General features: G+C 63.9%; 46 protein-coding genes. 17 read left to right on the forward strand and 29 right to left on the reverse strand.

Going from position 1 to position 43,457, the window contains the following annotated elements; all coding sequences use genetic code 11:
• The 5 genes from rplM to erpA form a co-directional block, all read left to right on the forward strand.
• Positions 1-285: 50S ribosomal protein L13 (gene rplM, locus AADJ04_RS07580; RefSeq protein WP_341239240.1), on the forward strand; the 285-nt coding region annotated here is incomplete at its 5' end.
• Between the two features lie 12 nt (positions 286-297).
• Complete coding sequence (gene rpsI / locus AADJ04_RS07585) at positions 298-690, forward strand: 30S ribosomal protein S9 (RefSeq protein WP_044396979.1); 393 nt, start codon at positions 298-300, stop codon at positions 688-690.
• 108 nt (positions 691-798) lie between these two features.
• Positions 799-1,515, forward strand: coding sequence for a DUF6776 family protein (locus AADJ04_RS07590; protein ID WP_341239241.1), 717 nt, complete (start codon positions 799-801; stop codon positions 1,513-1,515).
• Between the two features lie 128 nt (positions 1,516-1,643).
• Entirely contained in the window at positions 1,644-2,042 is a 399-nt protein-coding gene (locus AADJ04_RS07595; RefSeq protein WP_341239242.1) for a polymer-forming cytoskeletal protein, read from the forward strand.
• Positions 2,043-2,101: 59 nt separating this feature from the next.
• The gene (erpA, locus tag AADJ04_RS07600; RefSeq protein ID WP_044396980.1) at positions 2,102-2,467 is read left to right on the forward strand and encodes an iron-sulfur cluster insertion protein ErpA; all 366 of its coding nucleotides are present in this window, start codon (positions 2,102-2,104) and stop codon (positions 2,465-2,467) included.
• 25 nt (positions 2,468-2,492) lie between these two features.
• On the opposite strand, the gene AADJ04_RS07605 is transcribed toward erpA, so the two are convergent.
• Entirely contained in the window at positions 2,493-3,602 is a 1,110-nt protein-coding gene (locus AADJ04_RS07605) for an anhydro-N-acetylmuramic acid kinase (RefSeq protein ID WP_341239243.1), read from the reverse strand.
• A 59-nt stretch (positions 3,603-3,661) separates the two neighbouring features.
• Positions 3,662-5,020, reverse strand: a complete 1,359-nt coding sequence (locus AADJ04_RS07610; RefSeq protein ID WP_341239244.1) for a M23 family metallopeptidase — start codon at positions 5,018-5,020, stop codon at positions 3,662-3,664.
• A 198-nt stretch (positions 5,021-5,218) separates the two neighbouring features.
• On the opposite strand from AADJ04_RS07610, the gene tyrS reads away from it, so the two are divergent.
• Positions 5,219-6,451, forward strand: coding sequence for a tyrosine--tRNA ligase (tyrS, locus tag AADJ04_RS07615; RefSeq protein ID WP_338818808.1), 1,233 nt, complete (start codon positions 5,219-5,221; stop codon positions 6,449-6,451).
• Here tyrS and AADJ04_RS07620 read toward each other — a convergent pair.
• Together AADJ04_RS07620 and AADJ04_RS07625 are read right to left on the reverse strand one after the other, a co-directional pair.
• Positions 6,400-7,497 carry a GGDEF domain-containing protein gene (locus tag AADJ04_RS07620; protein WP_341239245.1) on the reverse strand — a complete coding sequence of 366 codons (1,098 nt, stop codon included), beginning with the start codon at positions 7,495-7,497 and terminating at the stop codon, positions 6,400-6,402. The two genes, tyrS and AADJ04_RS07620, sit on opposite strands and share 52 nt — an antisense overlap.
• 210 nt (positions 7,498-7,707) lie before the next feature.
• Positions 7,708-8,703, reverse strand: coding sequence for a LysR substrate-binding domain-containing protein (locus tag AADJ04_RS07625; RefSeq protein WP_341239246.1), 996 nt, complete (start codon positions 8,701-8,703; stop codon positions 7,708-7,710).
• Positions 8,704-8,817: 114 nt separating this feature from the next.
• On the opposite strand from AADJ04_RS07625, the gene AADJ04_RS07630 reads away from it, so the two are divergent.
• Positions 8,818-9,375: a DUF2917 domain-containing protein gene (locus AADJ04_RS07630; protein WP_341239247.1), complete on the forward strand. Its 558-nt coding sequence runs from the start codon at positions 8,818-8,820 to the stop codon at positions 9,373-9,375.
• 64 nt (positions 9,376-9,439) lie between these two features.
• On the opposite strand, the gene AADJ04_RS07635 is transcribed toward AADJ04_RS07630, so the two are convergent.
• Positions 9,440-9,832 carry a BLUF domain-containing protein gene (locus AADJ04_RS07635; RefSeq protein WP_341239248.1) on the reverse strand — a complete coding sequence of 131 codons (393 nt, stop codon included), beginning with the start codon at positions 9,830-9,832 and terminating at the stop codon, positions 9,440-9,442.
• A gap of 134 nt (positions 9,833-9,966) precedes the next feature.
• Here AADJ04_RS07635 and AADJ04_RS07640 point away from each other — a divergent pair, with 134 nt between their 5' ends.
• The 3 genes from AADJ04_RS07640 to AADJ04_RS07650 all read left to right on the forward strand — a co-directional run bounded on the left by AADJ04_RS07640 (position 9,967) and on the right by AADJ04_RS07650 (position 13,135).
• Positions 9,967-10,722, forward strand: coding sequence for a Crp/Fnr family transcriptional regulator (locus AADJ04_RS07640; protein ID WP_341239249.1), 756 nt, complete (start codon positions 9,967-9,969; stop codon positions 10,720-10,722).
• A gap of 170 nt (positions 10,723-10,892) precedes the next feature.
• Positions 10,893-12,323 carry a bifunctional UDP-N-acetylglucosamine diphosphorylase/glucosamine-1-phosphate N-acetyltransferase GlmU gene (gene glmU / locus AADJ04_RS07645; protein ID WP_341239250.1) on the forward strand — a complete coding sequence of 477 codons (1,431 nt, stop codon included), beginning with the start codon at positions 10,893-10,895 and terminating at the stop codon, positions 12,321-12,323.
• A gap of 20 nt (positions 12,324-12,343) precedes the next feature.
• Positions 12,344-13,135, forward strand: coding sequence for an ATP-binding protein (locus AADJ04_RS07650; RefSeq protein ID WP_341239251.1), 792 nt, complete (start codon positions 12,344-12,346; stop codon positions 13,133-13,135).
• Between the two features lie 29 nt (positions 13,136-13,164).
• Here the strand turns inward: AADJ04_RS07650 and AADJ04_RS07655 are convergent, their stop codons facing one another.
• Positions 13,165-13,656 carry an Lrp/AsnC family transcriptional regulator gene (locus tag AADJ04_RS07655; protein WP_044396990.1) on the reverse strand — a complete coding sequence of 164 codons (492 nt, stop codon included), beginning with the start codon at positions 13,654-13,656 and terminating at the stop codon, positions 13,165-13,167.
• A 138-nt stretch (positions 13,657-13,794) separates the two neighbouring features.
• On the opposite strand from AADJ04_RS07655, the gene glmS reads away from it, so the two are divergent.
• Entirely contained in the window at positions 13,795-15,723 is a 1,929-nt protein-coding gene (gene glmS / locus AADJ04_RS07660) for a glutamine--fructose-6-phosphate transaminase (isomerizing) (RefSeq protein ID WP_341239252.1), read from the forward strand.
• Between the two features lie 65 nt (positions 15,724-15,788).
• Here the strand turns inward: glmS and ureG are convergent, their stop codons facing one another.
• From ureG to urtA, 17 genes are all read right to left on the reverse strand, one after another.
• The gene (ureG, locus tag AADJ04_RS07665) at positions 15,789-16,448 is read right to left on the reverse strand and encodes an urease accessory protein UreG (protein ID WP_341239253.1); all 660 of its coding nucleotides are present in this window, start codon (positions 16,446-16,448) and stop codon (positions 15,789-15,791) included.
• 62 nt (positions 16,449-16,510) lie between these two features.
• Positions 16,511-17,221 (reverse strand): urease accessory UreF family protein, encoded by a 711-nt coding sequence (locus AADJ04_RS07670; protein WP_066784564.1) that lies wholly within the window; start codon positions 17,219-17,221, stop codon positions 16,511-16,513.
• A gap of 17 nt (positions 17,222-17,238) precedes the next feature.
• Complete coding sequence (gene ureE / locus AADJ04_RS07675) at positions 17,239-17,922, reverse strand: urease accessory protein UreE (protein ID WP_341239254.1); 684 nt, start codon at positions 17,920-17,922, stop codon at positions 17,239-17,241.
• A 79-nt stretch (positions 17,923-18,001) separates the two neighbouring features.
• Complete coding sequence (gene ureC / locus AADJ04_RS07680) at positions 18,002-19,720, reverse strand: urease subunit alpha (protein ID WP_341239255.1); 1,719 nt, start codon at positions 19,718-19,720, stop codon at positions 18,002-18,004.
• An 89-nt stretch (positions 19,721-19,809) separates the two neighbouring features.
• The gene (locus AADJ04_RS07685) at positions 19,810-20,115 is read right to left on the reverse strand and encodes an urease subunit beta (RefSeq protein WP_066694813.1); all 306 of its coding nucleotides are present in this window, start codon (positions 20,113-20,115) and stop codon (positions 19,810-19,812) included.
• Positions 20,116-20,138: 23 nt separating this feature from the next.
• Positions 20,139-20,753, reverse strand: a complete 615-nt coding sequence (locus tag AADJ04_RS07690) for a HupE/UreJ family protein (RefSeq protein WP_066784572.1) — start codon at positions 20,751-20,753, stop codon at positions 20,139-20,141.
• A 33-nt stretch (positions 20,754-20,786) separates the two neighbouring features.
• Complete coding sequence (locus AADJ04_RS07695; protein ID WP_066694819.1) at positions 20,787-21,089, reverse strand: urease subunit gamma; 303 nt, start codon at positions 21,087-21,089, stop codon at positions 20,787-20,789.
• A gap of 227 nt (positions 21,090-21,316) precedes the next feature.
• A complete protein-coding gene (locus AADJ04_RS07700; protein ID WP_341239256.1) occupies positions 21,317-22,996 on the reverse strand; it encodes a VWA domain-containing protein in 1,680 nt (559 codons plus the stop codon).
• Positions 22,980-23,804, reverse strand: a complete 825-nt coding sequence (locus tag AADJ04_RS07705; protein WP_341239257.1) for a CbbQ/NirQ/NorQ/GpvN family protein — start codon at positions 23,802-23,804, stop codon at positions 22,980-22,982. Before AADJ04_RS07705 ends, AADJ04_RS07700 begins: the two co-directional genes overlap by 17 nt.
• Before the next feature lie 60 nt (positions 23,805-23,864).
• Positions 23,865-24,911 carry an aliphatic amidase gene (locus AADJ04_RS07710; protein ID WP_054254879.1) on the reverse strand — a complete coding sequence of 349 codons (1,047 nt, stop codon included), beginning with the start codon at positions 24,909-24,911 and terminating at the stop codon, positions 23,865-23,867.
• A 171-nt stretch (positions 24,912-25,082) separates the two neighbouring features.
• Positions 25,083-25,433, reverse strand: a complete 351-nt coding sequence (locus tag AADJ04_RS07715; protein ID WP_207374897.1) for a zinc ribbon domain-containing protein — start codon at positions 25,431-25,433, stop codon at positions 25,083-25,085.
• Between the two features lie 16 nt (positions 25,434-25,449).
• Positions 25,450-26,682, reverse strand: coding sequence for a formamidase (gene fmdA / locus AADJ04_RS07720; RefSeq protein ID WP_207374898.1), 1,233 nt, complete (start codon positions 26,680-26,682; stop codon positions 25,450-25,452).
• A 36-nt stretch (positions 26,683-26,718) separates the two neighbouring features.
• On the reverse strand, positions 26,719-27,408 hold the full coding sequence (gene urtE, locus AADJ04_RS07725; RefSeq protein WP_044397000.1) for an urea ABC transporter ATP-binding subunit UrtE: 690 nt from the start codon (positions 27,406-27,408) through the stop codon (positions 26,719-26,721).
• 19 nt (positions 27,409-27,427) lie between these two features.
• A complete protein-coding gene (gene urtD / locus AADJ04_RS07730) occupies positions 27,428-28,171 on the reverse strand; it encodes an urea ABC transporter ATP-binding protein UrtD (RefSeq protein ID WP_044397001.1) in 744 nt (247 codons plus the stop codon).
• Positions 28,172-28,188: 17 nt separating this feature from the next.
• Complete coding sequence (urtC, locus tag AADJ04_RS07735) at positions 28,189-29,394, reverse strand: urea ABC transporter permease subunit UrtC (RefSeq protein ID WP_207374899.1); 1,206 nt, start codon at positions 29,392-29,394, stop codon at positions 28,189-28,191.
• A 27-nt stretch (positions 29,395-29,421) separates the two neighbouring features.
• A complete protein-coding gene (gene urtB, locus AADJ04_RS07740; RefSeq protein ID WP_341239258.1) occupies positions 29,422-30,336 on the reverse strand; it encodes an urea ABC transporter permease subunit UrtB in 915 nt (304 codons plus the stop codon).
• A gap of 90 nt (positions 30,337-30,426) precedes the next feature.
• Positions 30,427-31,704 carry an urea ABC transporter substrate-binding protein gene (urtA, locus tag AADJ04_RS07745; protein ID WP_207374901.1) on the reverse strand — a complete coding sequence of 426 codons (1,278 nt, stop codon included), beginning with the start codon at positions 31,702-31,704 and terminating at the stop codon, positions 30,427-30,429.
• Between the two features lie 204 nt (positions 31,705-31,908).
• Between urtA and AADJ04_RS07750 the strand changes: the two genes are divergently transcribed.
• Together AADJ04_RS07750 and AADJ04_RS07755 are read left to right on the forward strand one after the other, a co-directional pair.
• Complete coding sequence (locus AADJ04_RS07750; RefSeq protein WP_207374902.1) at positions 31,909-35,289, forward strand: ATP-binding protein; 3,381 nt, start codon at positions 31,909-31,911, stop codon at positions 35,287-35,289.
• The gene (locus AADJ04_RS07755) at positions 35,279-36,190 is read left to right on the forward strand and encodes a DNA-binding response regulator (protein ID WP_044397006.1); all 912 of its coding nucleotides are present in this window, start codon (positions 35,279-35,281) and stop codon (positions 36,188-36,190) included. The genes AADJ04_RS07750 and AADJ04_RS07755 overlap by 11 nt, the downstream gene beginning before the upstream one ends.
• Before the next feature lie 46 nt (positions 36,191-36,236).
• Here the strand turns inward: AADJ04_RS07755 and AADJ04_RS07760 are convergent, their stop codons facing one another.
• On the reverse strand, positions 36,237-37,067 hold the full coding sequence (locus AADJ04_RS07760) for an urease accessory protein UreD (RefSeq protein WP_288487031.1): 831 nt from the start codon (positions 37,065-37,067) through the stop codon (positions 36,237-36,239).
• A 433-nt stretch (positions 37,068-37,500) separates the two neighbouring features.
• On the opposite strand from AADJ04_RS07760, the gene AADJ04_RS07765 reads away from it, so the two are divergent.
• The 3 genes from AADJ04_RS07765 (at position 37,501) to AADJ04_RS07775 (ending at position 38,921) form a co-directional block, all read left to right on the forward strand.
• Positions 37,501-37,983, forward strand: a complete 483-nt coding sequence (locus AADJ04_RS07765) for a GreA/GreB family elongation factor (protein ID WP_207374904.1) — start codon at positions 37,501-37,503, stop codon at positions 37,981-37,983.
• A 258-nt stretch (positions 37,984-38,241) separates the two neighbouring features.
• Positions 38,242-38,475: a hypothetical protein gene (locus AADJ04_RS07770; RefSeq protein WP_207374905.1), complete on the forward strand. Its 234-nt coding sequence runs from the start codon at positions 38,242-38,244 to the stop codon at positions 38,473-38,475.
• Positions 38,476-38,585: 110 nt separating this feature from the next.
• Positions 38,586-38,921, forward strand: a complete 336-nt coding sequence (locus AADJ04_RS07775) for a hypothetical protein (RefSeq protein ID WP_341239259.1) — start codon at positions 38,586-38,588, stop codon at positions 38,919-38,921.
• 48 nt (positions 38,922-38,969) lie between these two features.
• Here the strand turns inward: AADJ04_RS07775 and AADJ04_RS07780 are convergent, their stop codons facing one another.
• The 5 genes from AADJ04_RS07780 to AADJ04_RS07800 all read right to left on the reverse strand — a co-directional run bounded on the left by AADJ04_RS07780 (position 38,970) and on the right by AADJ04_RS07800 (position 42,979).
• Positions 38,970-40,094 carry a hypothetical protein gene (locus AADJ04_RS07780; protein ID WP_341239260.1) on the reverse strand — a complete coding sequence of 375 codons (1,125 nt, stop codon included), beginning with the start codon at positions 40,092-40,094 and terminating at the stop codon, positions 38,970-38,972.
• Positions 40,095-40,117: 23 nt separating this feature from the next.
• Entirely contained in the window at positions 40,118-40,450 is a 333-nt protein-coding gene (locus AADJ04_RS07785) for a metal-sulfur cluster assembly factor (protein ID WP_341239261.1), read from the reverse strand.
• Between the two features lie 211 nt (positions 40,451-40,661).
• Entirely contained in the window at positions 40,662-41,942 is a 1,281-nt protein-coding gene (locus AADJ04_RS07790) for a methyl-accepting chemotaxis protein (RefSeq protein ID WP_341239262.1), read from the reverse strand.
• Between the two features lie 279 nt (positions 41,943-42,221).
• Positions 42,222-42,533 carry an HU family DNA-binding protein gene (locus AADJ04_RS07795; protein WP_341239263.1) on the reverse strand — a complete coding sequence of 104 codons (312 nt, stop codon included), beginning with the start codon at positions 42,531-42,533 and terminating at the stop codon, positions 42,222-42,224.
• A gap of 263 nt (positions 42,534-42,796) precedes the next feature.
• A complete protein-coding gene (locus tag AADJ04_RS07800; RefSeq protein ID WP_198845913.1) occupies positions 42,797-42,979 on the reverse strand; it encodes a lipoprotein in 183 nt (60 codons plus the stop codon).
• Positions 42,980-42,991: 12 nt separating this feature from the next.
• On the opposite strand from AADJ04_RS07800, the gene cyaY reads away from it, so the two are divergent.
• The gene (cyaY, locus tag AADJ04_RS07805; RefSeq protein ID WP_044397066.1) at positions 42,992-43,321 is read left to right on the forward strand and encodes an iron donor protein CyaY; all 330 of its coding nucleotides are present in this window, start codon (positions 42,992-42,994) and stop codon (positions 43,319-43,321) included.
• The last annotated feature ends 136 nt before the right edge of the window (positions 43,322-43,457 follow it).

Genomic DNA, 43,457 nt, shown 5'->3' on the forward strand with positions numbered 1-43,457 from the left:
GATACCGGTGACTTCATCGTCGTTATCAACGCAGCCCAACTCAAGGTTACCGGCACCAAGTCCCTGGACAAGGTGTACTACCGTCACTCGGGCTATCCCGGCGGTATCACGGCCACCAACTTCCGCGACATGCAAGCCAAGCACCCTGGTCGTGCTCTGGAAAAGGCTGTCAAGGGCATGCTGCCTAAGGGTCCCCTGGGCTATGCAATGATCAAGAAACTCAAGGTGTACGGTGGTGCTGAGCATCCCCACGCCGCCCAGCAGCCCAAAGTGCTGGAAATCTAAGGAGCCTTGAGAATGATTGGTGAATGGAACAATGGCACCGGCCGTCGCAAGTCCAGCGTCGCCCGCGTGTTTCTGAAAAAAGGCTCCGGCAAGATTACTGTGAACGGCAAGGACATCCAGTCCTACTTCGGCCGCGAAACATCGATCATGATTGCCAAGCAACCCCTGGTGCTGACCAACCATGTCGAAACTTTCGACATCCAGGTCAATGTCCACGGCGGTGGTGAATCCGGTCAAGCCGGTGCGACCCGTCACGGCATCACCCGCGCTCTGATTGACTACGATGCAACACTCAAGTCTGCACTGAGCCAAGCCGGCTTCGTGACACGTGATGCACGTGAAGTGGAGCGTAAGAAGGTGGGTCTGCACTCTGCACGTCGTGCAAAGCAGTTCTCGAAGCGTTAATCTTCGCAGCCTTCAGGAGACCGGGTTTTCCCCCGGCCTCTGCAAAAACCGCCTTCGGGCGGTTTTTGCGTTTATGGTGCGTGCTTCTTCAGGGGGGATGGTTCGTACATGCGTTTTCGTTTGCTTCGTCGGCGGTTGACCATTAGCGCACCCAGGGTGGCCATTCGCAGTGCGATGCCGTGGCCCCTGCGCTGGCTGGTATTGGCGCTTGCCTTGGGCCTGAGCGCAGCCACCGCTTTGTGGGCTTTTGAGTTTGGTAAGTCGATTGCAGGCCTTGAGCCCACTTCGCGGCAGGAGGTGATGCAACTGCGCGCCGAGATTGATCGATTGCGGGAGCAGTCACAGCAAACCCAGTTGCTGTCGCAAACGGCGGAGAGTCTCTTGACTGCTGATCGTGCAACACTGGAGCGCTTGACTGCCCAGGTGAAACAGCTGGAAGCGGAGAATCGCGCCCTGCGAGACGATCTGGGTTTTTTTGAAAAACTCATTCCTGCGGCCAAATCGGATGGCGTCACCATACGTGGCCTGAAGGCGGAGTTGGTGGGTGGTGCGCAGCTGAAGTGGCAGGTGCTGGTCATTCAGGCTGCCGCTGCACGCAATGCGCCGGAATTCAAAGGGCGCCTGGAATTGGTGCTTGCAGGTGTTCTCAACGGCAAGCCTTGGACGCAGGCCTTCCCGCCCGAAGGGCAGGCGATCCAATTTCGCCAGTACCGTCGCTTGGGGGGCGTATTCGCTTTGCCTCTGAATGTCGTGGTAAAAACCGTGACCGCCCGTGTCTATGAAGGCCAGACCATTCGGGCAATCCAGGCGGTAGATCTGGATTGAGTCCGCCGAGGGGGCTTGCGAACGTGTGCGCAATGCACTGGTGCTGGGGCTTTCTGCCTGGCGTGGTGGTGCGGTGTCTCAATGATTTCGTAGTGGAGCGCCGCAAAGGCGTCTGAGGAGGAGTTCCAATGTTTTCTCGCAAGAAGCAGCCGCCCATCAAAAGCTTGATTGCCCATGGCACCCGCATCGAAGGCAATGTTCTGTTTGAAGAAGGAATCCGGATCGACGGGGATGTGGTGGGTGATATCCGCGCTTCGACCGAGCAACCCAGCATCTTGGTGATTTCCGAAACGGCCCGAGTGGAGGGAGCTGTGCATGCTGACCATGTGATCGTGAATGGGTCGGTGGTGGGGCCAGTGCATGCTGCGGAGCTGCTGGAACTGCAGCCCAAGGCGCGCATCACAGGCAATGTGAACTACAGGGCTCTGGAGATGCACCAAGGGGCGACGATTGCGGGTCAGTTGCAACCTGCAGCCGTGTTGATTGAAGAAAAGCCCCCACTCAAACTAACGTCAAACAACCAGTGAGCTGAGCGCATGGGGGTGTTGCAGTACCATCTCATGCAATTTTTGAATCCGGAGTCCCCATGAGTACAGTTGCTGAAAATGTCCCCACCGAAATGCCCGCGCCGATTCTGTTCACTGACAGCGCTGCGGCCAAGGTTGCGGATCTGATTGCTGAAGAGGGGAATCCAGATTTGAAACTGCGCGTCTTCGTCCAAGGCGGTGGCTGCTCTGGCTTCCAGTACGGTTTCACCTTCGATGAAATCACCAATGACGACGACACCACCATGACCAAGAACGGGGTGTCGTTGTTGATCGACGCGATGAGCTACCAGTATCTGGTGGGCGCTGAGATCGACTACAAGGAAGACCTGCAAGGCGCACAGTTTGTGATCAAGAACCCGAACGCTACCACCACCTGTGGTTGCGGTTCCAGCTTCTCTGCCTGACCAGGCCAAGCCCTGCAAAAGGGCATCAAGCGGGGTAGATGGCCCCTAAAACACGGGCGCCTTGTGCGCCCGTGACGTTTGGAAGGTTCCCTGCTTGCCCGAGGATGGTTTGACGAGCCAGCCACGCAAAGGCACAGGCTTCCACCTGCATCACAGGCAGGCCCAGTACATCCGTTGGCTCCACGGGTAATGGGGCCAACAAGTCCTTCAGTCGGTGCATCAGGTGGTTGTTGAGCGCGCCGCCACCGCATACAGCCATCAAAGTCGCACCTCCACCGTATTGTTTGACTGTGTTTGCGCAAGCCTGGGCGGTCAGCTCGGTCAAAGTGGCTTGTACATCGGCGGGGTGCAGGTCCGCAAAGTGCTGCAACTTGCTGTTGAGCCACGCCACATTGAACAAATCCCTTCCGGTGCTTTTCGGTGGCGCTTTTTGAAAGAACGGCTCTTTCAAAAAGGTTTCCAGCAGGGCCGGGTGCACAGTGCCCTGGGCCGCCCAGCGGCCTTGAGCATCGTAGGGTGCGCCGGTGTGCTGTTGGCACCAGTAGTCCATGAGCGCATTGCCGGGGCCGCAATCAAAGCCGATCACCAGTCCTTGCGCTGGTAGCACACTGATGTTGGAGATGCCGCCAATGTTGAGCACCAGCACCGTCTGGTTGGGCTTGCGGAAAACACCGTGGTGGAATGCAGGAACCAAAGGTGCGCCCTGGCCGCCTGCCGCGACGTCGCGGCAGCGGAAGTCGGCCACCACACGAATGCCGGTGAGCTCCGCCAACAAGGCGGGGTTTTGCAGCTGCAGTGTGTAGCCCGTCCCGTCGAATTCCTGGGGGCGATGGCGGACGGTTTGTCCATGGGCGCCCAGGGCGCTGATTCGACGAGCGTTGAGTTGCAGGTCACTCAGCAGTTGCTGGACCAGAGATGCATAGATGCGAGAGACGGCGTTGCCCGCGAGGGCGGCTCTGTGCAACTCGTCGGCTCCAGACGTGTTCAGGGCCAGCAGCTCGCTTTTGAGCCCGTCAGAAAAAGGGGCAGATCGGTGTCCCAGTACCTGGAGGCGTTTTCCAGCAAAGTCCACCAGAACAGCATCCACCCCATCCAGCGAGGTGCCAGACATCAGTCCGATGTAGAGATCACCCATGGTTGTGGCGTCTGGCGCATTCAGCCCGCTTGCTGTGTGCAGGCGGGGGATGAATACTTTTACTGAGCGCTGGCCTGCTGGATCAGGTCTGCTGACGACAGTTGGGTGCGCATGGCGGCGGCCAGGCGCTGGAAGGCGGGCCGCGCCGCAGTAGAGACGGGTGCTGCTGCCTCGCTTTGCTGGGCTATGGTTTGTGGGTCCTGGTGCTGACCGTTGATGCGGAACTCGAAATGCAGGTGCGGCCCGGTCGCCCAGCCCGTGGCGCCCACGGCACCCACGGTTTGGCCTTGTTCTACCGACTGGCCATTCTTGACATCAATGCGGCTCAGGTGGGCGTACACGGTCACATGCTGGTTGCGGTGCTTGACGAAGACCACGTTGCCAAAACCGTTCTGTACCCCTGCAAACTCCACCACACCATCACCCACCGTGCGCACCGGGGTGCCTGTAGGGGCTGCGTAGTCGGTGCCAAGGTGTGCACGCCAGGTGTTCAGGATCGGGTGCATCCGCATTTTGAAGCCACTGGTCACCCGAGAAAACTCGACGGGGGAAGCAAGGTACGCGCGGCGCATGCTTTCACCATCGAGGGTGTAGTAGGCGCCTTTGGATGCCTCAGGTTCCTGGAACCACACGGCTTCGTATGTCTTGCCGTTATTGCTGAACTCGGTGCTCAGCACGCGGCCGCTGCGCAGCGGCTCACCATCGGCCTCGAGTGTTTCGTACACCACGGCGAAGCGGTCTTCCTTGCGCAGGGAGCGGTGGAAGTCGATGTTGCCGGAGAAGATTTCCGCCACTTGCATTGCGACGGCATCGGGAATGTTGGCTGCGTCTGTGGCTGCAAACAATGAACTGCGAATCACGCCACCAGCCAGGCGGGTGCCTTTGGTGAGGGGAGCGGTTTCGATGCGGGAGGCGAAGCCTTCGCCCTTGCGTTCGACCACCAGTCGGCGGAAGGTGCCGCTGTCGTCGGGGGCCCAACGTGCAGTCAGGCGTACCAGGCTGTGGTCGTCCGTAGTTTCTGCGGAAACCAGGCGGCCCGCGCGGCCCAGCAAGTTCTGGCGCACCGTGTTGTCAGAGCGCAAGAATGCCGCCGCGGCTGGATCGGCAACGCCCATGCGTTGCAGCAGCGATTCAGCGGTGTCACTACTGCGGGTCTGCTCAGACCGGTACAGCGAGAAGCCTGGTGCTTCCAGTGCCTCGAGGGAAAGGTTTTCTACCAGCGATTCAACCGGATAGCTCACCAGTTTGGTGGGCAGGTTCGCGGCATCGGGGCCAAGCGATGCCACAGCAAACGCCCCGCCGCCGCCTGTCAGCAGCACAGCAGCCACTGCAGCGGTGATGCGCTTGGGGTGTTTTTGGGCGGTTTGGGACAGGCGATCAAGCAAAGCCAGGCTGGCGGTGGTCAAGCCGTGAATCAAGTTCTATCCCCAGAATTGGTGTGTCAACGTCTGAGCCGGGAGCGGGTGGCTCTGCGGCACGTGGAGGCACTGAGATGGATACAAGGCAAATTTCGGCCAGTGAATCCAGTGCCGAAACGGCGGCCCTACTAGAATCCGCCTTTGCAATGGAGCCCGAGTATAGCGGCGCGCGATCCCCAGACATCGAAAAAAACCCTTATGAATCAATCTGCTGTTACAACAAGCCCGCTGTCCGATGGTGTACGAAAGGCCCTGGAAGTCTCGCTGCGGGGCGTGGAAGAGTTGCTGCCGCAGGACGAGTGGGCCAAGAAGCTGGCGCGCTCCGAATCCACGGGCAAGCCCCTGCGTATCAAGCTCGGCCTTGACCCCACGGCACCTGACATCCACATCGGCCACACGGTGGTGCTCAACAAGATGCGGCAGCTGCAGGACCTGGGCCACCAGGTGATTTTTCTGATCGGCGACTTCACAACGCTGATTGGTGATCCTTCAGGCCGGAACAGCACGCGCCCGCCGCTCACGCCCGAGCAGATCAAGTTCAACGCCGAAACCTATTACACCCAGGCCGCCAAGGTGCTGGACCCGGCGCGCACGGAAATTCGCTACAACAGCGAGTGGTGTGACGCCCTGGGCGCGCGCGGCATGATCCAGCTGTCGGCCAAGTACACGGTGGCCCGCATGATGGAGCGCAACGACTTCCACCAGCGCTTCACCGATGGCAGCTCGATCAGCCTGCATGAATTCCTCTACCCCCTGCTGCAGGGTTATGACTCCGTGGCCCTCAAGAGCGACCTGGAGCTGGGCGGCACGGACCAGAAATTCAATCTGCTGATGGGCCGCCATTTGCAGCAGGAGTATGGCCAGGAGCCGCAGTGCGTGCTCACCATGCCTTTGCTGGTGGGGCTGGATGGCGTGGACAAGATGTCCAAGTCCAAGAACAACTACATCGGCATCACCGAAGACGCCAACACCATGTTTGCGAAGGTGCTGTCGATTTCGGACACCCTGATGTGGGACTGGTACACCTTGTTGTCCTTCAAGAGCCTGGACGAGATCGCCGCGCTCAAGGCCGAAGTGGCGGGCGGGCGCAACCCCAAGGATGCGAAGGTGGCGCTTGCCAAGGAAATCACGGCCCGCTTCCACAGCGCTGCAGCGGCCGATGCGGCCGAGCAAGACTTCATCAACCGCAGCAAGGGCGGCGTGCCCGACGATATTCCTGATGTGGCGTTGTCCGGCGCGCCTCTGGGTATTGGTGCCTTGCTCAAACAGGCCAATCTGGCGCCATCGACCAGCGAGGCCAACCGTTTGATTGACGGCGGCGGCGTGCGTGTGGATGGCAGCGTGGTCAGCGACAAGGGCTTGAAGCTGGAGGCTGGCACCTATGTCGTGCAAGTGGGCAAGCGCAAGTTTGCCCGCGTGACGCTGGGCTGACCGGCGTTTTTGGGGGGCTCAGTCTTGCCGCATGGCAGGGCTGCGCGCCCGCTCGGGCCGCGCATCCTGCCCCGTGGGCGCCTGGCCCTTACGACCCGGTTGCGCCCTTGCTGCTTGCCCTGGTACAGCGCTGCATCTGCGCGGTGCACTGCGTCCAGCAAGTCTTCACCGGCGCGCACGGTGGCCACGCCGATGGTCACGGTCACATGCAGCACTTTGCCTGAGCCCACCCTGAACGGGGTGGTGACAATGGCCTGGTGCAGGCGCTCTGCCAGGTTGCAGGCCCCTGTGGTGGGGGTGTCCGGCAACAGAATCAGGAACTCTTCGCCACCCCAGCGGCAGATCGTGTCGGTGGATCGGGTCACCCCCAACGCGCGGCGATAAAAATCCTGCAGAACCAGGTCCCCTGCGCGGTGGCCATGGGTGTCGTTGATGCGCTTGAAATGGTCGAGGTCACACAGCAGCAGGGCCAGGGGAGGCTCCCCGTGCTGCTGCTTTGCCATTTCGCTGCGCCCCATGTCCATCATGCGGCGGCGGTTCACGGCGCCAGTGAGTGGGTCGGTGGACGCTTCCTTGGCCAGTGCCGCCTGCGCCTGGGTGACCACGTTGTAGTAGCCGCGCGAGAGGACGATGAAGGCCAGCAGCAGCGTGAGGATGTTCTGGTCGCGCAGCAAGTCCAGCAAGGTGTCGTCCAGCAGGTACTGCGGTGGGTTGTTGTCACTCCAGCCGTCCAGGCCCAGGTAGATGGCAGACAGGCACAGTGCGATGGCGTTCTTGGTCATCCGGTGTTCGCTGGATGACAACATGGCCACCGGCACCACGGGCAGCATCAGGTAATGAAAGCCCGCCTCCCAGCCGATGACCACCGTGGCGGCGATGGCGTGCACGGTGATATCGGCGATCAGCACCAGGGATGCGGCCCTGACGTGGCGGTCGGTGCGCGACAGCCAGAACGCAACGCAATGGGTGAGCACACTGGCCACATTCAGCCAGGCCAGAGCATCGACGTTGGCCCACACAAAAAGCGCGATGTACAGGCTGTGCACCAGCACGCACAAGGCCGACGCCTGGCGTATCAGCAGGCGAAAGTTGTCGTTGGGGCCTCGATCGGGTGCATGGTGGCGGCAGGGGCGGGGCCGTGGTCAGCGGGGTGCCCCGGCTTGGTGTGAGCGGGCGCTGCGGTGGGGCAGCCCATGGCCAGTGCGAAGTGTCCTCCGAGAGGTTGCGGCGGTGACTGGTGTTTTCACAGGGGCCTTTCAGTCGAGGTGGTCTTGCGTGTCGGGGTCGGGCCCATCGCCAATGGCCGCTCGCGTGATTTCAGCCTGTGCTGCCAGCCAGGTGCAAAACGCCTTGACTTCGGGCCGCTGTGCGCTGCGTGGGCCCACCATGAGCCAGTAGGCCAGCGGTGTGTCGATGCGGTGCCGGGGCAGCACCTCCAGCAGGTCCCCTGCTGCCAGCGCGTCGGCAATCAGGGGCATGCGCGACAGCGCCAGCCCCTGGCCGCTCAGGGCGGCCTGGGCAATCTGGTGCGCGTAGTTGAAATACAGCCAGCGCTCGGGCTGCAGCTTGTCCACGCCGTGGATGTCCAGCCAGCGCCGCCAGCTCAGCCACTCCAGGTGGGCGGAGCGGTGCGCGTCGCTCGCCTCGATCAGGGTGAACTGGGCCACGTCGGCCGGTGTGCGCAGCTCGGGCTTGCCTTTGAGCAGCCAGGGGCTGGCCACCACGGCCAGCTGCTCGCCAAACAGGCGCATGCCGCCTTGCGTGGCGGGGCCGGGCACGCTGTAGCGCAGGGCCAGGTCCACGTCCGAGGTGTCCAGGTCCAGCTGCGCGTCGCTGGCATCAATGCGAATGTCGATGCCGGGGTGATCGCGCTGGAATTCCTCCAGCCGGGGGATGAGCCACATCGATGCAAAGCTGGCCCAGGTGGTAATGGCAACGCTGCGCCGCCCGGCCGTCTGGCGCACCAGCCGCACGGCGGCGTCCATGCGTTCAATGGCCGGCCCCACGGCGCGGTGCAGTTGTGCACCTGCGCTGGTCAGCTCCACCGCACGCGTGTGGCGCAAGAACAAAGGCACGCCCACCTCGTCTTCCAGCGCCTGGATCTGCCGGCTGACCGCCGATTGGGTAAGCGCCAGTTCATCCGCCGCCGCTCGGAAGTTGAGGTGCTTGGCCACGGCCAGAAAGGCGCGCCAGTGGCCGGTGGCAACAGCCCGGGTGCGGACGATGGCGGGGGCGTTTTCGGCAGGAGTCATGGGGTTTGATTGATGCGCTATCGGAATCAATAGCGTAGCGCGTTTTCATTGGACTGTGCAGGCCCGCGCGCGCACCATGCAGGCCTAGACCACTCTTTCATTCAGGAGCCGACCATGCCAGCCCGCCCCCTTGTTCCCCCACTGCAACCCTGCGCACAGCCTCCGGTGCGCCGCCGCGCGGCAGCGGGGTGCTGGCGCCTGGCACCCGGGCGGGCGCTGTCGCTCGAGCCGCGTGAGTCGGGGGTGCTGCACATTGCCCAAGGCCGGGTGTGGTTGACCGGCGGTCCGTCTGCGCAAGACCTGGTGCTGCAGGCGGGCGATGCGCTGCCCGTTGCCGTGGGCCAGCATGTGGTGCTGGAGCCCTGGGCATTGCCCGGGGCGGGCGATGCTGATGCGCCCGTGCTCTTTCAGTGGGACCCCGTTGCCGTACCGCCACACCACCACCGCGCGCGCGCCGCCCGAGACTGGGAATTGGGCGTGGTGCTGCCGTTGCAAGAGCTGGTGCGTGCACTGGCGGGCGCTGGGCGGGCCGTAGGCGCAGCTGCGGTCCAGGTCACGGCAGCGGCGGGGCGTCTGGGTGCAGGGTTGGCAGGATTTGCCCTGGGCCGGGTGATGGCCACCGCAGCGCCCGGCGAAAAAGAGATATGCATGAAAAGCGGCTGCAGCGCTTGAATATCAAGCGCCAGTAGCTATCAAAATAATAGCTTTTGATGCGGTTGGTGCAGGTGGCGTCGGCTCACAGCACCAGCGATTCGCGCACCACTTCGAAGGCGGCCAGCGCTGCTTGGCCGTCCAGTTGCTCCATGCGTGCCAGGGCCTCTTCGTCTTCTACGGTGCTGAATGCCAAGCTGAACTCCCGAAACCGCCGCGCCTCCAGCAGGCCGTGGTGCACCACTTCCACGTTCACATGGCGTGTGTCGTCGCGGATGCGCTCCATCAGTTTGAGCACAGCCTTCTGCGGCCCTTCCAGTTGCTGGCAAAAACGTTGGCCGTCAAAGATCAGCAGGCCGGTAATGTCCATCGCGGCATTGACCGGGCGGGCGTGGGCTGCAATCTCGGCCACCACCTGCAGCGGTTGGTCGGGGGCGAGGGTGCTCACATAGAGGACTTCGTAGAGTGCGGTGTTCATAAGAGCGGCCCAATATAAGACGGCCCCTGGCTGCGCCGCAATGTACTAAGACATAGCGCCGGCGGCATTTGTGGTGCCCATGCCCACAGCGCGCGGGCTAGCACCGTCGGTCGCATCCATAGAATGGCGCCACCATGAACGCCACCCTTCCCACCTCCGCTTGTCCCCCCGCCTGCGATGCTTGCAGGCTGCGGCGCACCGGGGCGTTCACCCCTGTCCAGCCCGAGCAGCTGGACTTTATCCAGCGCTTTCGGGCAGACACGGCCACGGTGCCCGCAGGCGGCGCTGTGGTGCATGAAAACCAGGCCAATGCCCGCCTTTTCACGCTGTATTCGGGCTGGGCGTTTCGCTACAAAACGCTCAGCGACGGGCGGCGCCAGATCCTGAACTTCTTGCTGCCCGGCGACCTGGTGGGCTTGCAGCAAGAGTTTGGCGATGCCTCGATGCACGGGGTGGAGGCGCTTACCGATTGCACGCTGTGCGTGTTCCCCAGCGATGGCCTGTGGACGCTGTTTCGCGAGCACCCGCGTCTGGGCTATGACATCACCTGGCTGTCGGCGCACGAAGAAGGCCATGTGGACGACCACCTGCTCACGGCAGGCCGGCGCAACGCGACTGAGCGCGTGGCCATGCTGCTCATGCACCTGTACCGGCGCATGGAACGCATTGGGTTGGTGGAAGGCGGCTCGGTGGCATTCCCGCTCAACCAGCAGCACATTGCCGATGCGCTGGGGCTCTCGCTGGTGCACACCAACAAGACGCTGCGGCGCTTGTCGGCCCTGGGTCTGCACGAACTCAAGAACGGGCGGCTGCGCATGCTCAACACCCGGGCGCTGGCGCGCATTGCCGAGTATTACGACCGGCCGCCCCGGCTGCTGCCCCTGCTGTAGCGCGGTGCTTTAGCGCCGCCATATCACGCAAAAAGTGCCTGTGGCGCCCGCCGCAAAAGCGCAGGCAGCTATTGTTTACATAGCGGGCCAACGCGTGGCGGGCCAGCGCCGATAATCGGCGGCAACCCGCGCGGCGGCTGCCCGCTGCGCCCACCCACGGATTTGCTTTCATGACTTCACTCGACATCCTCATCATGGCGGCCGGCAAAGGCACGCGCATGAAAAGCCGCACCCCCAAAGTGCTGCAACGCCTGGCCGGGCGCCCCCTGCTGCACCATGTACTGGACCAGGCAGCCCACCTGCAGGCCCGCAGCGCCATCGTCATCACGGGCCATGGTGCTACAGAAGTAGAAGCAGCTACCGCAGGCGCAGCAAGCGCTACAGCCCATTTTGATCTGAAGTTTGTGCGCCAAGAGCCGCAACTGGGCACCGGCCACGCCGTGCAGCAGGCCGTGCCCCATTTGCCTGCGGACGGCACGGCGGTCGTCCTCTCGGGAGATGTGCCCCTGACCCAGGCCGACACCCTGCGCGCCCTGGTGGCTGCCAGCGGTGGCGAGCGGCTGGCGCTGCTCACCGTCACGCTGCCCGACCCCACCGGCTATGGCCGCATCGTGCGCGATGCCGAGGGCGCCGTGCAAGGCATCGTTGAGCACAAAGACGCCACCGACGCCCAGCGCGCCATCACCGAGGTGTACAGCGGCATCATGGCCGTGCCCGCGCGGCTGCTCACGCCCTGGCTGGCGCGGCTGACGAACCACAACGCCCAGGGCGAGTACTACCTGACAGACGTGGTCGCCATGGCCGTGGCCGATGGCGTGCCCGTGGTGGCCCACCGCATCACCGATGCCCTGCAGGTGGCGGGCGTGAACAGCCCCCTGCAACTGGCCGAGCTGGAGCGCGCCCACCAGCTGCGCCAGGCCCGCGCCTTGATGGAGCAGGGCGTGCGCCTGGCCGACCCGGCCCGCTTTGACCTGCGCGACGACACCCGCACCGGCGTGCGCGGCGAACTGGTCTGCGGGCAGGATGTAGAAATCGACGTGAACTGCGTCTTCACCGGCCGCGTGGAACTGGGCGAGGGCGTGAGCATTGGCGCCAACTGCTGCATCGCCAACGCGCGCATCGCGGCGGGCGCAGTCATCCACCCCTACACCCACATTGACGGCGAAAAGGCCGGCGCCACCGTGGGCGAGGGCGCCTTGATTGGCCCCTTTGCCCGCCTGCGCCCCGGCGCACAGCTGGGCCGCGAAGTGCACATCGGCAACTTTGTGGAGGTGAAGAACAGCACGCTGGCCGATGGTGCCAAGGCCAACCACCTGGCCTACCTGGGCGACGCCACGGTGGGTGAGCGCGTGAACTACGGCGCGGGCAGCATCACCGCCAACTACGATGGCGCCAACAAACACCGCACGGTGATCGAAGCCGATGTGCACATCGGCAGCAACTGCGTGCTGGTGGCGCCCGTCACCATCGGTGCGGGCGGCACGGTGGGCGGTGGCAGCACCATCACCAAGAGCACCGAGCCTGGCGCGCTGAGCGTGGCCCGCGGCAAGCAGGTCAGCATTGCCAATTGGCAACGCCCCAAGAAGCTGCCCAAGGCCTGACACCCTGTGAGCCGAGCGCCATGCTTGACGAAGACATGACCCCCGACCTCACGCCTGACCAATTGCGCGCCGCGCTGGCCGCCAGCCAGCAGCAGGTGGCCGACATGGCAGCTGCGCAGGAAGAGTTTTTGCGCGTGGTCTCGCACGACCTGCGTGCGCCGCTGCGCCACATCACGTCGTACGGCAAGCTGGTGCGCGAGGTGCTGGGTGACCTGCCCGCCGATGTGCAGCAAAGCCCGCCGCTGCAAGAGGCGCAAGGGTTCGTCGGCACCATGGAGCAATCGGCCCGCCGCATGGCACAGATGCTGGACGGGCTGCTGGCCCTGTCGCGCGTGGGGCGTGCGCCGTTGCACCTGCAGCCGGTGGCATTGGCTGCCGCGGTAGCAAAAGCCCGGGCCGCGCTGCCCACGGCAGAGGCCGCGCAATGGAGCGTGGCCGCTGACCTGCCCACCGTGCTGGCCGACCCGGCCCTGCTGCACGAGCTGCTGGTGCAGGTGCTGGGCAACGCCCTCAAGTTCAGCCAGCACCAGCCAGCCCCCAGCATTGCGGTGCGCACCGTGCCCGCAGAGCGCGGCGCAGGCTGGGTGGCGTGGGAAGTGCAAGACAACGGCGCGGGCTTCAACCCCGAGCGCGCCGCAGGCCTGTTCGGCATCTTCCAGCGCCTGCACCGCGAAACCGAATTTGATGGCGTGGGCGCAGGCCTGGCCGTGTGCCGCACCATTGCCGAACGCCACGGCGCCCACATCACCGCCACGGCGGCGGTAGGGCAGGGCTGCACCGTGCGGGTGGAGTGGCCTGCGGCGGCAGCTTGATTTGCTATTGAAGATATAGCTGCTGGCGCTTATGGGTTGAGCGCTAGCGGCACTTTTGTTTCAAATTTTGCCCGCTTGGTACTGAAGAACGCCTTGACGTTGCGCACGTTCGCATCGGCGGTGAACAGCCGCTGCGACAACGCCAGGTAGCCCGGCATGTCGCGCGTGTGCACCACCAGCACAAAGTCCGGCCCCGGCGACACGCGCCAGCACTGCTGCACCTCGGCGTCGGCCACGGCGCGGGCTTCAAAGGCGTCCAGCGCCTCGGCGCTCTGGCGGTCCAGGCTCACTTCCACAAGGCAGGCCAGCCCGTGGCCCTGCACGGCGGCCAGCCGATCGGGCTGCAGCAGGGCCACCTGCCGCTCGATCAGGCCCACATCGTGCAGCCGCTTCACGCGCCGCAGGCAGGTGGGGGGCGATACATGCACCCGCTCGGCCAAGGCCTGGTTGCTTTGGGCGGCATCGTGCTGCAGCAAGTCCAGCAGTTGCAGGTCGATGGCATCGAGGGTGATTGATTGCATAAAAGAGTTGATTATGAAATATTATTTCTATGTGGATGGATGTAGAAATTAAATTTCACTTTCATTGAAAAATCAACTGCATATTTCTCCGACGCCTGCCTACCATCCGTCGCATTGGTTTTATCGGAGGCACCATCCATGTGCGGCATCGTCGGCGCGGTATCCACGCGCAACATCGTTCCCATCCTTGTGCAGGGCTTGCAACGGCTCGAATACCGCGGCTATGACTCCTGCGGTGTGGCAGTGCACGCCGCCAGCCTTGATGCGTCGCGCAACGGCACGCCCCAGGGTGGCCTGCAGCGCGCCCGCAGCACCGCCCGCGTGGCCGAACTGCTGGAACAAGTGACCGTCGAGCACCTGGACGGCGCCACCGGCATCGCCCACACCCGCTGGGCCACGCACGGTGCACCGGCCATGCACAACGCCCACCCGCATTTCAGCCAAGGCACGGGCGATGCCGCCAGCCAGCCAGGCCGTGTGGCGCTGGTGCACAACGGCATCATCGAAAACCACGAAGAACTGCGCGCCGCCCTGCAGGCCCGTGGCTACGTGTTTGTGAGCCAGACGGACACCGAAGTCATCGCCCACCTGGTGGACAGCCTCTACCAGGGCGATTTGTTTGAGGCGGTGCAGGCCGCTGTGGCACAGCTGCACGGCGCTTACGCCATCGCCGTCATCCACAAGGACGAACCCCACCGCGTGGTGGGCGCACGCGCAGGCTCGCCGCTCATCCTGGGCGTAGGCAAAGACGGCTCGGAACACTTCCTGGCCAGCGACGCCATGGCCCTGGCGGGCGTGACCGATCAGATCGTTTACCTGGAAGAGGGTGACCTGGTGGATCTGCAACTGGGCCGCTACTGGATCGTGGCCCAGGGTGCGGCCACGCGCCAGGCGCTGACGCCCGCCGAGCGCCCCGTGCGCACTGTGCTGGCCCACAGCGGCGCGGCCGAGCTGGGCCCGTATCGCCACTACATGCAAAAGGAAATCTTCGAGCAGCCGCGCGCCATTGCTGACACGCTCGAAGGCGTGGAAGGCATCGTGCCCGAGCTGTTTGACGGCGCAGGCCTGCACGGCGAGCCCGGCGCGGCCGCGTGGCGCGTGTTCAAGGAGATCGACAACGTCCTCATCCTGGCCTGCGGCACCAGCTACTACAGCGGCTGCACCGCCAAGTACTGGCTGGAAGACATCGCGGGCATTCCCACCCAGGTGGAAGTGGCCAGCGAATACCGCTACCGCACCAGCGTGCCCAACCCGCGCACCCTGGTCGTCACCATCAGCCAAAGCGGCGAAACCGCCGACACCCTGGCCGCGCTGCGCCACGCGCAGAGCCTAGGCATGCAGCACACGCTCACCATCTGCAACGTGGCCACCAGCGCCATGGTGCGTGAGTGCAAGCTCGCTTACATCACCCGCGCCGGCGTGGAGATCGGCGTGGCCAGCACCAAGGCCTTCACCACCCAGCTCGCGGGCCTGTTCCTGCTGACATTGGCACTGGCCCAGAGCAAGGGGCGCCTCACCGAAGCGCAAGAGGCCGAACACCTCAAAGCCATGCGCCACCTGCCCGTGGCCCTGCAGGCCGTGCTGGCGCTGGAGCCACAGCTCATCAGCTGGGCCGAAGACTTCGCCCGCATGGAAAACGCCCTTTTCCTCGGCCGTGGCCTGCACTACCCCATCGCGCTCGAAGGCGCGCTCAAGCTCAAGGAAATCAGCTACATCCACGCCGAGGCCTACCCCGCAGGCGAACTTAAACACGGCCCCCTGGCCCTGGTCACCAGCGCCATGCCCGTCGTCACCGTGGCCCCCAACGACGCCCTGCTGGAAAAGCTCAAGAGCAACATGCAGGAAGTGCGCGCCCGCGCCGGTGTGCTCTACGTGCTGGCCGATGCCGACACCCACATCGAAAGCGCCGAAGGCCTGCACGTGATCCGTATGCCTGAACACTACGGCGCGCTTTCGCCGCTGTTGCACGTGGTGCCGCTGCAGCTGCTGGCCTACCACACGGCCTGCGCGCGCGGGACGGATGTGGACAAGCCTCGTAACCTGGCCAAGAGTGTGACCGTGGAGTGATCTCTGCGGAACAAAGTCACGGTGTTCAGCAGCCCACGTGCCGGTGTCCACCATGAGCGATGTACTCAGGCCTTGAGCAAGCCGCTCTTCTCGATAAATCTCACGACCTCGTCCAAGCCCGCCTGTGTCTTGAGGTTGGTCATCACGAAGGGCTTGAGGCCTTGCGCTGTCTTGCGCATGCGCTCGGTGTCGGCGCGCATCACGTCCAGGTTGGCGCCCACGTGGGGGGCCAAGTCGGTTTTGTTGATGACGAACAGATCACTTTTGGTGATGCCGGGGCCGCCCTTGCGGGGGATTTTCTCGCCGGCGGCCACGTCGATGACGTAGATGGTGAGGTCGCTCAGCTCGGGGCTGAAGGTGGCGGCCAGGTTGTCGCCGCCGCTTTCCACAAACACGATGTCGGCGTTGGGGAACTCGCCCAGCATGCGGTCGATGGCTTCGAGGTTGATGGAGCAATCCTCACGGATGGCGGTGTGGGGGCAGCCGCCGGTTTCCACGCCCAGGATGCGCTCAGGCGGAAGCGCGCCGCTGACGGTGAGCAGGCGCTGGTCTTCCTTGGTGTAGATGTCGTTGGTGATGGCGATGAGGTCGTAGTCATCGCGCATGGCTTTGCACAGCATTTCCAGCAGCGTGGTTTTGCCGGACCCTACGGGGCCGCCGATGCCCACGCGCAGGGGGGGCAGGTTTTTGGTGCGGTTCGGGATGTGGTGCAGTGCGGTGGTCATGGTGTGGGTGATGGCGTCATTTGCTATTAAATAGATAGCTGCTTGCGCTGATCCTGCTTGCGCTAGGAGCGAAAAAGTCTTGAATATTGCACTTCGTGCTGGGCGCTCAGAATGGCCAGCATGGGCGAAAACGCCTGGCGCTCGCTGTCCATCAGGCTGGCGGCGTGGTCTGCGGCCAGCGGAATGGCCGCAGCCAGCCGGGCCAGGATGCGCTGGCCTGCGCTTTGGCCCAGTTGCATGGATTTGAGTGCGGCCTGCACCATGTTCTCGGCCCAGCCAAAGGCGTAGGCCAGCAGCACTTCGCGTACCGGGGCCTGGGTGATGGATGCGGCCAGGGCGAAGGCCACGGGGTAGGTGGGGGGCAGGGCGGCCAGGTGCCGCACGGCGGGCATCAGGGCCTCGTCGCCTTGGTACTGGTTGCGCAGCCAGTCGGCCATGGACCGGCCCATTTGCTCGGTCTGCAGGCGCAGCTCGCTGGTTTCGCGGGTGTGGAGCACCCAGTCGTTGAGTTCTTTCACATGCCCCATGTCGCCGCGCCGCCAAGCGCCCACGGCCTTGGCGATGAGGGCCATGTCGCCGCGCGCCTGGGTGATGTGGAGCTGATCCAGCAGCCAGTCGCCCACGGCGGCTTCGCTGGCGAGGCCCGCGTTTTCAATGGCGCTTTCCAGCCCTTCGGAGTAAGAGAACCCACCCACGGGCAGCGCGGGCGAGGCCAGCCACATCAGCTGCAAGAAGCTGGCGGCAGGCAGAGGCGTGGGGCGGTCCAGGCGCATGGGATAAGGCTGCGGGCTCAGTGGTCGTGGTTGCAGTGGGGGCCGTGTACATGCCCTTGGGCGACCACCGGGATGGACACGGTGCGACCACGGGGCGCTGTTGCAACGGTTGCAGCGGGGGCGGCATGGCTGTGATCGTGGCTGTGCCCATGGTCGTGGGCATCCGAATGGGAGTGATCGTGTGAATGGCCGTGGCCGTGGTGATGGTCGTGACCATGATCCCCATGGCTGTGTCCACCACCATGCCCCGCTGCGTACGCGCCGCCTTCGGGCTCAAACGCCAGGTTCTGTTCGGTCACGATCAGGTGCATGGCACGCAGCATCTCGGCCAGCACATGGTCGGGTTCGATCTTGAGGTGGTCGGGCTGCAGCTCGATGGGCACATGGCGGTTGCCCAGGTGGTAGGCAGCGCGCGTCAGGTCGAACGGTGTGCCGTGGTGTTGGCAATGGGTGATGACCAGCACCGGTTGTGGCGCGGCAATCACACGGACCATGGAGCCGTCTTCGGCCACCAGCACGTCGCCGCCGCGCACCAGCGTGCCGCGCGGCAGGAAGATGCCCAGCTCGCGCCCCGCCGAGTCAGTGGCGGCAAAGCGGCTTTTCTGGCGCACGTCCCAGTCGAGTTCAACGGTGGCGGCGCGTTTGAGCAGGACGGGCGCAAGACCTTGGCCCTGGGGGAGAAGTTTGGAGACTTGGAGCATGGGTTTCCGTCGCAACAGGCAATCAACAAAACGCGCATTGTGGCCCCGGCATGTGCGGTGCGTGGGCGGCCTGCGTTGCTCAGAACAAAAAGTACCGCTGCGCCATGGGCAGCACCGTGGCGGGCTCGCAGGTGAGCAATTGGCCGTCGGCGCGCACGGTGTAGGTTTGCGCGTCCACCTCCATCTTCGGCGTGTAGCTGTTGTGCACCATGTGCTGCTTGCGCACGCCACGGATGTTGCGTACGGCGCTGAGCTGCTTGCGCAAACCAAAGCGTTCGCCAACGCCTGCGTTCAACCCGGCTTGCGACACAAAGGTGAGCGAGGTCTTGGCAATGGCCCCGCCAAACGCGCCGAACATGGGCCGGTAGTGCACGGGCTGGGGCGTGGGGATGGAGGCATTGGGGTCGCCCATGGCGGCCATGGCGATCAAGCCGCCCTTCAGGATGAGCGCGGGTTTGACGCCGAAGAACGCAGGCTTCCATATCACGATGTCGGCCCACTTGCCCACTTCGAGCGAGCCCACCTCGTGAGCGATGCCGTGGGCAATGGCGGGGTTGATGGTGTACTTGGCCACGTAGCGCTTGATGCGCGTGTTGTCGTTGCGGACCGTGTCACCTTGCAAGCTGCCGCGCTGCACCTTCATCTTGTGCGCGGTTTGCCAGGTGCGCAGGATGACCTCGCCCACGCGGCCCATGGCCTGGCTGTCGCTGCTCATCATGCTGATGGCACCCAGGTCGTGCAGGATGTCTTCGGCGGCAATCGTCTCCTTGCGGATGCGGCTTTCGGCAAAGGCCAGGTCTTCGGCAATGCTGGCGTCGAGGTGGTGGCACACCATGAGCATGTCCACATGCTCGTCCAGCGTGTTGTGCGTGTAGGGCATGGTGGGGTTGGTGGAAGAGGGCAGAAAGTTGTCCTCACCCACCACGCGCAGAATGTCGGGCGCGTGCCCGCCGCCCGCGCCCTCGGTGTGGAAGGCGCAGATGCCGCGCCCGGCCACGGCAGCGATGGTGTTCTCCACAAAGCCGGATTCGTTGAGCGTGTCAGAGTGGATGGCGACTTGCGTGTCGGTCTCGTCCGCCACGTCCAGGCAGTTGCTGATGGCCGAGGGCGTGGTGCCCCAGTCTTCGTGCAGCTTGAGGCCGATGGCACCCGCGTTGATCTGCTCGTGCAGCGCATCGGGCAGGCTGGCGTTGCCCTTGCCGAGAAAGCCCAGGTTCATGGGGAAGGCATCGGCGGCCTGCAGCATGCGCTCCATGTTGAACGGGCCGGACGTGCAGGTGGTGGCCAGCGTGCCCGTGGCGGGGCCGGTGCCGCCGCCCAGCATGGTGGTCACGCCGCTGGCCAGGGCTTCTTCGATCTGCTGCGGGCAGATGTAGTGGAAGTGGCTGTCGATGCCGCCCGCGGTGACGATGTTGCCTTCGCAGCTGATGACCTCGGTGCCGGGGCCGATGATGATGTCCACGCCCGGTTGCGTGTCGGGGTTGCCTGCCTTGCCGATGGCGGCGATGCGGCCCGCGCGCAGGCCGATGTCGGCCTTGAAGATGCCAGTGTGGTCAATTACCAGGGCGTTGGTCAGCACCGTATCTACCGCGCCCCCTGCGTTGGTGCGCTGGCTTTGGGCCATGCCATCGCGGATGGTTTTGCCTCCGCCAAACTTCACCTCTTCGCCGTAGCTGCCTGCGCGCAGGGTGTAGTCGGCCTCGACTTCGAGGATCAGTTCGGTGTCGGCCAGGCGCACGCGGTCGCCCACGGTGGGGCCGAACATTTCGGCATAGGCGCGTCGTCCAATGGTTGCCATGGGGGTGCTCCGCTAGAACGGTCTACTATGGTTTTGATAGCTGCTTGCGCTTATCCAATAAGCGCTAGAGGCTGATTTGTTTCAATGTTTCAGAGCGCGCCCTGCGTCAGGCCCTGAAAGCCATAAACCTTGCGCTCGCCCGCGTAGTCCACCAGCTCCACGGTGCGCTCCTGTCCGGGCTCAAAGCGCACGGCGGTGCCCGAGGCAATGTTCAGCCGCATGCCGCGTGCCGCGGCGCGGTCAAAGCCCAGGGCGTTGTTGGTTTCAGCAAAGTGGTAGTGCGAGCCGACCTGGATGGGCCGGTCGCCGGTGTTGCGCACCACCAGCGTGACGGTGCGGCGGCCCGCGTTGAGCACGTGCTCGCCGGGTTCAGTGATGAGTTCGCCGGGGATCATGAAGGCTCCTTGGAAGGGAAGGCTCAGGCCATCTGCGCCAGCAGCGCGCCACCGAACGCAGCCACGCCAGCACCTGCAGCGCGGGCCAGCCACACATGGCGGTGGCGCAGTGCCCAGCCAGCGGCCAGGCCTGCGCTGTGCAGCAGCACGGTAGCCGTGAGCATGCCCGCCAGGGTCAACCAGACGCTGTCGTCGCCCGCCAGCTCGTAGCTGTGGGCCACGCCATGGAACACGGCAAACACGCCCACCCCCAGCGCTGCCACCAGCCCGGGCACACGCAGGCGCGACACGACCAGCAGGCCCGTGACCAGCAGCGACGCGGCAATCATCGGCTCCACCGCAGGCAGCGCCACACCCTGCAGGCCCAGCATGGCGCCCACCAGCAGCATGGCCGCAAAGCCCACGGGGCCCCACAGCAGATCGCGCCCGGCGCTGCGGGCGGCCAGGGCGCTCCACAGGCCCACAGCCACCATGGCGGCCAGGTGGTCCAGGCCGAACAGGGGGTGGGCAAAGCCGCTCAGAAAGCTGTTGTGGATGTGCGATTCAGTGCCCGTATGGGCGCTGGCGACCGTGCTGATTGCGCTGGCAGCTATGAAAACAAGAGCGGCTGTGTGGCGGTGTGAGAGGGCGATGCGCATGGGGGCTCCACAGAGAGAAGAGGGGGAAAGGGGTCAGACGATGGGCTGGTGCACGGTGACCAGCTTGGTTCCATCGGGAAAAGTGGCCTCGACCTGGATGTCCGGAATCATCTCGGGGATGCCGTCCATCACATCGTCACGCGTGAGCACGGTGCGGCCTTCGCTCATGAGCTGCGCCACGGTCTTGCCGTCGCGTGCGCCTTCCATCACGGCGGCGCTGATCAGGGCCACCGCCTCGGGGTAGTTGAGCTTCAGCCCCCGGGCCTTGCGGCGCTCTGCCAGCAGGGCGGCGGTGAAGATCAGCAGCTTGTCTTTTTCGCGGGGAGTCAGTTCCATATTGCTTCGCTTCCACATCAGACCGCGCGGCTGTCAAGGCAGGCCGAACGCGGGGGCGGTTCCATGGCGCTCCTTCATGCAATTGCCGTGCCGCCTTCGCACGGCTGCCACGGGTGCGCAGGATGGCGGCGCAGAGATCACGCCCGTGCATGGTGCGCCCGCCGGCGTGCACCAGGGTGGAGTGCGCCATGTTGGTGCGCAAGGCGAGGTCGGTGCATGGTCCGCGCTCAGAGCGTCGCCAGCCGGTCATAGAGTTCGCCCAACTGGCATGGCAACTGCACAGCGGTCTTGGCCACGCGGTAGTTGCGCCAGCCGAAGATGCGGCGTGCGTAGGCATCAGCCCCGGGGTCAACCACCAGGCCATGGCACTGCACGCCCAGGCGCCGCGCGGCCAAGACGGCGGCGCGGGCGTCCTCGGTCAGATAGCGGGTGTCGAAGACGTCGATGTCCGACGGCGCGCCGTCGGTGATGAGCACGATGGCGCGCTGGCCGGCGGGCTCGGCCAGCAGGCAGCGCGTGGCATGGCGCAGCGCAGCGCCGATGCGGGTGGACCCGGCAGCGCGGGTGCCCAGGATGCGCTGGGTGTGCGCCGCATCCAGCGGCGTGCCGAAGTCCAGCAGCCGCAGGTATTGCACCGCAGCGCGGGTGTTGGAGGCAAAGCCGTGGATGGCGATGCGGTCGTGCCCGGCCTGGGCGGCACGCGCCAGCAGCAGCGCTGCCTGCTGCTCGACGGCCAGCAAGGGCTGCGTGCTGCCGGCGGCAACGTCGCCGGTGGAGGCCGACAGGTCGAGCAACACCAGCACGCTGCAGCGCGGCGCCTCGATGCCGGGGCGCACGAACAGCCGCCCATCGGGTGCCAGCGCCAGGCGCCGTTCCACCTGCACATCGATGGCGGCGTCGAGATCGAGGTCTTCACCTTCCCACTGCCGGCGCAGGCGCTGGTTGCGGCTCAGACGGCGCCGGTTGCGCCAGGGCGTGGCGGGCTCGGCTGCGGGCGGCAAGCCGTGAAGTGTTGCGGCCGGGGGCACGACCTCGCGCACGGTGCACCAGTCGGTGCGTTCGCGCTGCAGGCGGTAGTCCCATTCCGGGTAGAGGTGGCAGATGCCCTCGTCGATGGGTTGTTCTTTGGCATCGGTTGGCGGAGTGTCGGCCGCTGACGCGTCGGCGGGCGGGGGTGGCGCGGCGGGTACCTGCAGCGCTTCGGTGGTGTCGTCGGCCGTGGCGCCGTGCTGCCAGAGGTAGCTATGGTCGTCGCGGTAGGTGGCCGGCACCACGCACTGCTGCGGGTCTAGCCGCACGCGCATCTGGCCCAGGTCGTTGGCGAGGATGGAAGCCAGGCGCCGGAAGGCGGCGTGGTCCGCCAGACCGTGGTCATGGCGGGTGGCGGCAAACAGCGTGCGGCCCTTGTGCACCCAGTGGTTGCCGTCGGCGTAGTGGCCGTCGAGCAGCGCGCGGCCCAGGCGGGCCAGCAGGCTGGGCACGTCCAGCCCGTGCGGGTCGTGCGCCGGCTGGGCCTGCAGGAACCAGCGGCGCACGCCGGGCAGGCGTTGCATCAACAGCGCTTCAACGCGCGCATCCTCGATCATTGACGCCACGGCCAGGCCCAGTGGCTTGAGCGTGCCCGCAGCCTGGGCCGGTGACGAATACAGCAGGTGCGCCGCTGCGTGGGCAATGGCGGCGCGTGCCAGCGTGGCATCCTGCATGACCGCCGCTGGCAGCAGCAGGTGCGTCGTACTGAGCACGGCGCGCGGAGCCGCAGACGGCGATGGGGAGGCACCGGCCAGTGTTTGCAGCGTGAGCGTGCGCCGGCTCAGGCCACCGAGCAGCAGGCCCAGCGCGGCAAGAGTGGGCGTGTCAGCGTCGGCCCGGTACATCGCGGTACATCGCGGCTCAGGGGAAGTGGGCATCCACGAGCTGGCGCAACGCGGCCAGCAGGTCCGGGTCGTCGGTCAGCGCGCGCGTCATTGTCATCTCGCAGCTGTCGCGCGGGGCCACGCCGTCGCGGATCAGGATGCCGGCATAGATGAGCATACGGGTGGAGATGCCTTCGTCCAGGCCCTGCTGGCGCAGCGCACGCGAGCCCTGCGCCACGCCGACCAGTTGCGCGGCCAGCGCGGCGTCGATACCAGCCTCGTGCGCCACGATCTCGGTTTCCACCGTCGCGTCGGGGTAGTCGAACTCCAGCGCCGCGAAGCGCTGGCGCGTGGACGGCTTCATGTCCTTGGCCGCGCTCTGGTAGCCCGGGTTGTAGGAGACCACGAGCTGGAAGTCCGGGTGGGCGTGCACCAGCTCGCCCTTGCGGTCCAGCGGCAGCATGCGGCGCGCGTCGGTCAGCGGGTGGATGACCACCGTGGTGTCCTGGCGCGCCTCCACCACCTCGTCGAGGTAGCAGATCGCGCCATGGCGCGCCGCCAGCGTGAGCGGCCCGTCGTGCCAGCGCGTGCCGTCGGCGTCGAGCAGCCAGCGGCCCACCAGGTCGGCCGCCGTCATGTCCTCGTTGCAGGCCAGTGTCACCAGCGGGCGGCCGAGCTTCCAGGCCATGTACTCCACGAAGCGTGTCTTGCCGCAGCCGGTCGGCCCCTTGAGGATGAGCGGCAGGCGGTGCGCGTAGGCGTGCTGGTACAGCGCCACCTCGCCACTGCACGGGCGGTAGTAGGGCGCTTCGGTGATGCGGTAGGCCGCGAGCGGATCGGAGACAGGGGCAGGAGCAGACACGGTGCAGCCTCGGGACAACTGGGGACATGCCGGCTCGGGTGCCGGGCCGGCGGTAGCGACTCAACGGTGGCTGGGGGCCTCGTTCGGGATGCCGTCGATCGGGCATTCGGCCGTGCCGACGGTGGAGCGCGTGAACGACTCGACCTGCTTGCGTGTGCCTTCGGGGTCGCTGATCCACTTGCCGTAGAACTCATACGGGCAGGCGGCAACCCCCTTGGCGTCATCCCCGCTTTCGCCGGAGTTGATCTTGCCGGTGTAGCCACGGTGCAGCAGCTTGAACAGGTGGTTTTCGCTCTGGCCGTTCTTGCGGAAGTCGCGGATCAGGCTCTTGGACAGCGCTGCGTACTGCACGCCCATTTCCTCTTCCCCGCATTCACCCAGCGTGCGGCCGTCGAAGCCGATAAGCGCGCTGTGGCCGAAGTAGCTGTAGACGCCATCCCAGCCGGTGGCGTTGGCCACAGCCACGTAGCTGTTGTTGGCCCAGGCCATGGCCTTGGCCATGAGCACCTGCTGGTCTTTGGCCGGGTACATGTATCCCTGGCAGCGCACGATGAGTTCGGCGCCCTTCATGGCGCAGTCGCGCCAGATCTCGGGGTAGTTGCCGTCGTCGCAGATGATGAGGCTGACCTTCAGGCCCTTGGGGCCTTCGCTCACATAGGTGCAGTTGCCGGGGTACCAGCCTTCGATCGGCACCCAGGGCATGATCTTGCGGTACTTCTGCACGATCTCGCCCTGGTCGTTCATCAGGATGAGTGTGTTGTAGGGCGCCTTGTTCGGGTGCTCTTCATGCCGTTCGCCGGTGAGCGAGAAAACGCCCCAGACCTTGGCCTTGCGGCAGGCCTCGGCAAAGATGGCGGTCTCCTCGCCCGGCACGGCGGCGGCGGTGTCGTACATCTCCTTGGCGTCGTACATGATGCCGTGGGTGCTGTACTCGGGGAAGATCACCAGGTCCATGCCGGGCAGGCCCTGCTTCATCCCGACCACCATGTCGGCGATCTTGCGCGCATTGGCCAGCACTTCGGCCTTGGTGTGCAGGCGTGGCATCTTGTAGTTGACGACGGCAACGCCGACGGTGTCGTTGCTGCTGGAAATATCGCCGTGGATCATGGTTGTTGGCTCCGATTCATCTATACAAAAACAGGTGCTGCACGCGCCGGCCGTTTGCCACTCCAGATCGGAGGGACACCGTGGAACCGGCTCAGCCGGGCCACAGGTGTCCGCCCCCTGCAAGGGGGGGGGCGAAGCGACACGCCCTTTGCGCAGCCTGGGGGTGAGCCCTTAGTGACTGATCATCCAGGGCCGCTTCGAAGGAAAGGCCTTGGCGCCATTGGGCGCCGTCACCGTGGCCCCACGCTTGCCGCTGGTCGAGCAACAGCCACACCCTGCCGGGTGCTTGAGCCGCCCGTACGAGCCATCGCGCGAGGAACGCGGGGCATGCGATGCCCGTTCGTTGGTCTCGCGCGCGCGGCGCGTCTCGCTGCTCAGGCAGGCCAGGCGTGGTGCGGCCACGAAGACGCGGGTCGAAGCGGTGCCGCAGTCCGGGCAGCTGCAGGGCTCATCGCGCTGCGACAGGCTGCGCAGCGCCTCGAAGCCGCCACAGGCCGGACAGGCGTAGTCATAGGTGGGCATGCAGGGCTCCTGGGGCTTACTTCTTGTCGGGCGAGATTGGCATCTGCACGCTGCCGTCGATGAACTTCACCGGGCCGGCCGCCGTGGGGTTGATGTCGAAGTCGAAGATCTCGGTTGGCAGCCACAGCGTGGCGCAGGCGTTGGGCACGTCGACCACACCGCTGATGTGACCCTGCACCGGCGCTGTGCCGAGGATGGAGTAGGCCTGGGCGCCGCTGTAGCCGAACTTCTTCAGGTATTCGATGGCGTTCAGGCAGGCCTGGCGGTAGGCCACGGTCACATCCAGGTAGTGCTGCTTGCCTTGCTCGTCGACCGAGACACCTTCGAAGATCAGGTAGTCCTTGTAGTTCGGCGTGATCGGGCTGGGCTTGAAGATCGGGTTCTTGATGCCGTACTTGGCCACGCCGCCCTTGATGAGGTTGACGCGCATGTGGACCCAGCCAGCCATCTCGATAGCACCGCAGAAGGTGATCTCACCGTCGCCCTGGCTGAAGTGCAGGTCGCCCACGCTCAGGCCACCGCCGTCCACATAGACCGGGAAGAAGATGCGCGAGCCGCGCGACAGGTCCTTGATGTCGCAGTTGCCACCGTGCTCGCGAGGCGGCACGGTGCGTGCGCCTTCGGCGGCCACTCTGTTGGCAACATCTCCCTGGGCCTTGCCGCAGTGCGCGGTGGCCGCAAAGGGGGGGTTGGCCAGGCCGGGCACTCGGTCGGGGTCGGTGGCGATCAACTCTGCCTCGCGCTTGTTCCACTCGTCGAGCATCTTCTTGTCGGGCAGGCAGCCGATCAGGCCCGGGTGGATCAGACCTGCGTATTCCACGCCCGGCACGTGGCGGCTCTTGGTGAACATGCCGTTGAAGTCCCAGATCGACTTCTGCGCCAGCGGGAAGTGGTCGGTCAGAAAGCCGCCACCGTTCTGCTTGCTGAAAAAGCCGTTGAAGCCCCACTGGCTGTCGTCCCTGGCGCCGATGTCCAGCAGGTCCACCACCAGCAGGTCGCCAGGTTCTGCGCCCTGCACGCCCACTGGGCCTGAGAGGTAATGCACAGTCGTGAGGTCGATGTCACGCACGTCGTCCGCACTGTCGTTGTTCTTGATGTAGCCGCCGGTCCAGTCGTAGGTCTCGAGGATGAAGTCGTCGCCTGGCTTGACCCACACGGCAATCGGGATGTCCGGGTGCCAGCGGTTGTGCACCAGCGGGTTGCTCGGGGCGGGTTGGGTCAGATCAACTTTGATGAGGGTGTCAGCCATGGCGATGCTCCTTGAGGACGAAAGAAAACGGATGGATCAGACAGAGAGGTAGGACTTGATGCGGTTGACGTCGGTCTGCTCGCGCAGCGTCTCGTGCACGAGGCGGCCGCCTTCGATGACGAACAGGCGGTCGGCCACGTCCATGGCAAAGGACAGCACCTGTTCGGACACAACGATGGTGATCTCGCGCAGCTTGCGGATCTCGTTAAGCGCCTTGGCGATGTCCTTGATGATGGAAGGCTGGATGCCTTCGGTCGGTTCGTCGAGCAGCAGCACCTTGGGGTCGGTCACCAAAGCGCGGGCAATCGCCAGCTGCTGCTGCTGCCCGCCCGAGAGGTTGCCGCCCTTGCGTCGGCGCATGTCCCACAGCACGGGGAACAGCGCGTAGATCTCGTCCGGGATCTGCTTGGTTCTGGAGTTCTCCAGCCCGGTCTGGATGTTTTCCTCCACCGTGAGGGTGGGGAAGATCATGCGGCCCTGAGGCACGTAGGCAATGCCTTTGGCGACGCGCTTGTAGCTTTCGTCTTTCGAGACGTCCTGGCCCGCGACTTCGATGCGACCGGACTTCAGAGGCAGCACACCCATGAGGCTCTTGAACAGCGTGGTCTTGCCCATGCCATTGCGGCCCATGATGGCAACCGTCTCGTTCTTGTGCCCTTCGAAGGAGATGCCGTGCAGCGCTTCGCTCTGGCCATAGGCCGTGTACATGTCGGTGACTTTGAGCATGGTGTGTTCTCCGGTGAAATCAGTGGCCCAGGTAGACGTCGATCACTTTGGGGTCAGCCTGCACGGCCTCCATGGAGCCCTCGGCGAGGATCTTTCCCTGGTGCATCACAGTGACCTTGTGCGCGATCTGCTTGACGAACTCCATGTCGTGCTCGATCACGATCACAGAGCGGCCTTTGCAGATGCGCTTGAGCAGCTCGGCTGTCAGCTCGCGCTCGCGGGCGCTCATCCCGGCAATGGGCTCGTCGAGCATCAGTAGCTCGGGCTCCTGCATCAGCAGCATCCCGATCTCCAGCCACTGCTTCTGACCATGCGAGAGCAGGCCAGATTCCATTTCCAGGGCGTCGGCCAGGCCGATCTCCTCGGCCACTACCTGCACGCGCGCCTTCACCTCGTCGGTGCGTTTGAAGCCGAGGGCGCCGAAGACAGAGCGACCTGCGGGGTAAGACACTTCAAGGTTCTGGAAGACAGAGAGGTTTTCGTAGATCGAGGGTGTCTGGAACTTGCGGCCGATGCCGCGGCGCACGCGGATGTGCTCGTCCAGCCCGGTGAGTTCCTCGTTCCTGAATTTGATGCTGCCGCTGCTGGCCTTGGTCTTGCCGCAGATCAGGTCCAGCAGCGTGGTCTTGCCCGCGCCGTTGGGGCCGATGATCACGCGCAGCTCGTTCTTGTCGATATAAAGGGTCAGGCTGTCGATGGCCTTGAAGCCGTCGAAGGAGACCGTCAGGTCTTCGATGGCCACGGCGAAGTCGGTGTTGCTCATGATGGACTCCTGGGATTTCAGGCGTTTTGGCCCGTGGGGGTGGCATGCAGCGGACGCACAGTACTCGGCGCGTTGATGTCGTCAGTGGGGGTCGCCGGCGTGGCAGCATCGCGCGCTACGGCCGCGCGGATGGCCAGGCGTTCGGCCTGCTTGCGCGCCCACCAGGGCTTGACTTTCTTCTCCCACACGCCAGCCAGCCCGTCGGGGAAGGCCATGGTCACGCCGATGAACAGCCCGGCCATCAGGAACAGCCAGAGGTCGGGGAAGCTCTCGGAGAAGTAGGTCTTGCCGAAGTTCACCAGCAGTGCGCCGTAGACCGCCCCCACCAGGCTCATGCGCCCGCCCACGGCGGCGTAGATCACCATCTCGATCGAGGGAACGATGCCCACGAAAGACGGCGACATGAAGCCCACCTGCAGCGTGAACAGTGCCCCGCCAATGCCTGAGAGCGCTGCCGCCAGGCAGAACACGAAGACCTTGAACATGGCCACGTCGTAGCCCGAGAAGCGCACCCGGTCTTCCTTGTCGCGCATGGCCAGCAGCAGGGTGCCCAGCTTGCTCTTCTGCACCCAAAGGCACAGTGCGATGCTGCCCAGCAGCAGCAGGGCGCAGACGTAGTAGAGGATGTATTTGGCGCTGTCGGTGCGGATGTCCCAGCCCAGCAGCGTCTTGAGGTCGGTCATACCGTTAACGCCACCCGTGTAGCCCTGCTGGCCGATGATGAGCACCGTGAGGATCAGCGCTACCGCCTGGGTGATGATGGCGAAGTACACACCGCCCACGCGTCGCTTGAACATGGCATAACCGATGATGAAAGCCAGCAGCGTGGGAATGGCGACAACGGCAATCATCGCGAAGGGCAGGTGTTCGAAGGGCTGCCACCACAGGGGAAGCTCTGTGAGCTGGTTCCAGTCCATGAAGTCTGGAATACCGGGCGTGGACTGGATCTTGGTGCTCTCGGGGTCGGAAGCCTCCAGCTTGAGGAACATGGCCATGGCATAGCCGCCCAGGCCGAAGAAGACCCCCTGGCCCAGGCTCAGCACGCCGCCATAGCCCCAGAGCATGACCAGACCGAGCGCCACGAAGGCGTAGGTCAGGTACTTGCCCACCAGGTTGAGACGGAAGATGTCGAAGGCGAGCGGGAAGAGGACCAGCAGCACGACGGCGAGGATGAGCACGCTGCTCAGCCCCTTGCTGTTGATCCATGCGGTGAACTTGTTCATGGTAGGACTCCAGAATTGAGGGCAGGATCAGCGGCGCACCTTGCTGGCGAACAGGCCCTGCGGGCGGATCATCAGAATCACGACGATCAACGACAGCGTGAGCACCTTGGCCATGGAGCCGCTGATGAAGAACTCGCTGATGGACTGCATCTGCGCGATGCCGAAGGCGGATGCCACTGTGCCCAGCAGGCTGGCGGCGCCACCAAAAGTCACCACCAGGAAGGAATCGACGATGTAGAGCGAGCCGCTGGTCGGCCCCGTGGAGCCGATGGTGGTGAAGGCTGCCCCCGCCACACCAGCGATGCCGCAACCGATGGCGAAGGTCAGGCGGTCGGTCTTGCTGGTGTTGATGCCGATGGCGTTGGCCATGGTGCGATTGCTCACCGTGGCGCGCACCCGAAGGCCCCAGCGGCTCTTGTAAAGGGCAAGTAGAACGCCGCAGGTGACCAGCAGCGTGAGGCCCAGCACAAACAGGCCGTTGATCGGAATGTCCAACCCCGGGGCCGGAGCCCAAGAGCCCATGAGCCATTCGGGCAGCGCAGGGCTGACTTCCTTGGGACCGATGGCTGAACGGAACACCTGCTGGATGGCCAGGCTCAGGCCCCAGGTGGCCAGCAGCGTGTCCAGCGGGCGCTTGTAGAGAAAGCGGATCAGCCCCCATTCCACCAGCCAACCGGCGATGAAGGCCAAGATGAAGGCCACACCGATGGACAGCGGGAAGTAGTAGGGCATGAAGCCGGGTGCGAATTTCTCTGTCAGCGTGGAGAAGAGAAAGACCGTGTAGGCGCCGATGGTCATGAACTCGCCGTGGGCCATGTTGATCACGCCCATCTGGCCGAAGATGATGGCCAGGCCCAGGCCCATGAGCAGCAGCACCGAGAACAGACTGAGTCCTGCGAAGCCCTGCATGAGGGCGATGTTGAGCATTTCCGAAAATTCCATGGCATCACCTGTCTGTCTGAGAACAAGGGTGGCGGCCATCCGTTGCTGCAACGAAGGCCGCCGCCGACACCCCCTCGCGGGGATTCCTGCTTACTGATAGCCCTTCGGGAACGGATCGGGCTCGATCAGGTTGGGCGACTCGGATACCACCTTGAAGGTGCCGTCCTTGTTGCCCATGGCGATGCGCGACTTGCTCCACAGGTGGTGGTTCTGGTGCACCTTGACATAGCCTTCGGGTGCGGTTTTGAGCTCGATGCCTGGCGAAGCGGCCACCACCTTGTCGATGTCGAAACTGCCTGCCTTCTCGACGGCGGCTTTCCACAGCCAGGGACCCAGGTAGCCTGCCTGCGTGACGTCGCCGATGACGGCGTCCTTGCCGTACTTGGCCTTGAAGGCTTCGACGAACTTCTTGTTGTTCTCGTTGTCCAGGGTCTGGAAGTACTTCATCGAGCTGTAGAAGCCGGCGAAGTTTTCGCCGCCCACGCCCGTCATCTCGTCCTCGGTGACCGACAGCGTCAGCAGGAACTGCTTGTCGCCGGTGATGCCGGCGGCCTTGAGCTGCTTGTAGAACGCCACGTTGGAGCCGCCCACCACGGCTGCGAAGATGCAGTCCGGCTTGGCCACCTTGATCTTGTTGATCAGTGAGTTGAAGTTGGTGTTGCCCAGCGGGTAGTACTCCTCGCCAACCACCTTGCCCAGCTTGGCCACGCTCTCGATGTGCTTGCGCGCGATCTTCATCGAGGTACGCGGCCAGATGTAGTCGGAGCCCACCAGGAAGAAGGTCTTGGCCTTTTTCTCCTTCGCGCCCCAGTCCAGGCCGTAGATGATCTGCTGCGTGGCTTCCTGGCCGGTGTAGATCACGTTCTTGCTCTGCTCCAGGCCTTCGTAGAAGGTGGGGTAGTAGAGCAGGCCGTTTTCCTTCTCGAAGATCGGCAGCACGGCCTTGCGCGAGGCGCTGGTCCAGCAACCGAAGACCGCGGCCACGTGGTCGTTGACCAGCAGTTTTTTCGATTTTTCGGCGAAGGTTGGCCAGTCGGAGGCGCCGTCTTCCTTGATGACGCGGATCTTGCGGCCCAGGATGCCACCCATGGCGTTAATCTGGTCAATGGCCAGCTGCTCGGCCTGGATGGAACCGGTTTCGGAAATGGCCATGGTGCCGGAAGACGAGTGCAACTGGCCTACCACCACCTCGGTGTCGGTCACGGCAAGCTTGGTCGTGTTGACCTTGGCGGTGGGGAACTGCTGGGCCATGGCTATGCCGGGCAGACCGACCACGGACATGGCGCCCATGGCCTGCAGAAGGCGGCGGCGCTGCAGGTCGGCGGCAGCAGACGGGTGGAGCAGGGACGGATCGGTCTGGTCTTTCATGGGGCACTCCTGAAGAGAAGAGTTGGGAACCAAGAACACCTGCGGGAGGTGCTGGGCGACACGGCGTCACCACGGCCTTGAGATTAGGGACAACCCTCTCCACGGCCCATACGTCAATTGACGTACGCGGGATGCGCACACCGCTGAGTACGGTTCTTGCGTGTGCACTGGTATTGACAGTGCATGCACCAAAAAAGCGCAGGCATGAACCACGCACCACAAAAGATCTTTCGCATCCGCCGCGACTACAACTCCTGGGTAGCCAACGAGACGCTGGAGGACTACGCGCTGCGCTACACGCCCCAGAGTGCACGGAAATGGAGCGAGCTGCGCGTGGCCAACACCGCCCTTGGCGGCGTGTCCTTTCTGGCGCTGGAGGCCATCGGCGGCGCCATCGCGCTGAACTACGGCTTTTCCAACGCGCTCTGGGCCATCCTGGTCATGGGGCTGGTCACCTTCCTCACGGGTCTGCCCATCGCCGTCTATGCGGCACGTTACGGGCTGGACATGGATCTGCTCACGCGCGGCGCTGGCTTCGGCTACCTGGGCTCTACCGTCACCTCGCTCATCTACGCCAGCTTCACTTTCATCTTCTTCGCCCTGGAGGCGTCCATCATGGCGCTGGCGCTGCAGCTCGTGCTGGACTGGCCGCTGGTGTGGTGTTATGTACTGTCCTCGCTGGTCATCATCCCCATGGTGCTGCACGGCATCACCTTCATCTCCCGTCTGCAGACCTGGACCCAGCCGCTGTGGGTGGTGCTGTTGCTGTGGCCCTTCGCATGGTTCGCGCTGGCCCAGCCCGATTTCTACGTGCAGTTCACCGGCCTGTCCGGCCTGACCTCGGGCAGCAGCGACTTTGAGCCGCTGATGTTCGGCGCCGCCGCTGCGGTGACCTTCGCGCTCGTGCTGCAGATCGGCGAGCAGGTGGACTACCTGCGCTTCATGCCTGCGCGCACCCCGGCCAACCGCTGGCGCTGGTGGGGCGCAGTGCTCGTGGCAGGCCCGGGCTGGATCTTGCCGGGCATGCTCAAGATGCTGGGCGGGGCTTTTCTGGCATTCGTCGCTCTGCAGTACGGCACATCGCCGCTGCACGCGGCCGAACCCACGCAGATGTACCTGGTGGGCTACCTGCGCTCGCTGAGCGACCCCACGGCTGCGCTGCTGCTCACGGTGCTGTTCGTGGTGATCTCGCAGGTCAAGATCAACGTCACCAACGCCTATGCTGGATCACTGGCATGGAGCAACTTCTTCGCGCGGCTCACGCGCAGCCACCCGGGCCGCGTGGTCTGGCTGGTGTTCAACGTCATCATCGCCATGCTGCTGATGACACTGGGCGTCTTCGGCGCGCTCGAGCGCGTGCTGGGCCTTTACGCCAACGTGGCCATCGCCTGGGTGGGCGCGCTGGTGGCGGATCTGGTCATCAGCAAGCCGCTGGGCCTGAGCCCCAAGGGCGTGGAGTTTCGCCGCGCTTACCTCTACGACATCAACCCCGTGGGCCTGGGCGCGATGGGCTTGGCCGTGGTGCTTTCGGTTGTGGCCCACTTCGGCTGGCTGGGCGAATACGCAGCCGCCTTCGCGCCCTTTATCGCGCTCTTCACCGCCATGGTCACGGCGCCGCTGCTGGCCTGGGCCACCCGGGGGCGCTACTACCTTGCGCGCCGCGATCCTTCGCCCTGGCAGGTCGGTGAACTCGTGCGCTGCAGCGTCTGCGAAAACCCGTTCGAGAGCACCGACATGGCCGCCTGCCCGGCCTACGGTGCGCCGATCTGCTCGCTGTGCTGTTCGCTTGAATCACGCTGCCATGATCGCTGCAAGACCCAGGCGCGCGCGGCCGACCAGGTGCGCGCCGCGCTCGCAGCCATCCTGCCCCCCAGCCTGAACAACCGTTTCAACTTCCGCGTCGGCCAGTACTTCACGGTCTTCCTCTCCTTTTGCGCCGTCATGGCCTTTGTGCTGGGTGTGGTCTACATGCAGGAGAGCCTGGCCGCGCCGCCAGACGCGTTGCGTGGCCCCTTCGTCAAGGTGTTTTCGCTGCTTGCTCTGCTGGCCGCGGTGTGGGCTTGGTGGCTGGTGCTGGCCAACGAAAGTCGGCGCATGGCGCACGACGAATCCGAGCGACAGACCCAGTTGCTGCAAAAGGAAATCGACGCCCACCAGCGCACCGACGCCGCGCTGCAAAGCGCCAAGGAGGTGGCCGAGAACGCGAGTCAGGCCAAGACGCGCTACGTGGCCGGTATGACGCACGAGCTGCGCACGCCCCTCAACAGCATCCTGGGCTATTCGCAAATCCTGCTGCGCAGCGGCGAGCTTCAGGGCAGCGCGCGCGAGGCCGTCACGACCATCCAGCAAAGCGGACAGCACATGCACGCACTGATCGACGGCCTGCTGGACCTGGCCCGCATCGAGGCCGGCCGCCTGAGGCTGGACCCAGCGCCGCTGCCCTTCCAGGAATTCCTCTCCGAACTCGCGCGCATGGTGCAGCCCCAGGCCGAGGGCAAGGGCCTCGCGTTCCGCCTCGAAACCCAGGGCCGCGTACCCGCTTGGGTGCAAGCCGACGCCAAGCGCCTGCGCCAGATCCTCATCAACCTGCTGGGCAATGCCGTGCGCTTCACCAACCGGGGTGCTGTCGTGCTGCGCGTGGACTGCCGACACGAAGTGGTGCGCTTCGAGGTGGAAGACACTGGCATCGGCATCGCCCCGCAAGACCAGGAGCGCATCTTCCAGCCCTTCGAGCGCGGCAGCGCCGGACGGCGTGCCAGCGAAGCGGGCACCGGCCTGGGCCTGACCATCACCAGTCTGCTCACCAGCCTCATGGGCGGTGAGCTCACACTGCGCAGCGCCGTGGGCCAGGGCACCACCTTCAGCGTGCGCCTGTATTTGCGCGAGATCAAGGCCCCGGTCGCACGTACCCTGCGCCACCTGCGTCCCATCGTCGGCTACCTCGACCCTCGCCGCACCTTGCTCGTGGTGGACGACCAGCCCATCCAGCGGCAGCTGCTGGCCAGTCTGCTGCTGCCGCTGGGCTTCATCATGCGCGAGGCAGCCAGCGGCCGCGAATGCCTGGAGATTTTGCAGCAGCACCGGCCCGATGCGGTACTGCTCGACATCAACATGGACGACCTCAACGGCTGGCAGACCGCGCAACTCATCCGCAGCAATGTTGGGCCTGACTTGCCGATCATCTTCGTCTCGGCTGACCCGTTCGAGAACCGACCCGAGTTGCTGGAAGCCGTTGGCTGCCAGGGTTTCGTGAGCAAGCCAGTGATCGAGTCCGAGCTGCTGGACCTGCTGGCTCGGGTCCTGCAGCTGGAGTGGGTGCACGAGAGCGACCTGCCGCACACTCCTGAAGTCCCATCGGTGACGCGGGAGTCGGCAGACAAGTTGCCGCTGCCAGATGAACTGCGCCACCGTCTGATCGGCCTGGCTCGCATGGGCAATGCCAGTGGCTTGCGTGGCCTGCTGCGCAGCAGTGCCGAGCAGGAGCCGGCGATTGCGGAAGTGCTGCAAAGCCTGACGGTGCATGTGGACCGTTTTGATTTCTCTGCCCTGATCGAACGTCTGAAAGAAACCGAAGATGAAAGCTGAACCCGTCATGCCGCCTGCAGTCTCCAGCGTCGTGCTGGTGGTGGACGACGCGCCCGACACCCTGCGCATGCTTTGCGATGCGCTGGCAATCGAAGGCTACACCGTGCTGGTGGCGCGCGACGCTATCGAGGCGCTGGAACGTTTCGAGATGGCCGTGCCCGACGCAGTGCTGCTCGACGCCATCATGCCCGGCGAGAACGGTTTTGCTCTGTGCCGCCGCCTCAAGTCCGAACCCTCCTGGGCCCACGTACCGGTGATCTTCATGACTGGCTTGGCCGAGACTGAACAAATCGTTGAAGGGTTTGCCAGCGGCGGAGTGGACTATGTGGTCAAGCCGCTGAAGATTCCCGAGGTGCTCGCACGCTTGGCTACCCACCTGCGCAATGCGCATGTCAGCCGGCTGGCTCGCGAGGCGGTGGATGTGGCCGGACTCGGTGTAGTGTTGCTCGACAGCCAGGGTCGCATCGCCTGGCGTTCGCCGCAGGCCATGCACTGGCTGGAAGAAGCGCTGGGCCCGCAGGACGATGCGACGCCGCTAAAGGGCTGGCTGCAGGCTGCCATCACTCAGGGTGAAACGCTAACCCCGCTGCCCAACGGCAGCCAGTTGCAGGCCCAATACCTAGGGCAGACCGGCCCGGGCGAGACCATGATCCTGTTGCGCCAGGGCGGTCCCGCAGTGAATGCGGCACACAAACGCCTGAGTGGTGCAGTCCTCACACCACGGGAGACCGAGGTGCTCTCGTGGCTCGCCAAGGGCAAGACCAATCGCGACATCGCCGACATCCTCGGCATGAGCCCGCGCACGGTGAACAAACACCTGGAGCACATCTTCGAGAAGCTCGGGGTGGAAACGCGAACGGCGGCAGCGGCGATCGCGAGCAGCCTGCTGCAGGACGCCTGAGCCGGGGAGTCCAGAGCTCCATCGGTCGCATCGTGCCGCAACAAGCTCAGGTCGCCCAGACCCGAGGTGCCACAGCGTCCATCTGCCACAGTGCTTGGCGCCACGCTGCACGGGCCGGGCGCAACAGTTCCAGTACCGGTTCAACCAGCGGTGCCAGTACCCGCAGCACCAGCACCTGTGGATGCGGGCTGGTAGCGCCGGCGCTGAGCCGCAAGGGATGCGCGTCGATCACCCGGCGCACAGCGTCGAGCGCGAAGTCGCGGCGCTGGCGCTCGATGGGCGTGCCTGCTATGAAGAAAAGCGTGGCCAGGCAGCGCTGGCCGGCCAGGCCCAGCGGGCTATTGAGCAGCCGAAGGTCGTCGGCCGCGATGCGGCCCTGCTCCAGCCAGACGCCCGGCACCTCCAGATGCTGGGTGAAGCAGCCCTCCGCAAAAGGCTGGTCTGCCGCGGGCAGGCCTAGCGCGGTGATATCCCAGCCCAGCAGTTCGGCACCTGGGGCAAGATCAAACACCGCACAGTTCTCAGCTTGGCATTGGTTATAGGCCAGGGCCTCCAGCGGCAGCCACTCCAGCCGTGCGCCAGCCTCCAGCCGGGCGTGCACGCGCTGACGGGCCGGCTCGCCCAACGAGCGGTAGAAACGGGTGGCGCCGGGTGTGGTGACGAGACCGTGCGCGCCGGGCGCCACCGAAACCTGGGTCTCCACCGTGTCGCCCCCCACCAGACCGCCCGGCGGATGGACCAGTACGTTGTGGCAAACGGTGTCGCCCTCGGGGTAGAGGCTCCGCAGCACGCGCAGCGGCCCGTCATGGCGATAGCGGGCAACGGTGCGCGCTGATTCCAAGCTGTAGTGCAGCTCCAAGCAGGCGCGCCAGCTCATGGGTATCGGGATGCCACGTCGGACGGGTGCGGGGTAAGTCTCAGGTGGGCGTGATAGGTCTGCATTTGCAAGACCAAGCAAGTTTTGTACCTAACTTGGGATGTGGCCGTTGTGCGCCCGGCTGGCACCGCGAGTGGCTCATTCGGGTAACAGCACGATCTCCGTAAAAAGGAGCCAGTTCCTAGTACTCGCGCCATCATTCCTGCCCCAACATCAATGAGACATCGCTGGCGCAGGGCGCAGCATTGATGGCGCTGCACTCTATTCGAAGTCTCGAGCTTGCCTCATTGAAGCAGACGCCCGAAGTTAATGTTCAGCTTTTGGGATGACAGAAGCGTTTCCATCCCAGTCTGCCAACCCAAGTATCGACGTCGGGCGGAGCCCTTCATAATTACGAGTTGCCTTCGCTTGTTTGGGATGCCTATCTTTCATCATGGATAAATTCTTGCTGCGGGAGCAAGTGCTGGAGCGACTGGCCGAGGACCTGCTGAAAGTCGAAGAGGCAGTGCGAGTGGCCCATGAGGCGGCGACCCACGAAGAAAACATCGCCGAGAACAAATACGACACGTTGGGACTCGAAGCCGCTTACCTTGCGACCGGCCAAGCTCGGCGCGCGGAAGCCATCCGCCATGCGATGGCCCATTGGCGCCAGTTCCATCCGCGCCCCTATGACGCCAATCAAGGCATACAAATCGGTGCGTTGGTTTGCTTGATTGATGCAAACGATAAGCAGCTGCAGCTTTTTCTCGGCCCGGAAGGAGGCAGCATGAAGTTGGTGAGCGGGGCTCACCTCGTTCAGGTCATCAGCAGCGAAGCACCTTTGGGCAAGGCCATGTTGGGTAAATGCGAGGGTGATGAGGTCTCGATACAGGTCTCTCCCCACCAGCAGCAGTTTGAGGTGCTACGGGTTCACTGAGCCGCAAGGCTGTTTTGCACTGTAGGAGTCTTGACGATTCAGGCAGACCGTGCAGTCCGCCAGCCGAACTTGATGTTGGAAGCATTCCGCTAACGAACGCTATTTGCTGCGCTGTGGCTATTGGGCAGCAACAAGGTGTCACAGGTGAGGTTACGACTTCACAGTGCCCGCGCTCTGGCAGAGCAGGACGCAAGGTCGCATGGATGCGAGCTCGCTGTTTATGAAGTTATTTGGTGCGAACCATTGGAGTTTCTCAAAATGATTGATTGGGTCCCGGTAGCCTTCCTGACGTTCAAGGTTCTCATCTTCGGCGCCTGCATGTTTTTTGCCATCAAGTGGCATTACGACCAGGGCAACAAGGTGATGGACAGGCGCGCCCTGATACGCAGGGGCAGCAAGTTTTTCGCCATTTTCATGCTGGCGCTTTTGTGTGTGTTGGCCTTCACGTTCGGCCTTTCCTGGAAGCTTGGTATGGATTTGCGGCTCCCCTGACGGCAAAAATTGGTCGGTTGATATTCAATCCTGAGCTGGGCCCTCAATCAGGCAGATGCGGATCGGCGATGCCAGGTTGTTTTGAGGCCCCAACGCTGGAGGCAGGAAAAATGGATCGACGCGCATGGCTGATCGGATCGGGGTTGTGTGTTCTGGGGCGTGCCGCCTTTGGTGCGCCATCGGCGCCGTCTGTTGCCGTGATGGCGCGTGAGGGCGGTGTACTGCTGATTCGCCACACCAGTACCGAGCCCGGGGTGGGCGATCCGCCGGGTTTTACCCTGGGCCAATGCAGTTCACAGCGCAATTTGTCCGAAGTCGGTCGGTCTGAGGCCATCGGCATCGGTGCTTGGTTCAGTCAGCACGGGTTGCCGACTCTGATGACGACATGTCACGCAAACAAGCGCAGATCAACAGCCTGGTGGGGGCGTGAAGACTGCGCTTTTTAAGGGGGGAGCTTGCAGCGGGAGTGGAGTGTGGTGTCGTGCTGGTCGTGTTTATTCGCCGTCGTTACCCGCACGCGCGTGACGCACTCGCCACAACAGCGCTCCCCCCAGCATGGTGGCGGCAAAAAGCGCCATGGCACCCGTGTTCAGCAGCGCCCCCGTGGCGCGCCAGTGCGGGTCATCCAGACCCCAGACCAGGCGCACGATCAGTGACAGGTGCAAGGCCACCAAGGGCAGGTAGAAGAACTTACCGAATTCAATTTTGATGCGTGCAATGGCAGGAAGGATGACCGGGGCATGCCCCAGCATCATGCTCACAATGAAGCCCAGCCCGAGTGCATGCAGGGCCATGTCTCGCAGGGGCAAACCGAGCGTGGTGCCCGTCCAGGCCCAGCCTGCAACCGCAAGCCAGGCGTAGCCCCCGAGCAGACACACGGCCATGTAGCGGGCCAGCCCGTGGGCAAACACCGTGCGGCGTGCGATGTCAAACACGCCCAGCCACAGCGCCAGGAGCAGCAGCGACAGGCCGTACAACACGCCGCCTATGCGCACCGAAAAACTCGTCAACGCAGCGCCCAGTGTCATCAACCCCAGCAGCAGCCAAAGCGATGCGTTGGCACCAGGGCGCCTGCGCATCAGCCGCGTCATCTCCAGGCGTTCTGCAGCAATGGTCATGACCAGAAAGGCGAACCACCAGGGCAGGCTGGCAGCGTCGCCAGGCCGGCGCAAAAACAGCACGCAGCCAATCAACCACGCCAAAGCCCCCCCGAGCAGCAGCAGGGTGTGCGCGGCCCGCTGACGATGCACAACGACAACGTTGACGGCGGTGAAGAACACGGCAGCGGCGAGCCACAGCACGGCGCCGACGTCGGTCTTATTGACCAGCAGGCACAGGGCCCCAACGCCAGATGCCAGTGGGGCGAGCCAGGCCGCACGCAATTTCACGGCCACGGCTCGCTCCACGCCAATCACTGTGCCCATGAAGCCGCAAATCATCAGCCCCGCGTGGACCACCGCGGCATGCCCCGCCCAACCCGAAAGCGGGAAGAGGGAGGGCAGGGGCACCCCAGCGCGAACGAGGCCCCCGGTGATGCCGCTCACCAGTGCCAGCGCTACCAGGATCAGAACCAGCGGCGCCAGCGTGCGAGGCCTGGCGGGCGCGACGCGTGTTCGCATGGGTGCCGAGGGAGGAGGTGGGGTCACCATCCCATGAAGCGGCGAGCCCGCTCGCTCATGCGCTCGGTGGACCAGGGCGGGGACCACACCAGCTCGACCTTTATCAACAATTCGGGTGGCATGTCGCGGTCCAGCTGTGTTTCGATGTCCTCTAGGATCACATCGGTCACCGGACACGCCGCAGAGGTCATGGTGACCTGGGCATGCAGCTTGCCATCGGCCACGGTGACGCCGTAGATGAGACCGACATCGACCACGTTCAGCGCCACTTCAGGGTCCACCACGCGGCGCAGCGCCGTCAGGATGGGCTGGCGTAACTCCTCGGGGCCCTCGTAGGGGAAGGGATGCTCAGTCATGGCACAAGGCTCGCGGAGCCCGGGTGGAAGCATCGGTACGCTTTGGCATGGTCGGTCACTGCGAAGAGTTCGGTTGCGCAGCCATTATGAGGACTTCCCGGCCGCGACTCAAAAAGTGGTTTTGATGGAGGAGGGGCAATACGGTGGCGTTCTACGCCAAGGCTGGCTTCGTTCAAGCGCTCGCAGACGAAGCAGCCTTGTTCGCTGAGCCTCAGGCCAGGCGGAAGCGTGAAATCTGCTGCTTGAGTGATTGCACCTGGTCGTCCAGGTTGCTGGTGGCGGCAGAGGTTTCCTCTACCAAGGCTGCGTTTTGCTGGGTGGCTTGATCCAGCTGCATGACGGCCTGGCTGATTTGATCGATGCCATCGGATTGCTCGCGGGAGGCTACGGCGACATCGGCAGCAGTGGCGTTGACTCGCTCAATCGACGTAACCACCTCCTGGACTGCGGTACCAGCTTTTTCTGCCAGCTCTGTGCCCGCATCCATCTTTTCGGTGTTCGTCTGGATGATGGTTTTGATTTCTTGCGCAGCTTCTGCCGAGCGCTTGGCCAGCGAGCGCACTTCGGCGGCCACCACGGCGAAGCCCCTGCCTTGCTCGCCGGCGCGTGCGGCCTCCACGGCCGCGTTCAGCGCCAGAATGTTGGTCTGAAAAGCGATGCCGTCGATGACGCTGGTGATGTCGCGGATGCGCTGCGAAGATTCGTGCAGGTCGCGAATCATTCCCACCACTTCTTGCACACGCTCGCCCACGTCCTTGGCGTGCTTGGCGGCTGTGGCCGACAACTGGTTGGCCGTCTGGGTCATCTGCTGGTTACTTTGGACGGACGCAGTAATTTGCTCCATTGAGGCTGCGGTTTGTTCCAGTGAGCTGGCCTGGGCCTCGGTTCGTGCGCTCAGGTCCAGGTTCGCAGCCGCGATCTGGGATGAGGCCGAGGCCACTTCCGTGGTGTTCTCCTGCACCCGCATGAGGGTTGCGGATAAATGGCCTTGCATGGCCTTGAGCGACTCCAGCAGCCGGGTGAATTCGTGGTCTCCGTCTGTACGGATGGGCAAGGTCAGATCCCCTTGCGCGACTGTGGCCGCCACCTTCATGGCGTGTTCCAAGGGCTGCATGATGGCCCTGACCAGTGAGCCTGCCAGTACTACCACCAGAATCACCGCCACCGCACCAATGGCCAGGTTGATCTGGTTCTGGCGCTGCATCTGTGCTTCCAGTCGGCTCCCCGACGCGTTGGCAATCTTCAGTTGCAACGCTTTGAGTTGCGTGATGGGCTGCGCCAATGCGTCAATCGCTGGGAGAACTTTCTGCGTGAGCAGTTGGTTGGCGGCCGCCGCATCGGATTCCTGCATGTCTGCCGCTGCAGTGAAGGCCGCCACATAGGCCAGCCTACGGGTACGCATTTCAACAAACAATGCCCGCCCTTCGTTGCTTTGGAGCATAGGCTCCAGGCGCTGGAACAACTCGTCCAATTGCTTTCGCAAAGTGCCCATGCGGGCTCGCACTGCCGGCCTCGCGGAAGGTTCAATCACGAAAACCTCCCAATCAAGCGCATTCAAACGGCGATGGGCTTTGGATGATCAAGACACAGAGCGGTTTCTCACGCTTTTCTCGGCCATGCGAGGCATGCCATAGACCAAAGCGATGACGCTCTGGCAGGTAGCTGATGCATCTCTGTTTCACATGAGGCTTGCCTGGGCTGCCGGGCAATAAAAAACCGCCAATGCGGTTAGGCATTGGCGGTTGCATATCGCTAGCAATGCTGCAGAGATTTATTTGCCTGCCTTCTCTGCTTTGCGCTTGGCTGCTTTCGGGTCCACCACTGCCTTGAACTTCGCACCCGCCACAAACTTAGGCACAGTGGTCGCAGGAATCTTCAGGGCGGCGCCAGTGGAAGGATTCTTGCCTGTGCGTGCTGCACGCTTCGCAGATTTGAAAGTACCAAATCCCACGAGTTGGACAGCATCGCCCTTCTTGACTGCTGTTTGAATGGAGTCGATCAGCGTTTCCAGTACAGCATTGGCGGCTGCCTTGGACAGGTCATTCTTGGAGGCGAGGATTTCAACGAGTTCTGCGCGGTTCATAGATGCTCTGTGATTTAAAAGTGTTGAGATGCCGGTTTATAGCTCAATCTGTGTCACTTGCGTTGATTGTGATCGGTTCGCCTATCCAGTCTCAGAAGACTCTTCATGCCGATCAGCTACCAACTTCTGCGATGCAAGCAGCCACAGCAATTCAGTTCGAATCTGTTCAGTTGAAGTTCAAACCCCGGGGGGCACCACGTCAACAGTTTCATCGAATCTTCACCTCAGGAGAGGCTGTACGACCCTAGTTCGCACAGAAATCGTTACTTGGTTTTTTCTCTTGGTTCGGATGAGGCGGGGTTCAGTGTCTCGGGCAACGTTGCTCGCTTTTGAGCCTCGGGAGTACTCGGTAAATAAAGGGGCCCGCGCTGCCCGCATCCGACCAAGGCTGCCGCACTGCCAGCAAGGACAAGCGCACTCACTAGAATTTGGGCTGCTTTCAACATATGCAAATTGTAATGACTGATCTTGAATTCATGGATCTTGCGGAGAAGCTTCTGCTTGCGGTAGAGCGTAGCTGCGATGACATCAATGAGGCCTCTGATGCCGATATTGATAACCAGCGGTCCGGAGGAATGATCACTTTGACCTTTCCCAACCGAACCCAAATCGTGATCAATCTGCAAAAACCTCTTCACGAGATCTGGATGGCTGCTAGATCGGGCGGATACCACTATCGATATGACGGGTCTTCTTGGCAAGACACAAAAGGCGAGGGTGAATTTTTCGCTTGCTTGAGTCGAGCTGCCTCACTTCAGGCCGGGATCCCTTTGACATTCGCGGGATAAGACAGCGGGGCAGGGTTGCCCCAATCCATATCGTGCTCCAGCGAATGTCAATTGAACTGGACGGCGTGTTGATGCCCCGACCTAGTGTGGTGTCTCAAAAGTAAGCATCAAATAATGGTACTCGCTGCCCGCGCCA

It is taken from the genome of uncultured Acidovorax sp. (genome assembly GCF_964021665.1).
GTDB classification, from domain to species: Bacteria; Pseudomonadota; Gammaproteobacteria; order Burkholderiales; family Burkholderiaceae_C; genus Acidovorax; species Acidovorax temperans.

What these genes read in the sequence shown, in the direction of transcription:
- ureE (WP_341239254.1), bottom strand. Translation starts at nt 17,922, where the DNA reads ATGCTCCAAGTCTCCAAACTTCTCCCCCAGGGCCAAGGTCTTGCGCCC.
- ureC (WP_341239255.1), bottom strand. Translation starts at nt 19,720, where the DNA reads ATGGCAACCATTGGACGACGCGCCTATGCCGAAATGTTCGGCCCCACC.
- AADJ04_RS07605 (WP_341239243.1), bottom strand. Translation starts at nt 3,602, where the DNA reads ATGGGTGATCTCTACATCGGACTGATGTCTGGCACCTCGCTGGATGGG.
- AADJ04_RS07770 (WP_207374905.1), top strand. Translation starts at nt 38,242, where the DNA reads ATGATTGATTGGGTCCCGGTAGCCTTCCTGACGTTCAAGGTTCTCATC.
- AADJ04_RS07625 (WP_341239246.1), bottom strand. Translation starts at nt 8,703, where the DNA reads ATGACTCCTGCCGAAAACGCCCCCGCCATCGTCCGCACCCGGGCTGTT.
- glmS (WP_341239252.1), top strand. Translation starts at nt 13,795, where the DNA reads ATGTGCGGCATCGTCGGCGCGGTATCCACGCGCAACATCGTTCCCATC.
- urtD (WP_044397001.1), bottom strand. Translation starts at nt 28,171, where the DNA reads ATGAGCAACACCGACTTCGCCGTGGCCATCGAAGACCTGACGGTCTCC.
- AADJ04_RS07700 (WP_341239256.1), bottom strand. Translation starts at nt 22,996, where the DNA reads ATGCCCACTTCCCCTGAGCCGCGATGTACCGCGATGTACCGGGCCGAC.
- tyrS (WP_338818808.1), top strand. Translation starts at nt 5,219, where the DNA reads ATGAATCAATCTGCTGTTACAACAAGCCCGCTGTCCGATGGTGTACGA.
- AADJ04_RS07715 (WP_207374897.1), bottom strand. Translation starts at nt 25,433, where the DNA reads ATGCCCACCTATGACTACGCCTGTCCGGCCTGTGGCGGCTTCGAGGCG.
- glmU (WP_341239250.1), top strand. Translation starts at nt 10,893, where the DNA reads ATGACTTCACTCGACATCCTCATCATGGCGGCCGGCAAAGGCACGCGC.
- AADJ04_RS07635 (WP_341239248.1), bottom strand. Translation starts at nt 9,832, where the DNA reads ATGAACACCGCACTCTACGAAGTCCTCTATGTGAGCACCCTCGCCCCC.
- AADJ04_RS07710 (WP_054254879.1), bottom strand. Translation starts at nt 24,911, where the DNA reads ATGATCCACGGCGATATTTCCAGCAGCAACGACACCGTCGGCGTTGCC.
- urtE (WP_044397000.1), bottom strand. Translation starts at nt 27,408, where the DNA reads ATGCTCAAAGTCACCGACATGTACACGGCCTATGGCCAGAGCGAAGCG.
- rpsI (WP_044396979.1), top strand. Translation starts at nt 298, where the DNA reads ATGATTGGTGAATGGAACAATGGCACCGGCCGTCGCAAGTCCAGCGTC.
- AADJ04_RS07780 (WP_341239260.1), bottom strand. Translation starts at nt 40,094, where the DNA reads ATGCGAACACGCGTCGCGCCCGCCAGGCCTCGCACGCTGGCGCCGCTG.
- AADJ04_RS07775 (WP_341239259.1), top strand. Translation starts at nt 38,586, where the DNA reads ATGGATCGACGCGCATGGCTGATCGGATCGGGGTTGTGTGTTCTGGGG.
- AADJ04_RS07670 (WP_066784564.1), bottom strand. Translation starts at nt 17,221, where the DNA reads ATGCGCCTGGACCGCCCCACGCCTCTGCCTGCCGCCAGCTTCTTGCAG.
- AADJ04_RS07595 (WP_341239242.1), top strand. Translation starts at nt 1,644, where the DNA reads ATGTTTTCTCGCAAGAAGCAGCCGCCCATCAAAAGCTTGATTGCCCAT.
- AADJ04_RS07790 (WP_341239262.1), bottom strand. Translation starts at nt 41,942, where the DNA reads ATGGGCACTTTGCGAAAGCAATTGGACGAGTTGTTCCAGCGCCTGGAG.
- AADJ04_RS07690 (WP_066784572.1), bottom strand. Translation starts at nt 20,753, where the DNA reads ATGCGCATCGCCCTCTCACACCGCCACACAGCCGCTCTTGTTTTCATA.
- AADJ04_RS07655 (WP_044396990.1), bottom strand. Translation starts at nt 13,656, where the DNA reads ATGCAATCAATCACCCTCGATGCCATCGACCTGCAACTGCTGGACTTG.
- erpA (WP_044396980.1), top strand. Translation starts at nt 2,102, where the DNA reads ATGAGTACAGTTGCTGAAAATGTCCCCACCGAAATGCCCGCGCCGATT.
- ureG (WP_341239253.1), bottom strand. Translation starts at nt 16,448, where the DNA reads ATGACCACCGCACTGCACCACATCCCGAACCGCACCAAAAACCTGCCC.
- urtB (WP_341239258.1), bottom strand. Translation starts at nt 30,336, where the DNA reads ATGGAATTTTCGGAAATGCTCAACATCGCCCTCATGCAGGGCTTCGCA.
- AADJ04_RS07785 (WP_341239261.1), bottom strand. Translation starts at nt 40,450, where the DNA reads ATGACTGAGCATCCCTTCCCCTACGAGGGCCCCGAGGAGTTACGCCAG.
- AADJ04_RS07795 (WP_341239263.1), bottom strand. Translation starts at nt 42,533, where the DNA reads ATGAACCGCGCAGAACTCGTTGAAATCCTCGCCTCCAAGAATGACCTG.
- AADJ04_RS07765 (WP_207374904.1), top strand. Translation starts at nt 37,501, where the DNA reads ATGGATAAATTCTTGCTGCGGGAGCAAGTGCTGGAGCGACTGGCCGAG.
- urtC (WP_207374899.1), bottom strand. Translation starts at nt 29,394, where the DNA reads ATGAACAAGTTCACCGCATGGATCAACAGCAAGGGGCTGAGCAGCGTG.
- AADJ04_RS07685 (WP_066694813.1), bottom strand. Translation starts at nt 20,115, where the DNA reads ATGATCCCCGGCGAACTCATCACTGAACCCGGCGAGCACGTGCTCAAC.
- AADJ04_RS07750 (WP_207374902.1), top strand. Translation starts at nt 31,909, where the DNA reads ATGAACCACGCACCACAAAAGATCTTTCGCATCCGCCGCGACTACAAC.
- AADJ04_RS07755 (WP_044397006.1), top strand. Translation starts at nt 35,279, where the DNA reads ATGAAAGCTGAACCCGTCATGCCGCCTGCAGTCTCCAGCGTCGTGCTG.
- AADJ04_RS07590 (WP_341239241.1), top strand. Translation starts at nt 799, where the DNA reads ATGCGTTTTCGTTTGCTTCGTCGGCGGTTGACCATTAGCGCACCCAGG.
- AADJ04_RS07630 (WP_341239247.1), top strand. Translation starts at nt 8,818, where the DNA reads ATGCCAGCCCGCCCCCTTGTTCCCCCACTGCAACCCTGCGCACAGCCT.
- urtA (WP_207374901.1), bottom strand. Translation starts at nt 31,704, where the DNA reads ATGAAAGACCAGACCGATCCGTCCCTGCTCCACCCGTCTGCTGCCGCC.
- AADJ04_RS07760 (WP_288487031.1), bottom strand. Translation starts at nt 37,067, where the DNA reads ATGAGCTGGCGCGCCTGCTTGGAGCTGCACTACAGCTTGGAATCAGCG.
- AADJ04_RS07640 (WP_341239249.1), top strand. Translation starts at nt 9,967, where the DNA reads ATGAACGCCACCCTTCCCACCTCCGCTTGTCCCCCCGCCTGCGATGCT.
- cyaY (WP_044397066.1), top strand. Translation starts at nt 42,992, where the DNA reads ATGACTGATCTTGAATTCATGGATCTTGCGGAGAAGCTTCTGCTTGCG.
- AADJ04_RS07695 (WP_066694819.1), bottom strand. Translation starts at nt 21,089, where the DNA reads ATGGAACTGACTCCCCGCGAAAAAGACAAGCTGCTGATCTTCACCGCC.
- fmdA (WP_207374898.1), bottom strand. Translation starts at nt 26,682, where the DNA reads ATGGCTGACACCCTCATCAAAGTTGATCTGACCCAACCCGCCCCGAGC.
- AADJ04_RS07650 (WP_341239251.1), top strand. Translation starts at nt 12,344, where the DNA reads ATGCTTGACGAAGACATGACCCCCGACCTCACGCCTGACCAATTGCGC.
- AADJ04_RS07800 (WP_198845913.1), bottom strand. Translation starts at nt 42,979, where the DNA reads ATGTTGAAAGCAGCCCAAATTCTAGTGAGTGCGCTTGTCCTTGCTGGC.